Raw genomic sequence first — 57,311 nt, forward strand, 5'->3', positions numbered from 1 at the left:
CAGGGCCTGGAAAGCCGGCCTCCCGCCGTCGTACCTCCGAGGGCGCCGCTAAAGGCAGACGGGCTGGAAGGCGGGGTCCGCGGGACCCGAGGCCTGGCCCAGGGCGTTCGCCACGAATTGGTGCACCACCGGGTCATTCGGCGTCTGGTCGTGTTCGAAGACGTCCGCAGGGCACTTGTCCTGGATGGTGATGTTGGTGACCTGCCGTGCGGATCCGTTCAGGAACTGGCTGTTGTACGGGATGACCACCTCGTCATGGATGGTGGAGATGACGGTGTAGGAGGGTCCTGCGACGGTGTCGCCGATCGAATTCAGTTCCTGCATGAACGGCGAGCCGGCCTGCTGGTCGGCGCAGGCGGCACAGCCGGCGGCGGTGTAGTCGGGCGTGGGCACCAGGTCCGGCGGCGGGAGGATTACACCTTCGGTGCCATGGTTGGACGGGGCGATGCCGACGAGCTGATGGACGTACTTGGCGCCGCCCAGGAAGCCCATGTAGTACCGGGGCATCATGCCGCCCTGGCTGTGGCCCACCAGGTCCACCTGCTTGGCGCCGGTGGCGGAGCGGACGGCGTCAATGAACGGGGCGAGTTCCTTGGCGGAATCCTTGACCGGCGCCGTTGCGTAGACGCCGTTGGTCTGGCCGTAGTTGAGGGCGTAGACGCAGTACCCGGCGCTCTTGAGGTAGGGCGAGAGGGTGGACCAGTTCTTCTCCATACTCTCGAATGTGCCCGGCACCAGGACCACGGGGTAGGGATGTTCTGCCGACGGTTTGCAGGACCAGTCGTTGGCCCCCGGCGGGGCGATATCTACGGCCTGGGCGGGAGCCGAGACCAGGGATGAGGCAAGGACGGCGGCTGCCGCAACGGACAGGGCCCGGGAAAGGAAGGACATGGAAACCTCTTTGTTCGTCTGTCAGCGGGGCGGCCGGCCCTGATGGTTTTGGGGGATCCATCGGGGCGGCCCGGGGTTTCCATGCTTGCAGCGCCGCCGCTTCCCCGCAGCAGAACTGCACAGACGTGCGGCCAAAAACCAGGTTCAGCAGGACCGCTTTCGCCGAGAGATGTGATCCGCAACACACCTGTTGTTACTGGTGAGTAGCCTTTTTGGGCCTCTCCACCGCGTGGACGCACGCCCATCCGGTTCTGCACAAACGTGCAGTTCTCCGGCGCCCGGGCGCTGAAGGGACTCAGAGGGAGGCGCCGCCGCAGATGACGTAGTTCTGCCCGGTGATCGACTTGCCGTGCGGGCCCAGCAGGAACGCGGCCAGGGCTGCCACGTCTTCCGGGTCCACCAGGGCGCCGAGGGCCGGCAGTTTCACGGGGGTAGCGGCGCGGCCGGGATCGTTCAGCATCGGGGTGTCGGTGGGCCCGGGCGAGAGCACGTTCACGGTGATGCCCCGGGGCGCGAGCTCCTGCGCCCATGTGCGGCCGAGGCCCATGAGCGCGGCCTTGGTGGCGGCGTAGTGGCTTTTTCCCGGCATCCCCGTGGAGGTGCGGCTGCCCAGCAGGACGATCCGGCCGCCGTCGGGCATGGTGGGCACCAGCGCGTTGGCCAGCACGGACGCCGCCGCCACGTGGACCGTGAACATGCCCGCCAGCGCCTCCGGGTCCAGGGAGCCCAGGTGCGCGGTCCGCTGGAACCCGGCGGCGTGCACCAGGGCATCGGCGGGCTCCAGCGAAGAGACCAGCGCAGCCAGGGACTCCGGCGAGGCGAGGTCAGCCTTCAGCCACTCGAACTTTCCATCCAAAGCGGACTCGGTCCGGCTCAGCCCGGTGACCTTCCACCCGTCGGCCAGCAGTCGCTGAGCGATGGCCCTGCCGATCCCCGAGCTGGTGCCGGTGACCACCGCGTGCTGTGTCATGCGTCCCCGCCGGGAGTGGTGCTGCCCTCGTACGCCCACTGCGGGTCCACCCGGACGTACTTGATGGCCTGCCGGAAATACGTGTACGCGATGTTCAGCGCACCGTCCGGGCCCTGGTGGATGGACGGGTAGGAGTATTCGCGGTTCAGCCCGTCGCGGGAGTTGTTGGACAGGCAGTACCCGTCCCCCACGTCCAGGTTCCGGCGGATGGGCCACGTCCGGCCCGAGTCCTCGGAGATGGCCAGCGTCATCGGCGAGCGCGGCGTGCCCCAGAAGGCCCGCTTCACGCCGTCATCGTGGGCAGCAGCAACGGGTTCGGTGACCTGCCCCTGTTCCTCGGCCAGGCCGTCGTCGTCAATCTCGTCGTACAGCGAGAGGCGGCGTTCGGTGCCCTCCGACGCCCGGCTGTGGTTGTAGACCAGGGCCAGGCGGCCGTCCGTCAAAGCAACAAACTGGATGGACGAGTTGTTGTTGGGCAGTTCGGTGGGGACGGGTTCGCTCCAGGTGGAGCCGTCGTCGGTGGAGCGGGATGCGTAGATGGAGTCGGCCCAGCGGCTGCGGAACAGGGCCAGCAGCGAGCCGTCCGCCACGCGCTGGATGTTCATGTGGACGCAGCCCAGGCTGCCGGGCAGGACGTGCTGCGTCCAGGTGGCGCCGGCGTCGTCGGAGATCATCACGGCGCTGTCGTCGCTGTTGCCCACCCATTTCTCCCCCGGCGTGGTGATGCAGCGGAATATCGGGATGATGAGCCGGCCGGAGGGCAGCACCACGGGCAGTTGGCGGACGAACACGCCGCCGGTTTCGTTGGCGGGGAAGAGGGTTTCGACGTCGCCCCAGGTGCGGCCGCTGTCCAGGGAAATACGACGGCGGACCTCGGCCGTGTCCTGGTTGCCCGCCTTCTGCGCGGTGTACAGCAGCCAGAGCGCCTTGTCCGGGGCCACGAACAGGATGGGGTTCTGCTCAGAGCGGGTGGAATCGTCGGAGAGCTGCGCGGGCTCGGACCACTGGGAACTGCCGGGCTCGAGGGTGGAGGACCAGATGGAGATGTCCGGCACGCCTTCCTGGGTGCCGCCGAACCAGACGCAGCCCAGCCGGCCGTCCGGGAGGGTGAGCAGGTTGGCGGCGTGGCTCTGCACGGTGGGGGCCGGCAGGTAGGCGAAGTCGGCGCCGTCGGCCCGCTTCACCCGGCCGTCCGGGGTGATGGTGCTGTACTCGTCAGTGGCGATGTTGGGCATGAGGATCAGTCCTTGGAGGTAGCGGCGTCGAGGTGGGACTTGGCGATCTGTTCCAGGTGCGTCAGGTCCGAGGCGATGGTGGTGAAGGTGTAGCCCTGCCGCAGCCGCTGGTTGGCCACCGTGCCGGCGGGGGTGTGGATGCCGGCGGCGATACCGGCGGATGCGGCGGCCCCGGCAATGGTTTCCAGCGCAGCATTGAATTCGGCGTCGACGGCGGGATCCCCGGGGAACGCGCCGCCCACCGCGATGGCGAGGTCGGACGGTCCCACATAGATGCCGTCCAGGCCTGGGGTGGCGCAGATTTCCTTGACGTTGGCCAGGCCCTCAGGCGTCTCGATCATGGCGAACACCAGCGTGGCGGCGTTGGCGTCGGCAGGCTTCGGGCCGATCCGCAGGGCCGAGCGCATGGGTCCGTAGGAGCGTCCGCCCAGCGGCGGGTACTTGGCGGCGGCCACGGCCGCGGCGGCGTCCTGCGCATTGTTGATGAGCGGGACGATGACGCCCACGGCGCCGGCATCCAGTGCCTTGCCGATCGCGGTGAAGTCATTGGCCTCCACGCGGACCATGCCGGCGGCGGTGTGCCCGGCGTCGATGGCCATCAGCCCGTTGAGCACGCCCGAGTAGCCGAGCAGGCCGTGCTGCGCGTCCAGGGCCACGTAGTCGTAGCCCAGCCGGCTGATGCGTTCGGTGGCCACGGGCGCGTCCAGTACCGCCCAGTAGCCCACCGCCTGCTCACGGGCGCGGATCTTGCGGGCGAATTCGAGGGCCAGTTCGGAAGTCATCAGGGTCCTTCAGTGTCGTAAGCGGTTCGGTCGGTACAGGGTCAGCGGTTGTAGGCGGGCATCGGGCCGCGCAGCGCGGTGCCCACGGCGTCGCAGGCGTCCACGACGTCGGCCGGCAGCGGACCATTCGCCACGGCGGCGATGTTGGCGCGCAGCTGTTCCACCTTGGATCCGCCCAGCAGCATGGAGCCGACGCCGGAGCGGTAGGCGAGCCAGCGCAGGGACAGCTCCGCGAGAGTCACCCCAGCGTCGGCAGCGATCCGGGACAGCTCGCCGATGGCGTCGAACAGCTGCCTGTCCCAGTACCGCTGGGTGTACATTGCGGCGAGCTTGGAGTCGCCGTAGCGGCCTTCCGTGGGCTTGGCGTCGAAGCTGTGCTTGCCGGTGAGCAGGCCGCCGCCCAGCGGGTTGTAGACCATGGTGTGCACGTTGTGGGTGGCGGCGAACTCGAGGTATTCCTCCTCCAGCCGGCGGGCCACCAGGTTGTAGAGCTGCTGCGCGACGACGGGCCGCGGCGCCCCCACTTCCCGCGCGGTGTGGATGACGTCGGCGATCTGCCAGGCGGCGAAGTTGGACACGCCCAGCGCCCCGATCTTCCCTTCTTCAACCAGCGAGGCCACGGTGGACAGCGTCTCCGTCAGCGGGGTGGCGCGGTCCGGCTGGTGCAGGTAGAACAGGTCGATGCTGTCCACGCCGAGCCGCCGCAGGCTGCCCTCGACGCTGGCGCGCAGGCCGGCGGCGGAGAGCGGCGCATTGGAGCCGTGGTCCGCGTGCGGCATGCCGGCCTTGGATGCCAGGATGACGCCGTCGCGCTTTCCCTTCAACAGCCGGGAGAGCATCTCCTCGGTGACTCCCCCGACGTAGGCGTTGGCGGTGTCGATGGTGGTGATGCCGGCGGCGAGCGCCTCCTCCACCATCCGGCCCGCGGTGGCCTCGTCCGCGGTGTCGCCGAAGGTCATGGTTCCCAGGACCAGCCGGGAGATGGGGAGTTTCAGGCCGTCCACCTGGGTGCCTTGGGTCTGGGTGCTCATGCGTTGATTCCTCGTGGTTGCGTTCGTCAGTGCTTCGAAAGTGTCAGGAGTTGGCGAGTGCCAGGGAGCGGACCACGTGCCGGGGCTTGAGGCCGGTCATGGTGGTGGGGTCCAGGGCGGCGCGGCGGAGTTTGCGGGTGTAGTCCTCCTTGGGTGAGGTCAGGACGGACTCGGTGGTGCCGAGTTCCACCAGCTTGCCGCGCTGCATCACCATGACGGTATCGCTGATCTCCTGCACCACGCCAAGGTTGTGCGAGATGAACACGTAGGTGATGCCGGTTTCGTCCTGGATGGACTTGAGCAGCCGAAGCACCTGGGCCTGTACGGAGACGTCCAGGGCGCTGGTCGCCTCGTCGCAGACCAGGAGTTCCGGCTTGGACGCGAGGGCCCGGGCGATGCCGATGCGCTGGCGTTGTCCGCCGGAGAACTCGGAGGGCCGCTTCTCCAGGGAGCGGACCGGCAGGCCCACCTGGTCGATCAGCGTGGCGGCCGCCTTGTGCCGTTCGGCCTTGGAGCGGATGCCCTGCAGCTTCAGCGGCTCGGCCACGATCTCCTGGGCAGTCATGTGCGGGTCGAGGGAGCCGTATGGGTCCTGGAACACCATCTGGAACTTGGACCGCAGCGGCCGCAGTTTGGCTTCGCTCATGGCGGCGATGTCCGTGCCGTCCAGGGTGATGCTGCCGCTCGTGGGGGTGATGAGCCGCATGAGCGCTTTGGCCACCGTGGACTTGCCGCAGCCCGATTCACCCACGACGGCGATCGTCTTGCCTTTGTCCACGGAGAAGGAGACGTCGTCCACGGCACGGAAGGTGCCGCCGGGGACGTGGTAGTCCACCACCAGGTTGTCGACGGCGAGGAACGGCTTCGTCATGGCTTTGCTCCGGTCTGGGTGAGGGCTGGGTCGGTGGTGGCAGCGTGGGTTCCGCGGGCGGGCGTTTCGTCCCACGGCCCGAGCACCGGCACGGCGGCCAGCAGGGCGCGGGTGTACTCGGTGGCGGGGTGGTCCACGATCTGCTGGACTTCGCCGGATTCCACGAAGGAGCCGTCCTTCATCACATGGATCCGGTCCGAGATGAGCCGGGCCACGCCGAGGTCGTGCGTGATCATCAGGATGCCGATGCCGCGCTGTTCCTGCAGCTCCAGCAACAGGTCCAGGATGCCGCCCTGCACGGTGACGTCCAGGGCCGACGTCGGCTCGTCCGCCACCAGCAGCTGCGGCTCGGACGCCAGCGCGATGGCGATCAGCACGCGCTGCAGCATGCCGCCGGAGAGCTGGTGCGGGTACTTTTTCAGCTGCTTCTCCGGCGTCGGAATGTGCACCTGTTCCAGCAGGCGCACGGCCCGGGCCTGCAGCGCGGCCTTGTCCCGGGCGGATGCGGCGCCGGCGATCCGGATGGCCTCGAACAGCTGGCTGCCGATCGAGTGCACCGGGCTCAGGGCGGTCATGGGGTCCTGCGGGATCAGGGCCAGGGTCTTGCCGCGCACCTTGTTGATGGCCTTGGGGTCGGCGGAAATGTCGACGCCGTCAATCACCACGGTGCCGGACAGGACGGCCAGGTCCTCGGGCAGCAGGCGCAGGATGCCCATCGCCGTCGTCGACTTTCCGGAACCGGACTCGCCGATGATGGTGACCGTCTCGCCCCGGTGGATGCTGAAGCTGACGGAGTTAACTGCCCGGATGATGCCGGCGTCGGTGATCAGCTCCACCTGGAAGTCACGGACTTCCAGCAGCGGCTGCTCGGTGAAGGTTGAAGCGTTCATGTCAGGCACCCTTCTTCTTGCGGCGGGGACGGTCGCGGAGGCCGTCGCCCAGCAGGTTGACGCCCACCACCATGAGCACGATCACCAGGCCGGGCAGGGTGACCATCCACCAGGAAGTGGTGATGTAGGCCTGGCCGTCGGAGATGATCCGGCCCCAGGTGGCGAAGGGCCGCTGCGGGCCGGCACCCAGGAAGGAAAGCGCCGATTCAAGCAGCACGGCCTGGGCCAGCAGGAGCAGCACCACCAGGGTTGCCTGCTTGATGACGTTGGGGATGATGTGCTGGACCAGGATCTGGATGCGGTGCAGGCCCAGGATCCGGGCGGCGGAGACGTACGGCTTTTCACGTTCCACCAGCACCATGGAGCGGGTCAGGCGGGCCACTTCGGGCCACTGCGCGATGGCGATGACGAACGTGATCACCGGGATGGAGGGGCCGAAGAGGGCCACCACCAGCAGCAGCATCATCAGCAGCGGCAGGGACATCTGCGCTTCGAGGAGCCGGGAGACGATGGTGTCCACCCAGCCGCCGAAGTAGCCGGCGGCGGACCCGAGGATCACGCCGATGGCGCCGGAGACCAGGACGGCCAGCAGGCCGATGGTCAGCGAGACCTGGCCGCCGTGCAGCACGCGGGATAGCAGGTCGCGGCCCAGCTGGTCGGTGCCGAACAGGTGCCCGTCCGTCAGCGGCGGCAGGCGCCGGGCGGCGAGGTCCTGGAAGTTGGCGTCCGGCAGCGGGAGCACGTTGGCCAGGATGATCGGGATGATCACCAGCAGGGTGCAGACGGTGCCGACGATGAGCTTCCACTGGGCGGCTTTGCGGCGGCGGGTGGCGCCAGCCCGGGCCAGGTCCGCCTCGGTGACGGCGCTGGGGCTTGGCTGCCGGGCGGGGGTCCCGGGAGACGTGGCGGGGGTTGCGGTGTCGAGGCTCATGCTGTGGCCGCCTTTCCAAGACGAACGCGGGGATCAAGGAGCGGGTAGGCGAGGTCGATCAGGAGCTGGACGGCCACGGCCAGCAGGGCCGTGATGAGGACCGTCGCCTGGATCAGGGGGTAGTCGCGGGTTTCGAGGGCCCGGACGATGAGGGAGCCTACGCCGGGCCAGGCGAACACCACTTCCACCACCACCACGCCGTTCAGCATGGCGGCGAACCGGGTGCCCAGCGCGGTGAAGACCGGGATGGCGGAGTTGCCCATGGCGTAGCGCCAGGTGAGCACGGAGTTCTTCACGCCGCGCGACCGGGCCACCGTGAGGTACGGTGCGGCAAAGTTCGCGGTCATTTCGCGGCGGACCATGCGGGAGATCAGGGCGATCTGCAGGATGGCGATGGTGACCGTGGGCAAAACCAGCCCGCCCCACGTGGCGAAGCCGGACGCCGGGAAGATCGGAATCAGCACGGCGAAGACGGTGAGGAGCATGATGCCGGTCCAGAAGTCGGGCATGGACTGCCCGGCGATGGTGAGGACGTTGACGCCGAACTCGCGGCCGGTGTCAGGGCGGCGGGCCATCCACACGCCGAGCGGGATGGCGACGACGGCGGTCAGCAGGATTGCCGACGTCGCCAGGGTCAGGGTGTAGGGCAGCCGTTCGAAGACCACCTGCATGGCCGGGGCCTGGAAGGAGTAGGACTGGCCCAGGTTGCCGGTGAACAGCTGCTGGAGGAAGATCCAGTACTGCTCCAGCACCGGCTTGTCCAGGCCGAACTGTTCGCGCACCTTGGCGAGCTGTTCGGTGGTGGCCAGGGGCCCGGCGTAGGAGACGGCGGGGTCGCCGGGCGCCAGGCGGATCAGGACAAAGACGGTGGACACCGTGAGGAACACGGTCAGCAGTCCCTGTCCCAGGCGTTTGAGGACGTAGTTCGTCATGGCTTAGGCCTCCAGCCGGACATCAACGAGGGGGTAGGAGTTGGTGGGGGCCAGGTTGATGCCGGACACCCGCTCCCGGTGGGCGAGGACGGACTTGGGGACGAAGGCCCAGGCGCAGGGCCAGGTGTCCCAGACGGCCTGCTGGGCGTCGTTGAGCAGCTGCGTCCTGCGGGCCGGGTCCGCTTCGGCGGAGGCGGCCTGGATTTTGGCGGCGACCTCGGGGATCACGTAGCCCTGGTAGGTGTCGCGGGTGGCTTCCTTTTCGGGGGTGCCCGCGTACATGCCCTGCAGCATGGTGATGGCCAGGCCGGTGGGGCTTGGGTAGCCGTTGGCCAGCAGGTCCCAGTCGCCCTGCTTGCCCTGGCGCCAGGCCATGATGTTGCCGCCGGGTTCGAACTGCTGCAGCTCGGCCTTGACGCCGATCTTGCCGAACATCTCCACCAGGGCTTCCATCACTGAGGTATCGGAGGCGAACTCGCCGGTTTCCCAGATGATCTTGATGGTGAGGTCCTTGACGCCGAGCTCGGCCAGCATGGCTTTGGCCCTGTCGGGGTCGTACACGTATTCGCCGGTCTTGTGGTAACCGGTGAGGCTGGAGGGGGTGACCCCTTCGGCCTGGGTGACGGAGTCCACCAGGACGTCCTTCACCAGCGACTTGCCGTCGATGGCCATGCTGAGGGCCTGGCGGACGCGGGGGTCGGCGATCGGGTGGCCGGCGGGCTTGCGGAAGTTGAAGAAGATCTGGTTCAGGCGCAGGCTTGAGGATTCCTGGAGCGTGACGCCGGGGAGGCCGGCGAGCTGCTGGCGGGAATCCGGGGTGATGGTGTCGATGACGTCCACCTCGCCGCTGCGCAGGGCGATGACGCGGCTGGATTCCTCGGGCAGGAAGCGGACCTCCACGTTGTCGATGTGCGGTGCCGGTCCCCAGTAGTTCTTGTTGCGTTCCAGGCTGTAGGTGCCGGCGCCGCGGTTGAACTTGGTGACCACGTAGGGGCCGGTGCCCAGGCCTTCCTGCAGTTCCTCCGGCTTGTTCTGCGCAGCCGGGGTAATCAGGATCATGCTCATGAGCGAGTCCAGGATGGGGACGGGCTTCTTGGTGACCATTGTGAAAGTGCGCTCGTCCACGGGGACAACCTCGGGGAATTCGGGGAAGAAGCCGGCCACGAACGAGCCCTGCACCTGCTTGTACATCTTCAGGGCGGTGGCCACGTCCTCGATCTTCACGGGGCTGTTGTCCGAGTAGCGGATGCCCTCGCGGAGGCGGACCGTCCATTCGGTGGGGCCGGTCATCTCGAAGCGTTCGGCCAGGACCAGGACGGGCTTGGTTTCGGGCCCGATGGCGGTGAGGCCCTGGCGGACCGAGCGCTGCACGGTGACGGCGGCGTCGAACTGGTTGAGCTTGTTGTCCAGGCTGACCAGGGAACGGTTGAGGGCCAGGGTCAGGGTGCTGGGGCCCGGGAGGCCGGTGGGACCGGCGCAGCCGGCCAGGCTGCCGGTGCCCAGCAGAAACCCTGCGGCCGCGCCGAACTGCAGCAGGCGGCGGCGGGAAATCTCACTTCCTTGAGGAAGAACGGTCATCGTTGACCTCTCGGTAGGTTCGGGGGTGGCGGGCGGCCGGAGTGGCTGCGCCGGAATGTTGTGTCCATCACTTTGCCACTCCTGCGCAATTCGCGCAACCCCCCTAGCGTGATTCGCGCAGCCGTGTCATGATGATGGGGAACTTCCTGTTCTATACGGGGCAAAAAACCCTGTATGGAACTCCAGCCGACGATCCGACCGAGAGGAGCAACGTGGCTTCCGTATTTGTCCAGGCCGACGATTTCTCCGGCGCCGCCGAGGTAGGCTCCTGCTTTGTGGAGCATGGCCTGTCCGCACAGCTCCTGCTGGGTGCGGGTACTTTATTGGCACCGCACGACGACGGCACCTCCTTGGTCCCGGCCCCCACCGACGTGGTGGTCGCCGATACACATTCCCGGGGACTGTCCGCCGCCGAAGCCGGGGAGCGGGTGTTTGAGGCCTTCTCCACCCCCGGGGCCTCCGCCGCGCAGGTGCTGTTCAAGAAGATCGACTCCTTGTGGCGCGGCAACATCAGCGCCGAGACCGCCGCACTGGCAGGGCTCGGCCACCACGTTGTGGTTGCGGGGGCACTCCCCCAGCTGCAGCGCACAGTGCGCGCCGGCCGCCCCTTTGTTGCCGGCTCCCCCCTGGCGGAGACGGACCTGTGGCAGGCGGAGCTTTCGGCCCCGCCGGCGGACATCCCGTCGCTGCTCCGCCCGGAGGAGCCGGACTCGGTGCAGTCCCTGGACCTGGAAACGGTGCGGTCAAGCAGAGTGCCGTCCCGCCTGGCCGGGCTGCTGGACGGCCGGCCCGCGCTGGTGGTGGCTGATGGTGAAACCACGGCGGACCTGGAACACGTGGTGGACGCCCTGCTGGAGCTGGGTTTCCGTGCGGGCGGACGCCGCATCGTCCTGGTGGGAACCGGCGGCGCGGCAGCTGTTCTCGCACAGCGGCTTGGCGCACAAACTGCGCGGAATGCGCAAACTGTGCCCACAACGGACCCAGCCGCTGCGGAACCGCAGGCGGCCGCGCTGCCGGTGCTCGCCGTCGTCGGCTCCGCTTCCGGGACCGCGCAGGCGCAGCTGGCCCGGCTCGAAGAGCACGGCTTCAGGGTTATCCGGCTGCACCCGCTCTATGCGGGGGCAGCCGGCGCCTATGCAACGCAGCTTGGGGAAGCCCGGCAGGCGCTCCGGGACGGCAGGAACCTGGCCGTCACCCTGGCCGCCGGCAAGGTGGACCCGGCAAGAGCCCAAGCCATTGTCCAGGCCCTCTCGCAGTTTGCCGCCGAAGCTGCGAAGGCTGCCCCTGCAGACCTGATCCTCACGGGCGGCGAGACGGCGCGGGAAGTGCTGGACGCCGTCGGGCATTCCAGCCTGGTGCCGCTCGCGGCGGTGCAGCACGGAGCCGTGCTGAGCCGCGCTGCCGACGGGACGCTGGTGGGCACCAAGCCCGGCAGCTTCGGCGACAACCTGGCCCTCCTGCAGCTGTATGACGACATCCGGGAGCGCCGCGGCCGGCCCGCTCAGGCTCCCGCCAACACGCTTCCCCGCACGACTTCCGAACAATCTGGAGCAACAATGACTGACGAATCAAAGAACCAGCCACTCCCCTACGTGGCCGTGACCATGGGCGACGGCGCCGGCATCGGCCCGGAGGTGATCGTCCCGGCGGTGCTGGATGCCGGGATCCTGGCCGAGTGCCGGCCCGTCGTGGTGGGCGATGCGCTGCGGCTGCGCCAGGCCGCGGAGATCGTGGGCGTCCAGGCAGACATCGCCGTGATCGAGAACGTCGAGGACGCGGTGTTCACGCCGGGGCGGGTGAACGTGATCGACCTGAACCTGCTGCCCGAGGACCTGCCGTGGGGCCAGCTCTCCCCCGTGGCGGGACATGCCGCCTACGAGTACATCCGGGTGGCCAGCGAACTGGCGATGGCCGGGAAGGTGCAGGCCATCTGCACCGCGCCGCTGAACAAGGAGGCGCTGCACGCAGCCGGCCACATCTTCCCCGGGCACACCGAGCTGCTGGCGTCGCTGACGGGCACCGAGGAAGTGTCCATGATGCTCTCCACGCCCAAGATCAAGGTGATCCACGTGACCACCCACATCGGGCTGATGGACGCGATCCGGAAGATCAACCCGGACCTGGTGGAGCGCACCATCCGCCGCGGCCATGAGGCCCTGGTGCGGGCGGGCATCCCCAACCCGAAGATCGGCGTCTGCGCCATTAACCCGCACGCCGGCGAGAACGGCCTGTTCGGCCAGGGCGAGGAAGCGGAGAAGATCGAGCCGGGCGTGAAGGCTGCGCAGGCGGACGGGATCAACGCGGTGGGCCCGCTGCCCGCTGACACGCTGTTCTTCCTGGCCGGCCGCGGCGACTACGACCTGGTGGTGGCCATGTACCACGACCAGGGGCACGGGCCGGTGAAGGTGCTGGGCATCGAAGCCGGCGTGAACATCACGGTGGGCCTGCCGGTGATCCGCACGTCCGTGGACCACGGCACCGCCTTCGACATCGCCGGGAAGAACATCGCCGATTCCCGGTCCATGGTGGAGGCGCTGCACCAGGCGGCCGAGATGGCCACCCGGCCGGCCGTCGCCGTGTAGTTCTCCGGTTTGATTGGGGGCCGGAACTAGCATGGGAACCACTGCCACCGCCATGCCCACGGGAAGGAGACCGGGAATGCTCAGCGCAAACGCGCGGCGCGAGGAGATCTACCACCTTGCCGTGACCACCGGTCTCGCCTCCGTGGAGGAGCTCTCCGCCAAGTTCGAGGTGACGGCGTCCACCATCCGCCGCGACCTGGCGCTGCTGCATTCGCAGGGCCGGCTGGCCCGCACCTACGGCGGGGCGATGGCCATGGGGGCGCACCCGGAGGCGTCGCTGCGGCAGCGCACCGGGGAGGCGTACGAACAAAAGCATGCCATTGCCCGGTGGGCGGCGGCCGTGATCCAGCCCGGGGAGAACATCCTGCTCGACGCCGGCTCCACCGCGGGTGCCCTGGCGCACGAGCTGCGCGGGTTCGAGAAGCTGTCCGTCACCACGCCGGGCATCAACACCCTGCAGGAGCTGGCTGATTCGGACGGCGTCGTGGTGGACTGCCTGGGCGGCCGGCTGCGCAGTGTGTCCCAGAGTTTCGTGGGGCCGCTGGCCGAGGCGGCGCTGGAGCGGATGAGTTTTGACCGGGTATTCCTGGGCGCCGACGCCGTCACCGCCGAGGACGGCATCTGCGAGGCCGACCACGCCCAGACCCGGCTCAAGGAGCTCATGGCCCGGCGCGGCCGTTCCGTGTATGTCCTGGCCGACTCGTCCAAGTTGGGGCTGCGGCCGTTCCACGCCTGGGCCCGGCTGGCGTTGCCCTGGACCTTGGTGACGGACGACGGCGCCGACCCCGCCCAGGTGCAGAAGTTCCGCGACGCGGGGGTACAGGTCGAGGTGGCGCAGGTTACTGCGTAGTTATTCGGAGAGCGCGCTATCAGAGGGCTGTGCTACCTGAGTAACCCCCAATTTCCAAATGTGAGTATTGATTACTCGTGATGCACCAGCAGCACCTGCATAAGCTCCAAGTCCTTACAGTCAGGGACTTGTCCCGTTCTTCTGGGGGCTTACGAACAAGAGCTACAACGGGGTAAGTCAATGAAAAACTGGCGCGCTCGCATCACCATTCCCATCACAGTCGCGGCTGCCGCTGCACTTGCCGGCATCGGGGGCCCGGCCGTCGCCGGGCAGCCCGACAAGAGCAAGCCTGGCGATATCAACTACTTTGTGCCTGCCGGAGAAGCCTGCGAATTTCCTTTGCAGATTGTGGGGACCGACGCGAATGCCAACGTCCGGGCGTTCCGCGATAAGTCCGGCGACGTCGTCCGCGTGATCACGGCGGGGAGGGGGTTCACGCTCACCTACAGCCGCCTGGATAAGAAGGGAAAGGTGGTGGATTCGTTCACCCTCCAGCCCACCGGGTCGGTGTCGAGAATAGACATAGCCCCAGACGGAACACAGACGGTCGTAGGGACGGGCACTAACGGTTTGGTCATGTTCTCCACCGATGTACCCCCTTCGTCTGCGGTCCAATACCAGGGACGCATTGTCTTCACCATTGATCCAACAACCGGGGTCTTCACCCTGGTCAGCTCTTCCGGAAAGCAACTGGATATCTGCGAGGCATTGGCCTAGGGAAAGCAACCACATCCGGGCTTCGCCCGGCGGACCTCCCTCCGACCATAACAAGGGCGGTTTGAGCCTGTCCCTTGTTGTCATCGGCGGGGGGTTGCGGCGGCGACACAACAATGGTGTTTCAGCACGCTTCAGCAGCGTGTACGTGACCGCCGCTGGCGAGGCGCGCAGGTCGAAGGAGGGGCGCCTCCGCCAGGACGCCATGACAGCCTGAGCTTGTCCAACAAACACGTGCAACCTGTTCTAGGCTGGGATTCCACCGAGAAACCACCAAGTGAGCGAGGCAAACGTGCACCAGGATGCCGCCCGGTTCCTGTCCCAGCCAGTGACGGCGCAGCCCGGCTCACCGCTGCGGGTGGCGGTCTACTCCCGGATCGCGGAGGCCGTCCGCAACGGCCTGCTCACCCCCGGGTCCATGATCCCCACCGAGACAGAACTCGGCGCCGACATGAAGGTCAGCCGGACCGTGGTCCGCGAAGCCCTCATGCTCCTTGAGGAAGACGGCCTGATCCGGGCCCGGCGCGGCGTGGGGCGCTTCGTCTCGGACACCCTCCCCCGCATCGGCATCGAGCGGATCCGCCCGTTCGAGGAGGTCCTCGGCGGACCCGGCCAGACGCTGGAGGTCAAGCGCACCCAGGTGGTGCGGCAGGCCGCGTCCGGGTTCGTGGCGCCGGGCATCGGCGTCGACCCCGGCAGCGACTGCTGGCTCTGGGAATCCGTCCTGATCCGCGACGGCGAGGCCATTGCCCACCTGCAGGAAAACGTCACCGCCCAGCCGGTCAGCCTCGGCCGGAGTGCCGCGGCGCCCCTTGAGATCAAGGACGACGGCGGCGCCACCCTGATGGCCACGCTCAACAACCAGCTCGGCCGGCTGGCCGGGCCCGGCGAGTGCCAGATCAGCCTCAGCCAGGTGGGCCCCAGCCGCGCCAAGCTGCTGGACCTGCGCCCATCGGACCCGGTCCTGGTGCTGACGCAGTTCGTCCGGCACGCCAACCGGCCGTTCTACCTGGCCAAGTGCCTGGTGTCAGCCCGCGCAGGCCACCTTTCGGTGATGCAGCAGTTCCAGTCCTAGGACGTCCACAGCCACTCCCCACGGCCCAGCCTCAACCCGCCGCAGCCGGGCAACCCTTCGTGGCACCACCGCAACCGCATTAACGTTCGTATCGCGAACATTTGTACGTTCAATGAACTTAATTGTAGCCTCGTGTCATAACCCGTGCGGTAGATCACTCCGTTGCGAGACGTAGCTCGCAGGCGGCGTGCTCTCACTCTGCTTGATCAATGAGGATTACATGACAACTCTTCCCTCCACCCGCGCGTCGCGATGGCCTGTCTGGCTGTGCTGGCTCGCCATGGTCCTGGACGGCTTCGACCTGGTGGTGCTTGGCACCGTCATCCCCACGCTTATCAAGACCGGCGAGCTCGGCTTCGACGCCGTCGGCGCCACGCTCGCGGCCACCATTTCCCTGGTGGGCGTGGGCCTTGGCGCCCTCTTCATCGCACCGTTGTCGGACCGCTTCGGACACCGCAGGCTGCTGGTCGTCTGCGTGCTCTGGTTCTCGGTCTTCACCATCTCCGTAATTTGGGCTCCGAACGTGGCGGTGTTCAGCGCCTTCCGCCTGCTGGCCGGACTGGGGCTCGGGGCGTGCCTCCCGGTGGCACTGGCCTACATGAACGACTACGCACCCGCCGGTTCGGCAGGTAAATCAACCACGCGGACCATGACCGGCTACCACGCAGGGGCTGTGGCAACGGCCTTCCTGGCGCTCATGGTGATCCCCGACTGGCGCACCATGTTCGTGGTGGGCGGCCTCGCGGGCTTCGCGCTCGTGCCGTTCCTGTGGTTCAAGCTCCCGGAGACGGCCGCCACGGCCCAGACCGGCCAGAAGGTGGAGCAGACCCGGTTCCGCGACCTGGCCAGGAAGCCGTACCCGCTGGTGGCCGCGGCGATTGCCGCCGCCTCCTTCATGGGCCTCCTGCTGGTCTACGGCCTGAACACCTGGCTGCCCCAGCTCATGGCATCCGCCGGTTACCCGGTCACGGCAGGCATCTCCCTGCTCCTGGTGCTGAACCTGGGCGCGGTGGCAGGCCTCATCATCGCCGGCATCCTGGCGGACCGGCACGGGACCAAACCCATCGTGCTGCTGTGGTTCGGCCTGTCCGCCGCCTGCCTGGCACTGCTGAGCATCAAGGTGGGCAACGAGATCCTGCTCAACGCCCTCGTCTTCGTCACCGGCGTATTCGTCTTCAGCTCCCAGGTGCTTGTCTACGCCTGGGTGAGCCAGTTGTTCCCGGCCCGGCTGCGCGCCACCGCCCTTGGTTTCGCTGCCGGCGTGGGCCGCGTCGGCGCAATCGCCGGGCCCGCGGTAACGGGCGGCCTGGTCGCCGCAGGCATCGCCTACCCCTGGGGCTTCTACGTGTTCGCAGCAGCCGGCGCCCTGGCTGTCGTGGCACTCGTGGCGGTGCCGCACGCCATCGCCGCGAAGACAGCGGCTGTAGAGCACGCCGCCTGAACCGGCATGCCCGGCACGCACAGCGTGCCGGGCAACGGACCAGCAGGGCACTGGGGCGTGCCGGTGCTCAGGCCGCCGAACCCGCCGGGGTGAGCGCCGCCGTCGTGGTTTCCATGCCCGCAAAGTGGTCCAGCAGCGTCCCCACCAGGTGGGGGGCAAACTCCTCCTCGAGGGACAACACCACCCGGCACCGTGCGCCCTTCACGGGCGGGAACCCCGCGTACAGGCCGCGCAAGTCGCACACGGTCTGCCCGCGGCCGGGCCCGTCGGAGGTGTCGACGGCGGCCCGCACCACCGGCGCCAGGGCAGGCTTCACTGCCCGCACGGCGAGCGCCGCGGCCAGGGGGTCGTGCATGGCGGAGCAGGGCCGGCCGTAAATGCCCTCATAGAACCGGAAGTAGTAGCCCAGCATCTCCCCCAGCGCCTGCGCCACGGGCGAGGAGGACGCGAGCAGCTCCTGCCGGTGCACTTCCTCCAGCACCGACGCCATGGTCACATCCAGCGGCACCAGGGTCACATCCCAGTCGGCGGCCAGCACCAGGGCGGCGGCCTCCGGGTCGTTGTGGATGTTGGCCTCGGCCAGCGGGGTGATGTTCCCCGGCGCCAGCGCCGCCCCACCCATCACCGTCACGGACTGCACCAGCGACGGCAGCGCGGGCTCCAGCCGCAGCGCCTCGGCAATGTTGGTCAGCGGGCCGATCGCCACCACGCGCAAGTCCCCCGGGTACAGCCGGGCCAGCCGCACCAGCATTTCCGCGGCGGACTCCCCGGCCAGGGACGCCTCGGCAGGCGCCAGTGAGACCTCGCCAATCCCGTTGTCGCCGTGCACCCACGGGGCGCCGCCGCCAAAGGAACCGGCAAGGGGATGATGCGCCCCCAGAGCCACCGGGATGTGCGCGGAGCCCGCGAGCTCAAGCAGGTCCAGGGTGTTCCGGGCGCCGACGGCGGCACTGACGTTGCCGCTGACCGTCCCGATCCCCACCACATCGGCAAGGGGCGAGGCGAGCAGGTAGGCCAGGGCGAGGGCGTCGTCGATTCCCGTGTCGCAGTCCAGGTAGATCGGGAAGGGCGTGGTCATGGCGATACTTCTTTCAGGTAGTGGCAACAGTTAGACGGTCTCGCCCTTGGGGGCGGCGACGAAGAGGCTGACGATGAACGCGGCGGCGGTGATGCCCACGGAAATCCAGAGGGCCGTGGCGTACCCGGCGGCCGTGGCCTGGGCGGCGAACGGTGCCACGAGGACGACGCCGAGGCTCGCCCCGATGCCGAAGGAGGCGCCGTTGATGCCAGGCAGCGCCGCCGGGGCTTCCTTGGGTGAGAGCAGCACCGAGAGCCCGTTGATGGCGGTGAGGAACAGGCCGTTGTAGAAGATGCCCAGCGCCGCAACGGCGACCAGCACCGCCACCTGGTTGGTGGAGAAGGCAGCGGCAATGGCCGCGCAGGCAAGGCTCATCCCGGTGCCGATGCGGAGGGTCTTGATCCAACCGCGGCGGTCCGCCAGCCAGCCGGCCAATGGTGCGGCAAAGACGCCGATGAGCGCGGCGGGGGTGAGGAACAGCAGCGCCGAGACCGAGGCACTGAGGCCGAAGCCGCCGTCGTGGTCCTGGCTGAGCAGCACCACGGTGAAGTTGATGACGGCGAAGATGCCGGCGAGGGTGAGGACCGTGGTGAGGATGACCGGCCAGACCTGCCGGGAGCGCAGGTGGTGGACGGCGATGAGCGGGTGGCTGCGGCGTTTCTCGATGATCCAGAACGCGGCGAAGGAGGCTGCGGTGCCGGCCAGCAGGGCCAGGGCGGTGGGTGAGGTCCAGCCGGCGGCGGACCCGTCGGAGACGAAGTAGGTGATGAACACCAGGAACACCGAGAGGGAGCCGGCGCCCCACCAGTCCATGGCGCCGCGGACACCCGCGGGACGCCCGGCGGGCACGGTGCGGATGATGCAGACCGCGGCGATCACCGTCAGGACGAGCACCACGACGAAGATGGACCGGAAGCCGAGGGTTTCGGCCATCAGGCCGCCCACCCAGCCGTCCACTCCCCCGATGCCGCCGTTGATGGCGGCGATGATGCCCACCGAGGTGCCGAAGACCTTGGCCTGCAGGTTCTCGCTGAGGACGATGTAGGCGAGCGCGAAGACGGCGCTGGAGACGCCCTGCAGGAAGCGGCCGGTGACGAGCAGTTCCAGCGTCGGCGCGGTGATGCAGAGGATGGTGCCGGCGCCCATGATGCCCAGGACCAGCAGCAGTGCGGCGCGGCGGCCGATGAAGTCGCTCCAGCGGCCGATGACGGGTCCGGAGATGGCGCCGGCGAGGAAGAACATGGACTGGACGGGGGCGGTGCTGTCGGCGCCGCGGCCGAAGTCGGCGGCGATCTGCGGCAGCGCGGGGGTGACCATGCTGGCGTTGAGCTGGAAGGACAGCACGCCCAGCAGCAGGGTGGAGATCAGCAGGGCGGCGCGGCGGCCGGAGAGCTCGGCGGCATCGGCGGGAGGTACGACGGCGGCAGCGGGGTCCGCAGGCGGCGCGGCCGTTGCGGGGGTTGGGGCGTTCACATCAAACTCCTTTGTTCGTGCTGGTTGGGTGACGAAGACCACTTCTTAGGTGGCGGTTCGAGTTGTTATACAACCACGTATGATGCGCAAGTACAACCCTTGCCGTACACTGTTTCATCATCCGGCCGGTTCCGGCATCCCCGTTCAGAGAGTTCCCCCAATGCACAATCGACTTCCTGCCGTCACCGTCGTCGGCAGCATCAATGTGGACCTGATCGCCACCGCCGAGCGACTTCCGACGGCGGGCGAAACCATCGGCGACGCCGTGCTGTCCCGGCAGCCGGGCGGCAAGGGCGCCAACCAGGCGGCGGCCCTCGCGCGGCTCGGCGGCAATGCCCGGATGGTGGGCGCGGTGGGCGACGACGATTCCGGCCGGCAGATGCTGGATGCCCTGACCACTGCGGGTGTCAGCACCACGGGCGTTAGCATCCTGCCGCACGCCACCGGGACCGCGCTGATCTCCGTGGACCGCGACGGCGAGAACCAGATCGTGGTGTGCCCGGGCGCCAACTCTCACCTCTCGCTCGACGGGATGGAGTTCGGCCCGGACGAGACGGTGCTGTGCCAGCTGGAAGTCGGCGTGCCGGTGGTGCTGGAAGCGGCCCGGAAGGCGAAGGGCTTCTTTGTGCTGAACGCTGCCCCGGCCATGGACCTGCCCGCGGAACTGCTGGAGCGCTGCAACCTGGTGATCGTGAACGAGAGTGAGTACGCCCTGATCCCGGACCTCGCATCAGCCAAGCTCGTGGCGGTGACGTACGGCGGCGAAGGCTCCGCCATGTTCGAGCACGGCCGGAAGGTGGCGGAAGTCCCCGCGCCTGCCGTCAGCGTGGTGAATACCATCGGCGCCGGCGATGCGTTCTGCGCGGCCCTGGTCCTGGCGCTCGAGGCGGGCATGGACTACGCCCCGGCCCTGGGTGTGGCCAACGCGGTGGGTGCCCACGCCGTGGGCGATCCGTCCTCCCAGCCGGATTTGGCACGGCTGGGCCACTACGCGGGCCCGACTGCCGCACCCGCAGGCGCGCGGTGAGCGTCACCCTGAGGCGCGCGGCGCCGTCGGACTTTCCGGACGTCCGGCGCATCACCCGGGACGCCTACCTCAAGGCCGGGCACTTCGCGGCGGACCATCCGTACATGGGAGTGCTGGAGGATGTGGAGCACCGTGCCGAACACGCGCAGGTGTGGCTGGCCGAGGCCAGCGGACGCGCAGTGGCGGCGGTGACGCTGACGTTCGCCGGCCAGCCGTACACCGAGATCGCGCGGGAAGGCGAGCTGGAATTTAGGATGCTGGCCGTGGATCCGTTAATGCAGGGGTCCGGCGTGGGCCGCACCGTAGTGCGCGCAATTGTGGAGCACGCCCGGCACCTGCCCGGGATCGGGGGAATCAGCATCACCAGCGCGACCTTCATGGAACGCGCGCACGCCCTCTACCAGTCCCTGGGCTTCCGCCGCGCGCCGGAACGGGACTGGTACGTGCCCGGCGAGGACGTGCTGCTGTGGGTGTTCACGCTGGAGCTGTAGCCCAAGACGCGCTCACACCCGCGCCCTCTTCCCACGACGCGGCTATGCCGGACGCCGCGGTTCGTCGGCACCCTCGAGGACCTGTTGCAGCCCGGTGACCGGGATGTCGGGGAACTCGTCCCGCGGCGGCCCGAACTGGAACGCGGCTGCCCCGGAGTCTTCCCAGACCGCCGCCCCTGCAATCCTGGCGAAGAATGGTGAGAACGGGCGCGCGGCAGCCGAAAGCACCCGGATGGCGGCGGCCGGAATCCGTTGCACGGATCCATGGCCGGCCCGGCCAAGCACCGCTTCCGCGATCTGGTTCGCCGTCAGCGTCTGCGAGCCCCAGTCGATGGCGCGGTTGCGCAGCGCGGGGTCGCCGATGGCCCGGACCACGACGGCGGCCGCGTCCCGGACCGAGGTATACGTCACCGGGGCGGTCCCCGAGCCGAACACCGGCACCTTGCCCTTGCTCTCGAGCGGGCCCCTCATAATCTCCAGCCGCTGCTCCAGGAGTGCGCCCAGCCTGATGATGGTCCAGTCCATGCCGGACGAGCGGAGCGCATCCTCGGCAGCAGCCTTGCAGCGCAAATAGTCGATGGGCCCATCGGGGGCAGCGCCGTGCATGGACATCATCACCATGTGCCGCACCCCGGCTGCGGCCGCCGCATGGACCAGGCGGATGGCGCCGTCGCGGTCAACCGTGCGCGGGTCGGTGTCCTTAGCGCCGAAGCCGGAGGCCGCGAACACCACGTCCGTGCAGCCAGCCACGGCTGCCTGGCAGTCGGTGTCTGAGGTGAGGTCGCCACGGAAGGGTTCGACGCCGTCGCCCGCCGACTGCGGGAATGGCTGGGACGCGCCGCGGGCCATAATGCGGACCTGATGGCCGGCGGCACGGAGCAGCGGCACCACGGCGCGGCCCAGGCGGCCGGTGCCGCCGACGACGAGGATCACGGCCGGTCACCTCCAGCCGTTCCGTGGAGCGCCTCGCTGATGGCGTCGTCCACGTCGCCGGAATCGCGGTCCACCGGTTCAAGGTAGAACTGGGCCGCGGCGATCCGGTCATCGCGCACGGTGAGGATGGAGACCCCGGCGGCGCGCTGCACCGATCCGTCCGGGCGCGTGCCGCGGTTGCTCCACTCCAACCAGATTTTGCCGTCCGGGCCGGTGGCTGCGTCGTGGACGGTGAGGGCGAGGTCCGGCAGGCCGGTGAAGAGTGCCGTCCAGTTCTTCCGGACCTGCGCGGAGCCCGTGAAACTGCGGGCCGGGTGGACGGGGGTGGTGTTCCGGTAGTCCTCGGCGAACTCGGACACCATGGCCTCGAGGTCGTGGCGGTTGGCTGCCGCCAGCATGCGCCGGACCGGGCCGTCGGGGACGCGGTGGAGTCCTGATGCGTCCATGATCTGCTCCTTGGTTTCCGTCGCGGGAGGCGGAGAGGCTGGTACGCTGAAATTTGATACAGTCAGCTGTATTCAACTGATACGAGGAGCTTAAGCCCGATGGGACCCGCGGTCAATGGTTCGCCGGCCCGCTCCCGCAGTTACGACGCACGGCGCCGCCAGGAAGCGGCCGGGCAGTCGAGGAAGCGGGTGCTCGCCGAGTCCCGCACGCTGTTCCTGGCCCACGGATATGGCCGGACCACCATCTCCGCCATCGCCCACGCCGCCGGCGTCTCCAAGGAATCCGTCTACAAGGGGTTCGGCGGCAAGCCGGGGCTCGTCCGCGCCATCTACGAACAGAGCCTGCTTGGTGCCGGCGGCCCACCGGCGGAGGAACGGTCGGACCGCGCTCAGGCCACGGCCACTGACCCTCGCGAACTCATGGAACAGTTCGGGCGGTTCGTGACCGAGATCAGCCCGCTCGGTTCTCCGGTCTACCTCCTCATCAGGGATGCCGCGGCGAGCGGGGACCAGGACATGGCAGCGCTCCTGCGCAATGTGGACGAGGAGCGCTACCGGCGCATGCTGCACAACGCGCACCAGGTGCTCGGGCGGGGATTCCTGAGGCCGGGCCTGACGGCGGAGGAGGTGGCGGATGTCTTCTTCATGAGCACCTCGGCCGAACTTTACGAGACCATGGTCATCAAGCGCGGATGGACGGCTGAGCGGTTCGGCCGTCTCGTTGCCCGCACGCTGGCCGCCAACTTGCTGCCGGAGGGTTGACGCTGCCGTCCCGGACTGCATTCGACTGGGTAACCTACTTCTATCAACCGGCACTACCCCTATAGGAAAGGGACGGTCACGCATGCACGCTGTACTGGAATACACCTACGAGGACAACTACCTCGAAACCCGCGAAAAGTACCGCGCAGACCACCTTCGGGCGGGCTGGGAAGCAGTCGAACGCGGGGAGCTTCTGCTGGGCGGGGCCGCCGGCGAAGGACCGTTCAAAGGACTGCTGATCTTCACCGGCGACAACGCACTCGATGCGGCGAAGGCCTTTGCAGCCGCAGACCCTTACGTCATCAACGGCGTGGTGACGTCGTGGACCGCCAGCAAGTGGACAACCGTGCTCGGCAACGACGCGGCGACGCCTGTCCGTCCCTGAGCCCAGGGAACCTCAGCTGATCTTGCGGCGGTAGATGACCGTCGCGAGGGCGTAGCCGACCGCGAGTATGCCGAGGAGCCATACCAGTGCCGTCCAGATGTCAGCGCCAACCGGCTGCTGTGTGAACAGGGCCCGGATGGTGTTCACGATGGAGGTGACCGGCTGGTTGCGGGCGAACCAGGCGACCGGGCCTGGCATCGAGTCGGTGGGCACGAAGGCCGAGCTGATGAAGGGCAGGAAGATGAGCGGGTAGCTGAAGGCGCTGGCCCCGTCCACGGTCTTCGCGGAGAGGCCGGCGATCACGGCGATCCAGGTCAGGGCGAGGGTAAACAGGGTCAGGAGGCCCGCGACGCCCAACCATGCCGCCACCGACGCTCCGGTACGGAACCCCATGGTCAGCGCAACGCCGATGACGACCACCACCGAGACGATATTCGCGGCCAGGCTGGTGAGCACATGCGCCCAGAGCACGCTGGACCTCGCGATTGGCATGGACTGGAAGCGCTCGAAGATACCGCCCTGCAGATCCAGGAACAGCCTGTACGCGGTGTAGGCAATGCCGGATGCGATCGTGATGAGCAGGATGCCGGGAAGCATGTAGTTGACGTAGGACCCGCCGGATCCGGTATTGATTGCGCCGCCAAACACGTAAACGAACAGCATCATCAGCGCGATCGGGGTGATGGCAGTAGTGATGATCATGTCGGGGCTGCGAAGGATGTGGCGAAGCGAGCGGACAGTCAGTACGCCGGTGTCACCGAGAGCATGGGCGGTCATCGGGATTCCTTTCCTACAAGGGCCAGGAACACGTCCTCGAGGGAGGGCTGTTTCTCGATGTACTCGACCTTGGCCGGCGGGAGGAGCTGCTTGAGCTCGGCGAGGGTGCCGTTCTGGATGATCCGGCCCTGGTGGAGGATCGCGATCCGGTCGGCGAGCTGCTCCGCCTCGTCGAGGTATTGCGTGGTCAGGAGGACCGTGGTGCCGCTGGTGGCGAGTTGTTTGACCGTCTGCCACACCTCGATCCGCGCCTGCGGGTCCAGGCCGGTGGTTGGTTCGTCGAGAAAGATGACCGGAGGGTCTCCGATCAGGCTCATGGCAATGTCGAGCCGGCGGCGCGTGCCGCCAGAGTACGTTGACGCCTTGCGGTCCCCCGCCTCGCCGAGCGAGAATCGGGCGAGCAGGCCAGCGGCGATGGTGGCGGGGTCGTTCAGGTGGCGGAGCTTTGCGATGAGCACCAGGTTTTCCCGGCCGGTCAGCACCTCATCCACGGCGGCGAACTGGCCGGTAAGGCTGATCGATTCACGCACTTCGCCGGGATTGGCTGTGACGTCGAAACCGTGCACCGCGGCGCTGCCGGCGTCCGGTTTCAAGAGTGTTGAAAGGATCCTCACCAGGGTGGTCTTGCCCGCTCCGTTTGAGCCGAGCAGCGCGAAGATGCTCCCGGCGGCGACCTCGAAATCGACTCCCGTGAGGACCTGCACGTCCTTGAACGATTTCTCGATGCCCTGAACCCGGATGGCCGGGCCGGGGGCCTGGACGGGGACCATGGGTCAGCTCCCGTTCCCGCTGACACCGTCGGCTGTGTTGATGGCCTGGCGGAGACGTTCGCGCTCTTTGTCGATCCACTGTTTGCCGGAGTAGGCCTGCGCGAACGTTTCCGCGAATTCCACCGGGTCGTCGCCGACGATCGCGCGCACCGGCGTCCCGTCGATGGCGGCCCGTTCCCACAGGTCGGCCAGGTCGCCGAACATGGTCATGAGCGTGTCCCCATCGGTGACGCCGCCGTAGTACATGAGGTACCGGTGCATTGCCGTTGCCGCCGTGGCGTACGGTTCGGGGAGGGCCTCGATGCGGGCCTTGTCCTGCTTGTACTGCTTCTTCTGTTCCAGCGAGCCCGTAACGGCCTCGATCCATTTTGCAGCCACGATTAGGCTCCTTTTTCCTGCTGGGATTCGGTGTGGTGATGAAGGTTTTCGATCCGTTCCGCGAGGAAGCTCCACGTCCTCCAGAACTCTTCGAGGTACTCACGGCCCTGCGCATTCAGCGAATACACCTTGCGTGGGGGGCCCTTCTCTGACGGGAGCTTCTCCACGTCGACGAGGCCGCGCTGCTCTATCCGGACCAGCAGGGCGTAAATGGTGCCCTCGACGATGTCGGAGAAGCCCTGGTCACGGAGCCGGGCCGTAATCTCGTAGCCATATGCAGGCTGGGTGGCCAAGATGGCCAGGACAACACCCTCCAGCGTGCCCTTGAGCATTTCCGTCATCTGCTTGCCCATCGGAACCCTCTTTAGCTACTCCGCGTTACTGACTACCGGTACATAGTAAGCATGAGTACCGGTAGTTAGCAATACTGAATAGCAGTGGCCGAGGAGAGGGGCTCATGGGCGGCATCTAGTGCGGGAAGATCGGCCAGTTTGTCGGCCGGCTCAGTCTTTGAGGCTGCTGGCCGTAACTTCGAATTCCTCCACGGAGACGATCTGGGTCCTGTCCGCCTGGCTGCTCTCTTCCCGGATCCGGCTGGCCGCCTGCCGGCTGGCCTCCATCGCTTCTTTCGTTTCCCACAGCGTGATGGAGAGGGCATTGTCCGTGCCCGTTCCGTTCAGGTAGTAGACGCCCTTGCATCCCGGAAGCTGGAGCACGCTGTTCACGACATCGTCGGTGGGATTGTCCCTTCGGGTATCGGGGCCGGTCTTGTAGGTGCTGATCCTGGCGAACATGGTTTTCCTCCCTTGAGATGTGACCGGAGCGGCAAGAGGCCAGCTCCTCCCTTTAGTCAGGTCCGGGAGGTCACCAGTTACAAGGGTCTAAAGTCAGGGCTCGGCTCCAGCGCGGCCAGACAGGAGTCCGGCAGCGACTGCTTCAAAGGCCGCGGGACTGCAGCCGTAGGAGAACCCGGCCTGTCAGCAAGTCTTCGCCGCCACCGCTTTGCAGGCGTTCACCCGGCCATGGGCCCAATACGTCTGCATTTCGGTCACCTTGTCACCGGACGATTCCACCTTGAGTCTGACGGTTGCGTTGGTTGAAGCGGGGTACGCATTCGAGACCAGGGCAGCGACTCCAGCAACAACTGCGGACGACATCGAGGTCCCATTGCCTATGTCGTACCCCTGGGAGCGGTGGTACTGATCCGCAAGAGCGAATGGGTGGTTGGGGAAAGTGGAGAAGACAGCGGCGCCGGGAGCCGCGATGTCCACCCATGTCGGACCATAAGTGGAGAACGAGGCTTTGGCATCGGTGTTGTCGGTGGCGCCCACGGCGATGACGTTGGCGTACGCGCCGGGATATATCTTGGCCGTGTTACTGCCATTGCCTGCTGCGGCAACCAGCACCACGCCGCCATTCGGTGCATTCCAGGCGTTGTTGACAGCGGTTTCGAGGGTGCGGGAAGCGCGGACGCCCAGGCTCATGTTGATGACCTTGGCGCCCTTGTCCACCGCCCAGTTGATTCCGTTCACAAGCGCTGAGGTCGAACCCATCCCGGTGTCGGTCAGTACTTTACCGGCGAGGATGCGGCACCCTGGGCACACGCCGGCAACGCCGGCCCCGTTGTTCGCGGTGGCGGCAATGATGCCGGCAACGTGCGTGCCGTGGCCATAGTTATCTTCATTGGTGCTCGAACCGGTGAAGTTGGCACGGAGAGCAACCTTTGGATTGATATCAGGGTTGTCTGTTGCGACGCCGGAATCGAGAACCGCTACGACAGTTCCCGTCCCGCTGGTGACGCTCCAGGCCTCGACGGCGTCCACATCCGCGTCCGGCGTACCGGCATCGGTATGAATCACCGGCGGGTTCGGCGGATTTGTCGTGATGGTGCCGTAGTTGTTGTCGAAGGCCTGCCCTGTGTTCTGCAGCGCGTACTGCCTGCCAAAGAAGGTGTCATCTGTGGCTGCCGCGACAACATTGTCCGGTTCGGCATACTCAACCGCTGGGTTCCGGCTGAGCGCCTCGATGAGTTGGAGTTCCTTGCCGGCCGGCACGGTGATGAGATGGGCGCCGGTACTGCCGATCTCCGGGCCGTCGCCAACGCCTTGCTGGGCCAATACCGCAGCCGCAGCCCTGCTGTCTCGGAATTTAACGATGATCTGCCCGGCGACATAGGACGTGTCGGAGGCTGCGTTGCCCGGAACGGCGAAGGTGATGAAACCAAAACCCAGCACTGCTGCCGTGAGACCGGCCGTAAGGAGTCTGTTCATAGGGGCCATATTGCGCCAACCTCAACCGATTGAATAGGGGGAAAATGCCCCAAGCGTTCCGGTGCCCGGTCACCCAAACTTAGGGAATCACGCATCCCACCGCACTGCAGGCGTTCACCCGGCCGTGGGCCCAGTATGAACCCGTTCCGTAAATCGGATCGGCAGTGGATTCCACCTTGGCCCGGACGGCTGTGTTGGAGGTCCCCGCGGGTGTGCTCCAGACAAGCGCGGCCGTAGCGGCAACGATCGGGGACGCCATCGACGTGCCGCTGAGGATGTCGTAGCCCTCTGAGCGGTTGTTCTGCGTCTCGAGGGCGAACAGGTGGTTCGGGAAGGTCGAATACACGCTGACACCGGGAGCGGCAACATCCACCCACTTGCCGTACGTTGAAAAGGACGCCTTGGCATCGTTGTTGTCCGTCGCGGCGACGGCGATGACGTTGGGGTATGCACCTGGGTACACCTGGGCCTGGGTCCCGCCGTTGCCGGCTGCGGCCACAATCACCACCCCCTGGCTCCACGCGTTGTTGACGGCCGCCTCGAGGGTGCGCGAAGACACCCGCTGCCCCAGACTCATGTTGATCACTTTCGCGCCGTGGGCCGCCGCCCAGTCGATGCCCTTGGCGATGGCCGAGCTGGTGCCGGACCCGCTGTCGTTGAGCACTTTGACGTCCAGGATGCTGCAGCGCGGGCAGACACCGGCGACGCCGATCGAGTTCTCGGAGATGGCGGCCACGATCCCGGCTACGTGGGTGCCATGGCCGTACCTGTCGTAATCGTCCGGAACGACGATCGTCTTGTCGCTGAAGTTGACACGCTCGGCAACCTGCGGCGAAATGTCAGGGTTATCGGCGGCTACGCCGGAATCAATGATGGCGACTCTCGTACCGCCGCCCGTGGTGACGCCCCACGCCTCAACAGCGTCCACGTCGGCGTCGTTCGTGCCCGCGGCCACCGTCACCGTTCCGGCGGTGTTCGTGAACGATTGCTTGACGTTCTGCAGGGCGTACTGGCTTCCGAAGTACTGGTCGTTGGTGGCCGCGGTGACCAGTTGGTCCGGTTCGGCGTACTCAACGGCGGGGTTCCGGCTCAACGCGCTGACGAGTTGCAGTTCCTTGCCTTCAGGCACTCTGATGAGGTGCGCGCCGGTGCTGCCAATCGGAGGCCCATCGCTGAGGCCATTCTGGCGGAGGACGCCGGTTGCCGCGCCGTCGTCACGGAACTTCACCATGATCTGGCCGGGGACGGGGGATGATTCAACGGCTGCGTTGCCCGGAACGGCGATCGTGGTGGCGCTGAGCACCACCACGATCGCTGCGAGACCTGCCGGAACTATTTTTTTCATGCCGCTTATCATGCGCCCCACCAGTAACAGCTGGATAGGGGCACGCAAAAGGTATGTGGGTTTCCACCAGCCCGGGCGGCCGCACCTCCTGAGGCGAGCGTCGCCGTCGTCCTTCCTGGCGCCTGCCCAACGGATCAGCGGGTGAGGTGGCCCGGGCTGCAGTTCGTACACAGCAGGCCTCCGCATTAGGTCACGACGGCGGGACTCGCCTCCCGCCGGTCAATCCCCGCACCCGCGCGGGGAGGTCCTCCTGGCTGGGGTCCAGCACATGGTCCGCGACGCCGCTGGAGGCGGCCTTCCCGTTGCGCGCATGGGCCGTCCCCTTGTTCAGGGACCGCCGGCCCTAGCCCTTCGGTCGAAAATGGCCCGGCCAGTCCTTGAGCCGGATCCGGCTGAGGTCCTGGATTTCGCCGAGTATGCCCCACTCGTCCAGGCCTAGCCGCGCCAGTGGCTTCAGCAGGTCGATCCGCGGGTGGCTGCCCTCCAGCACCTCGCTGCTCACGGCAGCATGCGTCACTTCGCCAAACACCAGGGTGGAGTCACCTATCGGCAGCGTCGAGTGGAGCCGGCATTCGAGCACGGCCGGGGATTCCTTAACCCGCGGCGCGGCCACGGTGACGCTCGGCTCCCGGGTCAGCCCGACGGCGTCGAACTCGCTGACGTCCGGCGGGAAGTTGGTGCCGGTGGCGTTGATCTCCTCCAGGAGGCCTGCCGGGGCGAGGTTGACCACGAACTCCCCCGACCCGGTGATGTTGCGGAGCGAGTCCTTCTCCCCCACCGAGGTGAACTGCACGATGGGGGGATTCGTGGACGCTACGGTAAAGAACGAGTGCGGCGCAAGGTTGTCAACGCCCTCCGGCGAAACGCTGGAAACCCAGGCGATGGGCCGGGGCACCACCACCGCGGTGAGCAGCCGGTAGAAATCACGGGCGGAGGTGGCGGAGGGGCTGAAATCGGTGCGCATATTGCCAGACTAACGGCCAGGGCAGGCCACGAAGGAGACAGGTTATGAGGTCCGAGCCGTACCGTTCACCATCAACCGGCCGCGGGGTGCGCGCCGTCCTCTTCGACACGTTCGGGACGGTGGTGGACTGGCGAACCGGCGTGGCCCGCGAGGCGGCGGCCTTCGCCGCGGAACGGGGGCAGGAGCTGGACGCGGAAACCTTCGCGGACCACTGGCGCGCCCTGTACCAGCCGGCTCTGGAAGCCATCCGCACCGGGCAGCGCAGCTTCACGAAGCTGGACACGCTCCACCGCGAAAACCTGGAGCAGGTGCTCCGCCGACACGGCTTCGACCCGGAGCGGCTCGATGCGGGAACCCTGGAGGAGCTCAACAGGTCCTGGCACCGGCTCCCGCCGTGGCCGGACAGCGTGGAGGGCCTGGCCGCCATCCGCCGCCGTTACATTGTGGGACCTCTGTCCAACGGCAACACCTCCCTGTTGCTGGACATGGCAAGGAACGCCGGCCTGCCGTGGGACGTGATCATCGGCTCGGACATGACCCGCGCCTACAAGCCTCTGCCGCAGGCCTACCTGAGGACTGCAGAGTTCCTGGATCTGCACCCCGGCGAGGTGATGCTCGCGGCGGCCCACAACAGCGACCTGCAGGCTGCCCGGACAGCGGGACTGGCAACGGCCTTCATCGCCCGCCCCGCTGAATACGGACCGGGCCAGACGGCGGACCTTGGCCCGGAGAGCGACTGGGACCTCGCGGCGTCGAGCATCACCGAACTGGCGGGCCGGCTCGGGGCCTGAACCCGAACCAGGCTTACTTCGGCGCGGTAATTCCCAAGCGGGACATCCGGCGGTAAATCGTGGCCCTGCTCATTCCCAGTTCGATAGCGGCTGCGGCCACCGTGGTGCCCGGCCGGGAAAGGCACCGGATGATCTCGTCCCTCTCGACGGCCTCGATCCGGGTGAGATGCGGCCCGGTGCGTCCGACGAGGCGGGAGGGCAAATGCCGCACATCGATGGTTTCCGTGCGCATGGCCGCGTCATGGACCATGCTAAAAAGTTCGTCCACGTTGCCTGGCCACCCATAGCCGGCCAGCGCGTGTTCGGCTGCAGCGGTGAAATCCACTTCGCGCATACGCGTTTGGCGTGCGGCGTACCGTGCCAGGGGCATCACGTCAGCGGAGCGTTCACGCAAGGCAGGCACCGGCACCACGGTTTCCACCATGGCGGCCAGTAGCTGCGGGACGGCGGCCAGTTCCTCCGCGGTCATGGCCCAGGTGATCGTGGGTAGCTTGCCGCCCGGTGCTGGCAGCGATTGAACCGCGGCGGCAGCCCGGGCGCCCAGCTCCTTCGCCGCCCAGGCGGGCAGGAGGTCAACGTTTTCCACAATCACGGCGGTATTCGGCTTGGACAGTTCGGGGGTCCAGAGCGACAACCATGCCTCCACGTCCTCGGGCTCCGGAGCTGCTGCGCACAGGATGCGGCTTCCGGGGCGCGCCTGGCGGATGGCCTGCCCCACCAGGGTGGCGCGCCCGGAGCCTGGTTCTCCGACGGCGGCCACCACCCGGTTGGCGGCAAGCGCCAAGACCGTATGGTCCAGTGCCTCCGTCCAGCCCGGGGACATGGCGCGCAGTGTTCCCGCACCCGGCTCAAGCCGGCCCCGCTGAACCCGGAAGACGCCGCCCTTAGGTCCCGCTTTCGGCCTGTGGCCACCCGACTTGGCGAGCATGAGGGCAGCGGTGTTGCTCGCGGCCGACTGGGCCAGGGCCAGGAGCAACTCGGGTGAAGACTTGGACCAGGTGGTGATGTTCACGCTGCCCTCAAGACGTCCGCTGAGGGGATCGATCACCGGCACGGCAGCGCAGGTGTACGTCCGGAGGCTTGCGCTGAAGTGCTCCTCGGCACGAACCAGGCTCGGCGTCCGGTCCGCCAGCGCCATACCCAGCCCGCTGGTTCCCGCTTCCCGCTCGGAAAAGGCAAAACCGGGAGCCAGATGGACCTTGTCGAGTGCCCGCAGCAGTGATGTGTCGCCGCTGAAACGGTTGAGGACCAGCCCGTTGGCGTCGGTGAGCATCAGGCTGAGTGGCTCGTTGGCCAGCGTCTGGTGCAGGCTGGTGAGCACCTCCTGGCCGCACTGGTAAAACAGCGAGTCACCGGCCACGGACCCGGCCCAGAAGGGGTCGATGACCTCGGCCGAGACGCCGTATTCTTCACTGCGCTGCCAGGAGGCAAGAAGGCGTCTTGAGACAGTTGTCATCATGCCTTCCGGCCCGCCGGCCTCTGGCCGCGGGACGGGAACGTTCTGATCCGGCGCCATCGCCGCCCTCCTTGTCCTGGTCATTCGAGATTACGGCGCGGTACTCCAAAAGGCGATGCCGCCCTGTCTCAAAATGAGACACCGGTCACAGGTTGACAGGTGCCTTTTGGCCATAGCGTCGTCTCTGTCGCGACTATGGCAGTCGCGGGGAGGAGAACGATATGTACAGCAAAGACGGAGAGAACTACTTCATCGTCGACGCGCACGTCGCGTTGTGGGACGCCCGCCCGGAGAACCAGCGGAATATCCAGGCCAAGCAGTTCATCGATTGCTTCTACGACTACCACCGCAACCTCGGTCCGGAGGAGGAACACTGGTCCTACGAGGAATTCCTTTACCAGGGCGGCGAACGCCTCATGAAGGATCTGTTCGAGGACGGCTACGTGGACCACGCGATCTTCCAGCCGGCCTATCTCGGCGCGTTCTACAAGAACGGATTCGCACAGGTGGAGGAGGCGTACAACCTGGCCGCGGCGAATCCGGGCAAGCTCACGTACAACCACTGTTATGACCCCCGCGAGGGTGAGGCAGGCCTTGACCGGCTCCGCGCCGACCACGAGAAGATGAAGTTCAAAGGGGTGAAGCTCTACACCGCCGAATGGCGCGGCGAATCCCGCGGGTACAAGCTCTCCGATCCCTGGTGCTACCGGTATTTCGAGGAGTGCCGCAAGCTCGGCATCAAGAACATCCACATCCACAAGGGTCCTACCGTCCGCCCGCTGGACCGGGACGCTTTCGACGTCGCCGACGTGGACCACGCCGCCTCCGACTTCACCGACCTGAACTTCGTGGTGGAGCACGTGGGCCTGCCCCGGCTGGAAGACTTTTGCTGGATCGCCACCCAGGAACCCAATGTTCATGGCGGCCTGGCGGTCGCGATCCCCTTCATGCACACCCGGCCGCGGTACTTCGCCCAGATCATGGGCGAGCTCATTTATTGGATCGGCGAAGACCGGATCCAGTTCTCCAGCGACTACGCCATCTGGTCACCCCGCTGGCTAATCGAGCGGTTCGTTGACTTCCAGATCCCGGAAGACATGACCGAGTACGCCCCGCTCACCGTGAACCAGAAGAAAAAGATCCTGGGACTGAACGCGGCAAAAATGTACGACATCCCGGTGCCCGCAGAGCTCCAGCTCCCCAACGCGGACGAGACAAAGACAGGACCGCGGCAGCCCGAACGCGCCGACCTGGCAGTCGTGGCATGACGGCGGCATTGACGGAGCGCACCCTCCGGAACGTGGCGGTGACAGCCGAGGATGTCCGTCAGGCGCTGGGGGCCGTGCGGGATCCGGAGCTGGACGAGCCCATCACGGATCTGGGCTTCGTCCGTTCCCTCGAGATCACCGGCTCCCCGGCCGGCGCCGTGGTGACCGTGCACCTGCGGCTGCCCACGTCATTCTGCTCGCCGAACTTCGCCTACCTGATGGCGTCCGACAGCAAGGACGTGATCTCGGCTCTGCCTGGGGTGGCGACGGTGGTGGTTGAGCTCGATGACCACCACGACTCCGCTCTGATCAACGCCGGCCTCGCGGCTGACGCCGGGTACCGGGGCACTTTCGGCCACGAAGCCGAGCACAGCCTGGAGGAGCTGCGGTGGACGTTCCGCCGCAAAGCGCACACCGCCGCGATGGAACGTTGCCTGACCGAACTGCTGCGGGCCGATCCCACACTGGCGGAAGAAAGCGTGGGGACGGTGCGGCTGGGTGACCTGCCGGCGGGCCGGACCAAGGACGCTTTAGTACGACGGCGGACGGCGCTTGGGCTGCCGACGGAACCTGCCGCCGTCGTCCTCGTTGACCATGACGGCGTACCCTACCCGCCCGACAACGTGCCGATGGCGTTGCGGCGGGCCCGCTCCACCCGCATTTCCATTGACGGGAACGCGCACTTCTGCCGCGGCCTGCTGCGGACACGCTACGCCGGCTCAGGCGCCGACCAGACATACCGGCCTGAGGGAGCCGAACCTGCCGACCATCACCACCTGCTTCCGTTCACAGTCAAGGAGATCCACCCATGAACACCATGCGAGCCGTCCAGGTGGTCGGCTACCACGAAGGCCTGAAGATGACCGAGGCGCCCATTCCGGAAGTGGCCGGGGCCTGGGACGTGGTGGTCAGGATCGGCGGAGCCGGCGTATGCCGGACGGACCTGCACATCCTCGAGGGCCAGTGGGCTGAAAAGTCCCAGGTGCACCTGCCCTACACGATCGGCCATGAGAACGCGGGGTGGGTGCACGCCGTGGGCAGTGCGGTCACCAACGTCAAGGAAGGCGACAAGGTGATCCTGCACCCGCTGATCACCTGCGGCCTGTGCCGTGCGTGCCGCTCCGGCGACGACGTGCACTGCGAGAACAGCAAGTTCCCGGGTATTGACACCCACGGCGGGTACGCCGAGTACCTCCTCACCTCCGCCCGGTCCGTGGTGAAGATCGACGACTCGCTGGAACCCTCAGACGTGGCTGCGCTGGCGGACGCGGGCCTGACGGCGTACCACGCTGCGGCGAAGGCGGCCAAGAGGCTGACTCCGCGGGACAACTGCGTGGTGATCGGCGCCGGGGGCCTGGGCCACATCGGGATCCAGGTGCTGAAGGCGCTCACGCCGAGCCGGATCATCGTGGTGGACCGCAACCCGGCAGCCCTTGAGCTGGCGAAGTCCATCGGGGCCGATGAAGGGGTCCTTGCGGACGGCACGCAGGTGGAACAGGTGCACGCCCTCACCGGCGGCAACGGCGCCGAGGTGCTGATCGACTTCGTGGGCGAGGGCGGCGCGACGGCCGAGGGCATCGCGATGCTGCGCCAGGCGGGCGACTACTTCGTGGTGGGCTACGGCGAGGACATCAACGTGCCCACGATCGACATCATCTCCTCCGAGATCAACATCATCGGAAACCTCGTTGGGTCCTACAACGACCTGCAGGACCTCATGGCACTCGCCGCCCGCGGCGCCGTGACGCTGCACACCCAGAAGTACAAGCTCGACGATTTCCAGCAGGCCATCAGCGACCTCGAGGCCGGCAAGGTCCGCGGCCGCGCCATCCTGGTGCCCTGATCCTTCCCACCCATCAAAGGAAAAACTGATGATCTTTATTACCGCAAAGTTCCCGGTAAAGCCGGAGCACGCCGACGCCTGGCCCGAGATTTCCCGGGACTTTACTGACAAAACCAACGCCGAGGAGGGCTGCCTGTTCTTTGAATGGGCGCGCTCCCTGGCCGACCCCAACACCTACGTCCTGATCGAGGCGTTCCGCGATGACGAGGCCGGCGGTGAGCACGTGCAGTCGGAACACTTCAAGAAGGCTACGGCTGAATTGCCGGCGTACCTGGCCCGGACTCCGGACATCGTGAACGTGAAGGTGGATGGCTGGTCCGAGCTTGGGGAGCTTGCGGTCAAGTAGCCCGGCGCCCCGCATCGGAGGCTGGCACCGGGGGTGGAAGGACGACGGCGGGACTTGCCTCCCGCCGTCGTCCTTCCATTTCTGCCGGGTGTCCGCCCACCAGGCCCTACCGGTGCACCAGCACCTTCACCGCCGTGTCCTTGTGGTTGATGAGGGTGCCGAATCCCTGCTCCACCAGATCCTCCACGGCGATCCGGCCAGTGATGAACGGCTTGAGGTCCAACTTGCCCTCCTGCACCATTCTGATGACGGCGGGGTGGTCGCGGACGTAGGCGATGGTGCCGCGCAGGTCGATCTCCTTGAGCACCAACTTCTGCATGTCGACTGTGGCGGGCGCGCCCCAGATGGACACGTTGACCACCACGGCGCCGGGCCGGACGGCGTCGAGCATGGTGTCCAGCACCGCATTCACGCCGGCGCATTCGAACGCGACGTCGGCACCCGCCCCGCCGGTGAGCTCCCGCACCATATACCTGTGGCGTGTCGTGCGCAGCAGCCACTCGCTGGCAACAGCCCTTGCTAGATTCACCCCATGCAGGATCTGTGTGAAATTGACGTCGACTTCAACTTCTTCAAGGACACTCCGGCGGGTAGGGACCCAGACAGTCACAGTCCCACACTCCGGCGGTACCACCAGCTCTTATGGAGCAAGCCTCTGCCTGACGGGCGACCGTTTGAACTCCATGCCGGGCGCACCCGCTCACCCTATCTTGTGTACCAAGCGAACGGCACGAGAATCGTTCTCGGAAGCGATACGATTGCGACGCGGCATCGAAAGAGACTGCACCGCCTCTACGCGCAACTGCCGGATAAGGTCAATGACGCGTTTCTGCGACGCTCGTACACAATCTGCGGCTTCATGGTCTTTCCAGTTTCGCGCGGCGGGCTCAATCAGACACGAGGCATTCATCCGCGGATACAGGACCGATGGGACTTGACCCTCGAAGCGATTCGGCGCTTTTACCACGGAGGCACGAGTCCCTTGGCTTCAACCATTGACCGTCATGCAGACTTCTTCGAGCTATTCGGTTCCTTCAAGGGATACGTCGATCACTTCGTTCTCGGCGACTTTTTGGATGAGAGCGGTGCAGTGCGCTTCTTGCTCCCCTTCGACAACTACGAATCGCCCGCATTGCCCTCCGACCTGCCAACGTATGCGCATTACCGTCTTGACAGTCTGAAACTCTTTAAGGCGCGCCGTCTGAGCATTTCAAATGAGATCAGGCGCCGCTGCGTACTGTGCTGATCGCCAAGTCCGGCACTAGGATTTTTCCCGCCACCAATTGAGGCTGAAGCTGAGCAAAATCTGAGCTAAATCTTGGACTCTCATTTGCGTCCGGCCTATAGGATTCCCTAGACCCCGGCGCCACAGGCACTGGGTGTCACTGAAAGGGGAACCGATGCCGGAGCTGGGCTGCACATATCGGAAACGTCAGGACCTTTACACGGCGCAGTCGGCAGTAGCGGAGTTGCCGTCCAGCACGAAACGGGTCATGTGCACGAGCGGTTTGGAAGGAAGAAATGTTTGACTCCCGCGAAAAGCGCGTTAGGAAGCAAGCGTCCTTGCGGGAGTCCCGGCTGCAAGCTGCGCTCAGAAGGTGGGACGGCTCTTCCGCTCCTATGCCCTCAGCGTCCTTCGTCGGTGCTCGAGGGAGTCTGCTTGTTTACTCCGATTACATCCTGATCCAGAAGGCAACTGACGTAGGTCCGGTGCGAGAGAAGCGCTATTCATTCAAGGACATAGATAGGCTCCTGCGATCGAACAGCGGACAGGAAGCCGTCGCCGTTATTCCCAAAGGTTCAAGCTTGGTGGTACTCGATGTTGAGGCAAACCCATGGGCTGTTACTGCATACCCTGGGGAGAATCCAAGTTTCTGGCATGATTTCTTCGACCTCGCATCAACAGCGCCGGTGGAAACGGTGACAAGCCCCCGGGTTGCGATTGAAGCCCTTTGCCGCGGCGTCCAGGACCCCGTCAAACGAGCCGAGCTTCCATTCGAGGTGGGTTATACGAAGTTCCCCGACTTTACAGTTTCACGACTGCTGCACAATGACTACGATTCGGTTGCCCTCGACAGTACACGGAACAGGTTGGGGATACTCAACAAAGAATTTATGGCTGGAAGAGTTTACGACGCGGCGGACATTATGTCTGTTGAAGTTTACGAAGACGGACGTTCGATAGCCCAAGCAAGCCGCGGACGCCAAGTCGGAGCAGCACTGGTTGGAAACATGCTCGCCGGCGCACCTGGTGCCGTGATTGGCGGCCTCGGAGCCAGGGTCAGAAGCCGGGATGAGATTCACGACCTGTCTTTGCGACTCACCCTGAACGATACTGAGTTTCCAATTTTTGATCTGAGCCTGAACAAGGGGCCTGTGCTCAAAGGTTCTGTCCTACATGCAAAACTAAACACAGCGGTCCGGGGTTGGGCAGCCTTGATCGAGGCGATGATGCGGACTGCCGAAGCAAGTCCCCAAGGTTCAAGAGCCTCAACCGAAGCTGCGACTGGTGAGTCCATTCCAACAGTGCGTGGACTAGCGGATGAACTGGCCAAACTGGCATCGCTGCGGGACAGCGGTGTCCTCAGCACGGACGAGTTCAACATACTAAAGCAGCGCCTCATCGAGTGAGTCGCTTTGCACGTCGCCCGCCATCCGCGCGAACTGGGAGACGACGGCGGCACGGGCGTCCCGCCGTCGTCCTTCCTTCCCTGCCGGGCGTCCGCCCACCACGCCCTACGGGTGCACCAGCACCTTCACCGCGGTGTCCTTGTGGTTGATGAGGGTGTCGAAGCCCTGCTGCACCAGGTCCTCCAGCGCGATCCGGCCGGTGATGAACGGCTTGAGGTCCACCTTGCCTTCCTGCACCATCCTGATCACGGCGGGATGGTCGCGGACGTAGGCGATGGTGCCGCGCAAGTCGATCTCCTTGAGCACAATCTTCTGCATGTCCACGGTGGCGGGCGCGCCCCAGATGGACACGTTGACCACCACGGCGCCCGGCCGGACGGCGTCAAGCATGGTGTCCAGCACCGCGTTCACGCCGGCGCATTCGAACGCGACGTCGGCCCCCGCCCCACCGGTGAGCTCCCGCACCCGCGCCGGGACGTCCTCCTTGCTCGGGTCCAGCACGTGGTCGGCCACGCCGCTGGAAGTGGCCTTCTCCTTGCGCGCCTGGCTGAGCTCGCTGATGATCGTGGTCACCCCCATGCCCTTCAGGACCGCGGCGGTAAGCAACCCGATCGGCCCGGACCCGCCCACCAGCGCCGTATCGCCGGCCTTCACGCCGCTGCGCGCCACCGCGTGGTGCGCCACGGACAGCGGCTCGATCAGCGCCGCCTCGTCCAGCGGGATGTCCCCGATCGGATGCACCCACCGCGCGTCCACCACGATCCTCTCGCTCAGCCCTCCCCCGCCGCCGGACAGCCCGATGAAGCCCATCTGCCGGCACAGGTGGTAGCTGCCCGCCTGGCACATGTCGCAGGTCCCGTCCACAAAGTAAGGTTCGACGACGACGTTGTCCCCCACCCCGAGGCGCGTCACCCCTTCGCCGACTTCAGAGACCGTCCCGGAGAATTCGTGCCCCAGGGTCACCGGGGATTCCTCGTGCGAGAGCGGGTGCGGATGGCCGGGCGCCGGGCAGAAGATAGGCCCTTCCAGGTACTCGTGGAGGTCGGTGCCGCAGATGCCGCACCATGCGACGTCGATCTTCACCGCCCCGGCGCGGAGTTCCGGCTCCGGGATGTCCTCGATGCGGATGTCCTTGCGGGCGTGGAAACGTGCTGCCTTCATGATGGGCTCTCCCTATTTAGCGGGTGTGGTGGCTGGGCTGCAGTTCGTACACCGGGGTTTCCAAACCCTCCATCCGGGCCTTGAGCTGCAGGGCCAGGTAGGAGGAGTAGTGCCGGCTCTGGTGCAGGTTGCCGCCGTGGATCCAGAGGTTGGGGACGTTGGTTGGTTTCCACATATTGCGCAGCTCCCCTTCCCAGGGGCCAGGGTCTTTTGGCGTGTCCGAGCCGTATCCCCAGCATTTGCCCACGCGGTCCGCGATTTCGGGCGAAACCAGGTCCGCCAGCCAGCCGTTCATGGACCCGTACCCGGTGGCGTAGACGATCAGGTCGGCCTCCAGCTCGGTGCCGTCGTCCATCACCACCGCGTTGCCGGTGATCTTGGCGACCTGCCCGTTCTTCAGCTTCACCCGGCCGTCGATGATCAGCTGGGAGGCGCCGACGTCGATGTAGTAGCCGGAGCCGCGCCGCAGGTACTTCAGGAACAGGCCGGACCCGTCCACGCCGAAGTCCAGCTCGAACCCGGCGGCCTCCAGCTGGGAGTAGAACTCCGCGTCCCGCTTGGCCATCTCCCGGTACACCGGCACCTGCGCCTCCGGCAGGATGCGCATGGGCAGCGAGGCAAAGAGCAGGTCGGCCTTCTCCGTGGTCACGCCGGCAGCCAAAGCCCGCTCCGAGTACAGGTCCCCCAGCGCCAGGTCCATCAGCGATTCGCTGCGGGCGATGTGGGTGGAAGAGCGCTGCACCATGGTGACGTCGCCGCCGTGCTCCCACAGGTCGGCGCAGATATCGTGCGCGGAGTTGTTGGAGCCGATCACCACGGCCTTCTTCCCGGTCCAGTCCCCGCCGCCGGGGTGCTGCGAGGAGTGCCGCTGCTCCCCGAGGAAGGACTGCGCGCCGTCGAACGCGGGGATGTTCGGGTAGCCGGAGACGCCCAGGGCGAAGACGAGCTGCTTGGGCCGGAGGGTCACCGGCGACCCGTTGCGGAGGACGCTGACCGCCCACTCCTGCGTGCCGTCGTCGTACTCCGCGCCCACGCACTCGGTGCCGGACCAGTAGTTCAGCTCCATGATCCGGGTGTAGTGCTCCAGCCAGTCGCCGATCTTGTCCTTGGCGGCGAAGACAGGCCAGTCGTCCGGGAACTTCAGGTAGGGCAGGTGGTCGTACCAGACGGGGTCATGCAGGTGGAGGGACTTGTAGCGGTTGCGCCAGGAGTCGCCCGGGTTCTGGTTCTTCTCGATCACGATGGTGGGCACGCCCAGCCGCCGCAGCCGCGCCGCGAGGCCAATGCCACCCTGACCGCCGCCGATGATCACGCAGTAGGGCTGCTCCTCGTAGCCGAGCCGCGCCTCCTGCTCCTCCTTGAGTTCCTTCCAGGAGCGGCGGCCGCGGACGATCTGGTGCGCCACGCCCTGCTCGCGGCGCGGGCCCTTCTTCTCCTCGAAGCCCTTCAGCTCCTGCATGGTGGTGAGCAGCGTCCAGCATTTGCCGTTGCGGAGCCGGAGGTGGCCGTAGCCGCGGGCGGTGCCGGTCTCGAACGTGATCCAGGCTTCCACTGTGTTTGTTGTGTCAGCGCCGCCGGCCCCGGCGCTGCCTGTGGCGTCCTCGGCGAGCGCCCAGTTGGCGGGCTGCACGTGGTCCAGCGTGGCTTCCAGCATGCGGCGGATGTCGGACTTGCCTTCCAGGGTTTTCAGGTTCCAGGTGAACGCCACGAAGTCTCGCCAGTAGCTTTCGTCCTCGAAGAGCTCCAGCGCGGCGTCCACGTCGCGGCGCTGCAGCGCACCGTCCAGGCTGGCCAGCCAGGCCTGCGCGGCGGCGGTGGGTGTTTCGGTCATCTCCACTCCTTTGTGTGGGGTCCCTCAGGTGGTCCGGGCGGCCCCCGCCCGCCGGGGTCCCTGCGGTATGCTGGAGCGGGCGTGAGCTGCATCACTATTGGAACGCGGCGGGGGTAACAAGCGCGTTACACGGGCACTGCCGGCAAGGACGCCGGCGGTGAGGAGGAGACGGTGGACTACGGCCTGAGGTTTTCGGACCCGGCAAAGTACGCGCGTGCCCTGCGCCGGGCGCACGAGCTGGTCATGTCCGGTGTCCCCCGCCCGGAGATCCCCGTGCCGCTGGCGGAGTCATGGCGCCGGTCCATGGCGCTGGGCATCAGCCCGGACCAGCACAGCCCGCGGCACCTGCACGATCCGTCCGAGGTGCTGCAGTTGCGGCGGGAGCACCGGCTGCAGCTTGTGATGCCGGCGCTCCAGGACCTGCTGGCCGACGATTCCAGTTCCGGCCGGCACCTGCTGGTGCTCACCGACGCCACTGGGGAGATCCTGTGGCGGGTGGGCAGCCGGCAGGCGCTGCGCCGGGCGGACCGGCTGGAGTTCTCCGAGGGGGCCGACTGGTCCGAGGCGGGCATCGGCACCAACGCCATCAGCGAGGCCCTGGTCACAGGCGGGCCGGTGCAGCTGTTCTCCGCCGAGCACCTGGTCCGCACCCACCACGCCTGGGCCTGCACGGCGGCGCCCATCACTGACCCCGCCACCGGCCGGCTGCTGGGCGTGCTGGACATCTCGGGACCGCTGGACACCATCAGCGCGGACACGCTGCGGATGGTGCGGTGCGCGGTCCGGGTGGCGGAGTCGCTGCTGGGAACGTCCGACGGCGGCACGTCCTTGGGTGCCTCTTCTTCCGTGCGTGCGACCCGGCCGGGTGACCGGCGGCCTGGTGTTGCGGCTTCCTGGCTGGAGCTGCTGGGCGACAGGCCCGCGGCGGTGTTCGCGGATGGGAGCCGGGTGCCGCTGACGCTGCGACGCGCGGAGATCCTGGCGCTGCTTGATTCCCGATCGCAGGGGTGGAGCGCCGACGAGCTGGCATACGAGCTGCACGGCGATGCCGGCACACCACAGGCCATCCGCACGGAGATGTTCCGGGTCCGGTCGATGCTGGGGGATGCGGTGGAGTCGAACCCGTACCGGCTGGCTGCCGGGCTGGCGGGGTGTTCGGATTCGGGGCGGGTGCTGCGGATGCTACGAGAGGGACAGGTGGCTGACGCACTTGAGGCTTACCGGGCTCCCCTGCTCAGCCGCTCGGGTGCCCTGGCAGTGCAGCTGCTCCGGGGCCAGCTGGACCTTGCGGTCGGGTCGGCCGTTCGGGCTAGTGGCGACGCCGGGCTGCTCATCCGCTGGCTGTCCACGGATACGGGCTCTGGGGATTCTGAGGCCGTGGAGGCGCTGGGACGGCTGGTGGGACGCGGGGATCTCCGGTACCTGGCGTTTCGCGCATCCTCCGCTAGTTGAACTGACGGACCTGGGGTCAGTAGAAGCTGCTGATGGAAGGAGCCGGTGGCCGCCCGGCCCGGCTCACCACTGCGCATGGCGTTATACTCGCGCAGATTGCCGAGGACATGCGCAACGGCCTCCTTACTCCCGGCTCCGTGCTCCCCACCGAGACCGAACTTGGCGCCGACGCATAGGTCAGCCGCACCGTGGCCCCCGAAGCCCTCATGCTGCTCGAGGAGGACGGCCTTGACGGTAGCGAACATTGTGGGCGTAGGCGACGCGTTCTGTGTCGCCCTGGTCCTGGCGCTGCGGAACGAGTTGGACTACACGCGGGCGCTGGCTGTGGCGAATGCCGTTGGTGCTGACGCCGTGGGTGATCCGTCGTCCCAGCGGATTTGGCACAGCGGGCTACCACGTGGAGCGGACCGCTCCGGCAGCGAGCGCGCTGTGAACCTGACATTGGCGGCGACCGTGACGCTGCGACGCGCGGTGCCGGCTGATTTCCCCGAGGTCGGCGGATCACCCGCGGCGCCTACCTGCGGGACGGGCACTTCGCGGCCGACCATCCGTACCTGCGCGTGTCGGAGGACGCGGAGCACCGCGCCGAGTATGCCCAGGTGTGAGTGGCGGATGCCGCGGGGAAAGTGGTGGCCGCAGTGACGCTGACGTTCGCCGGCCAGCCCTATAGCGAGATCGCGCAGACCGGGGAACTGGAGTTCCGGATGCGGGCGGTGGACCGTCGCAGCAGGGCAGCGGCGTTGGCCGGGCCGTAGTTCGCGAGGTCATCGAGCACGCCCGCTCCTCGCTTGAGATCGGCGCAATCAGCATCACCAGCGCCACGTTCATGGAACGCGCGCATAAGCTCTATTACTCGCTGGGCTTCCGCCGGGCGCCCGAGCGGGACTGGTACGTGCCAGGCGAGGACGTGCTGCTGTGGGTGTTTGCCCTCAACCTAGGTGATTGACCTAATCAAATCCCTTCACGTGGACTCGGTATATCTCCCTCGCCGATTCCTCCAAACTGGTCCGGCCCTTCCACTCCTAAGCCCGGCCATTGCCCTGAACCGTGGTGACGTACGCCGGCCTCGAGCCCGTATAGTTGCAGAAGTCACGGCACGTCAGGATGTGGCTTGAGGTAATTGGGGCCAGCAGGCCGTTGTCCAACTAACACCTGATTTCCCGCTGTGGCGACGGCGATGACAGCAGTGATCAGTTCCAGATTGAACGCCGACCCCGGGAATGGATGCCCCCATTGGCTAGCTGGAAGCAGGGTTCGGGGGCATCCGGCATGTTCGGCGGAGCACGGCGGCCAATTTCTACCCGGACCCAAGGCCGGGTCAGCGCCTCCAAAGAACGATGTTATAGCCCACGCAAAAACAACCCAGAAGCAACTAAGGCGGCACATGGCGCCGCAATTCGATTAACTCTGTAATTCCTCCCCCGGGGCGAATGTCTCGTACAACTCGGCGAATGAAAAGCCCTCGCTCGCCAAAGCGTGAGACAGATCAACGGTATACCTAACGTCGCTGATCTCGTCTGCGCCAATGACGACCCGCGGAATGTATTTGGAACTGATTACGGAATTTGAGTCGGCATTTCTAACCGAGAAACGATAATCATCAGCAGAATCAGCGCCGGAACCGAGCACATGGAGGCATTTGTCCAAAAAAATTCCTCTTTCTTCAACGGTCATTTCATTGGCAATGCTGTCTATAAGTTCCGCAAGTGAGGGACCGGCCTCATCCCGATATAACAAGACAGACGCGACAACTGCCTCAGGAGTTCGCTCAACAAGTTGTTCATGCGAAAAACGATGCTGGGAATGAGTGCCTTCGTGCGTTTTTACCTCGACGTAGCCGTTCTCAAACGAAAAGTCGTACAGTGCCCCTGGCCGAGACTGCCAAGCCAAAGCCCATTCCCTTGCGCTGCCGGAACGCGCAGCAAGCCAAAGCTCACCCCAAAGACCCTTAATGAGGGGCTCGGGCACACCCGTAGGCGATCGCAGGAGTTCAACGAGAGTCCCGAGAAACTGCTCGACGGCGTCCGATTCTGAACGCGGCGGCAGTACTGACAACATACTTGCAGTCAGATATGCGAAGGCTGAAATCAGGTTGCGGTGACTAGAGAGAAGGCCCAGGGCCCGGTAGCACCTTCGGACCCTGACGCTATCAATTTCGACGTCATAAAGCGCACAAGGCATCAGACGCAGAGCCTCGTATTTGCGAAACCTTCCCCTTCCAACGTCACTATCATTTTGGCGCAGAAGAAGGAGTAACGTCCCATCCTGATCGAGTGCGAATAAGTCGTCCTCACGGCCTGGAACGCGACAGGCAACCATGGCATTTGATACAGAAGAATCGAGCGCCAAGAGTTCCATAACTCGTTCGAGCGACTCTCTGCCCAAATCAAACATTAAAACTCCTCGATGAGAAAGTCACTCGAGACGCGGCTTGGAACATGAAGAGCAACCCATGGAACCGGTACCAGCGAACCGGATTCGGAAGCAGGCCCATTGGTAATGAGCACAGACCGCAACTGAAGCGTGGGCCTGATCTCGGTCTTAAAAGTGCGATCCCCTGAATATCTCAGACCTGCACCACGCGCATTACTGGGGTTCCGACCAATAAAGAGGTTTTCCTGCAGGACACTCAGGCTACGACCTGTTTGTCCCCTAGTTCCCAGGTCCGACAAAAACACCACGTCAATGCCTGCTTCAGCGATGTGAGGTTCCCCAAGCGCGGTCGTAAGGGCAGTCAGCAACATCTGGTCTCCTGGATCCGGAAGCGACAGATCGAGGAGAAACTTCAAACCAATCTCCATGGATACGCCACTTGCAAGAAGATTAGGGTCAGAGTCCGCTCGCTTATCAATAACCCCTTCGATGTGCGTCATGTTAGTGAGTTCAAATGTGCCGCGGATATATTCTTCGAACCAAGAGAAAGAGCGCCGGTTCTCAACGTGGCCGAGTTGCATCTCCTTGGGATAGCTCCAGCCGCCGTCTAGTTTGAGCCGCTTCAATTTACGACCAGCAATATTCGATCGAGACAAATTCCGAATCCGCTGATTCAGCAGAAATTGCCGACGCCATTCGCCCAGTGGTCGATCCCCATTTTCGGTTAGTGTACGTCGCAAGTACTCCTCATCACGCACGTAACCCGTGAAGGCATCGATAGAAGGTCGAGGAAGGTATACGCGGCAGTAGCCGATGTAGGCCGCTCGGTAACCGAAAAATCGAGCGCGCTGCTGCAACACATCAGCATTCCCGGAGAGGTTGCGCGGCATGTAAGTAACGGTCAGTCCCTCTACGGTGAACCCCCGATCGAGCTTGAGTCCCCCTACTAGGATCCAAAACTGCGCAGTGGTCCAGTTGATATCACGCTCCGCGCCTTTTGAGTTGACCTGGATAACGCGAATCTCATCGCAAAGTTCAGGAATCCACCGCAGCAGTTCATCCAACGGCGGCACATCTGCAACCGTACGGCTCAGTTCCTGATAAGCACTTTGAAAATCAGCGCGAATCATCTGTTTTGACTGCTCACCCCCATCCCGCATCAGATAAGCCCATGAAGCGAGAAGGTCCTGGATCCACCTTTCATAGGTAGCATGCGGTGCCGTGTCCTGGGATGCCTGAACCATCATCGAACGGTTCTTCCGAGGTTCGTCGGGGGCTGCAGCAGCGGCGCCGAGAAGAAATACGCGAAGCGCTTGCTGCAGAGACTCTGGTGCTTCCGATGGCATATTCTTGGGGTCGCAAACATCCGAGGCCGAAAGAGGGACTATCAACTCGTCAGCGTGATCTACAAAGAAATATCGCCCTCCCGTGTATGCGTCACCACTCTCGATTACCTTTGCGAAGGATGGATTCAGAACATCACTGATCGCCAATAGGAGATTCGCTTGGGGGGTTGCAGTGTACTGCAAATATGAATGGTGAGGCAGCGACTCCCGCAACTCAACAATGGCATCGTAGGTCTGGCTTTTCCCAGTTCCGCCCGTCATCAAGTTCTCACGCGCCTTCGTGTTCAAACTAGCCTGATCACTTTCGTCGTCAATAATCAGAGCCGGAACATCTTGTAGCAAGGTGCGCATCTGCCGGAGAGCACCCGCAGCTGCTCGAATACGGCCTGCATGTTTCAAAACAGTAATCAAAACAGCGGGCTTATCACGCATAGTTGTCAAGCCCGCATTCCTCCGCTTCCAACTTTCAACAAGTCGGCGCAGTTCAGGGGCATCGTCGTTGACAGGGTTCTGCTTCCGTGTCCACGCGCTTTGAAGTTCGGTAAGTCCCAGGTCGAGATCCAGCCGGTCTTCCGATTGCTTTTTGAGGTTTTTCGTCGTTCCTGCCAAGACGACGACTATCCCGAAACCGTTGTCCCTAGCCAGTGCAGCCACGGAGGTGAAGGACAGCGTTTTTCCTGACTGCACGTACCCCACAACGAGGACGGCAGTGTCTCCGGGGCCGTCAGCAGGATTTCGACAGTGACCCAGAATATCTCCGGCTTCGGTCACAACGCGGTCCATTTGCTCCGGCGTAAGTTTAGCTGCCTCTCCTTCGGTCTTGAGACCCAGGAACTTGTCTGTGAATGACCCTGGTTCAGGCACCCATGTGCCGGGACCCCTGGGCGTGCCCTCTTCAACTCGCTGTACCGTCATACTCAACTGGTGCCCCTATCCATTAAATTTGACACTTCGAAAGATCCGCGCATCGCAGCATTCAGGAAATCCAAAACATACTGCGACTTGGCTCCGCTACGCTTCCCCATCACAGCTGCAATAGCTACAGCACAACCGAACAACAGAAGCAGTTCGCTATTTTCCGCATTGGCACCAATATACTTGCGCGAAAACGGATGCGCAAAGGATATTCTGACTTCCATTCCGGTACATGTTTCACCGGTTTGATCGTGTATGCGCTCGACGTCCGCCCCTACTTCCAGCCACGAGGACGCAGCATCATCGAAAAGCGCCTGAAGTTCTATCTCCCATAAACCCTGCTCAGTTTTTACGAGTACCTTTTTGTTGAATACTTCCTGCGAGCCAGCCGGGATGAAGTCTGCAACGTACTGGTCATCAGTAGGAAGACCAGCGAGGGCGTCAATGACGCTGGGGTAATTACTTTCGATTACGGCCGCTAGATCATCAACGGCGGATTCAATGATCTTTCGTTCGTCGATCTTTGGAGACTTGGAGCGATAAGCCTCTGCCTGCGCGAGAAGATCCAGTTCCCCAGCCTTGAGTTGCTTCCGCAGTTCGGCAAGAAACTCCTCTTCATAATCTTCCCATTGGAACCCATCCTTAGTGTGGCTAACGTCGAAACCAAGGAAATCGAGCTCACCAAAAAGCCTCTGATATGTGTAACTATTCGAGCGGCCAAATATTTCAGCAGGGCGGTAAGTCTCATCGTGGCTTCCCATAATTAGTCTTCCACGGCGGAAAAGAGCAAAGCCTGCTTCGCTGGTTGAGCCTGTTTCCCGTAGAGCGGCAAACCCAGAAATCTTACGGCCCTGTCCGAGATCAATCAAAAGATTAGTTTTCTTCCACTCCACCGGCTGGCCACCAGCATCCCTCGCGGCCGGTGCCCGAAGAACTGCGACCTCGGTATACTCAAGCGGGGAGCCATTTAAGACAATCTCCATAACGCCAGCCCGGAGAAATTTACGGTAGATGCTTGAAAGGTGAGCGCGAACTTTCGCGATTGTCCGGCCTTGGGGAATATGATTGAGGTCGCTAAGTTCTATGACCGTAAAATGCGAGGACTCGGAAGCCGTTGCTTCATGAACGGGCAAGTGATCGAGATGATTAGCAGCAATGCGTCCCAGGTCAAAGAAGACAGACCGCTGTACGGCTTCTCCAAAAACCGATGTTCGCACTGACCATCTTCCGGCGAACCACGAAGCAGCACTCTTCATCCCCATACCAAATTCTGATAAGCCACTACGATCCGGCGGAGGCTCTGCAGCTCTAAACGCGCGCGGAAAGTCTTCGAGAGATATACCGTAGGCATTATCGGATATCTTTATGGAACCCGTGCCGCTGGTTTCAATATCAATTCGAACTAGAAGTTTGGCCTGAGTATTATCGGTATTACCCGAAGCCCGCGCGTGCAGCACGCTGCCCAGAGCATTATCGACGAACTCAGAAAGCGCAAACCACGGCTTATAGTTTAGATGCTTTAGAACTGCTAATATGTTGACTTCAGGCCGAATGTCTATGGTCGATAGACTGTTCTCGCTCATAGTGCTCCCTTGCGATTCCCGTTTGTATCTACGCTGCAGTGGCGCCGAGCGACCTCGCACCGGCAAAAAGTACGTCAGCGAGAAGTGGCCGAGCAATGGCTTGCACGACGTCAGCGTTTACGGCATTCCCCAATGCCCGATAGGCTGCTGGCCTACTCTCGGGCAGGATGATGTCTCCAAGACTTTGAAGGCGAGAACACTCCCTTGGTGTCATGTAGCGTCGTTCCCATCCTATGATGGGGACTTGTGTGTCAGTCATGGCTACCAAACTAGGAGCCGTCCTACTTCGCTTGATCCGAACGCCGGAAGCGCGAAATTGAAGAACGAAATCCCAGATGTTCTTTTGCTCCCCTTTTGCATTCCACTCAAGCTTCTGCTGACTAGAGGGAAATGAAAGGACCTTAGGTAACCAGGGATCGATCCACGATTTGTTATCGCTATAAAACTGCCGATTCTGTCTTATGAAGTCAATTTTCCATTTCGGAAATTTCTCCTGAGGCCGCCGAGCGTGGCTCGGCAAAGATGCCAACTGCGCGCTTGGATTCAGGCCCTTTAACTGGGCACCGTGAGATCCTTTGTACTGGTCAAGATTTTGCCCGCTTTCAATGAGGGCATAAGGAGTCGTGTCCTCATAAGGGTAAGTTGCACCAAACTCCATGGACCACAAAGGGTATGACGGGAGCTCAAGATGAGGTGGAGAAGCTTGCAGAAATTCATTCCATACTTCGAGGCAGCGAACCACATCAACCGGGAGTTCCTTCGCGCCCGCGGGGTACTCGTCCAGCACACTTCGAATGTCTGTTGAAGTCCGGGCGGGTGTCGGCCAGGTGAAATGCTGAAGGCCCCTCCTGGCTCCTACGATGTATACTCTCTCTCGTATCTGTGGCACTCCGAATTCGTGTGGTGAATATCTGTTCCATTCAACCTCATATCCGAGTTGGGATAGCTCACGGCTTATCACCCTCATTGTTTCACCGCGGCCGTGCTTTAAGATATTTGGGACGTTTTCGAGAATAAAGAATTTTGGCTTTTTCGCGGCAAGGATTTCTGCCACCTTGAAAAACAAATGGCCTTGTTCCGTATGTTCGAAACCAAGTTGTTCTCCTGCCTTTGAAAAAGGCTGGCACGGAAAACCGGCAGTTAAAACGTCATGGTCGGGAATGTCAGCAACTTCTACCGAATTTATGTCCCCAGCAGGGAGAATGCCGTAGTTCTTTTTATATAGAACTCGTAGTCCCTCTACCCATTCAGCGGCGAAAACTGCCTCACCGCCCAGACCTTTGAGCGCCGTGTGGAAGCCGCCGAGGCCGGCGAAAAGGTCGACGAACCGAAAGTAAGGTTGTGGTGTGGGTTCTGTCACCACGAGTTTTGTCGAGTGCTGCGTCAATTGTTTTCCTCTATCCCTGAGCCAGACAACCAATGTTCTCATCTGGGTACGACAGAGTTGCAAAACGAGTGGCGTGTCCTCATCCTAAGACTTCCGGAGGCGTCCGGCTTCGGCACGCCGCCCTGTATTTGCACGTATACGATGAGGGTGCCCAGTAACGTAGCGGCTATGGCCATCATCAGATCTATACAGCCAGATACCCGAAGCATTCGTCCCAACCGGACAACCGCGGACTGTAACTACGCTGTGGTACGTCAGTCCGACGGTTCGCTGCTGTTGAATCTGACGTCCTTTGGATCGGACGCTCGCAGGAACGTTGGAGAGCCGAGCCAGTCGATGCAATTTGACGAGTTGGCGGCGTCGCAACTGCTTTCCATAATCCTCGATGTCTTTCCGCATCTTCGGTGGCAACTGGTGAACTGATACTGGCGTCTTAGGCACTGACGTGTGACAGCTGACAAGCCCGATCAAGGGAGGCGCCTGGCGTAGGCTTGTTCCTCGTGCGCTAATAGGTCGTTCGTCCAACAGATGATGTGGTGCTCTTACGGTCGTTCATGCATTGCATTCGGTGGGCAAAGTGTCAGTCGCAGGCAATCAAGTTCTTCGATTGGAGTAGTCCTGACGGGCTTGGCCCCCTGGGATCCAAGTTGAGGCCGGGCGGCCTGGCCAGCACGAACGGCGAAAGACCCTTCGCACGAGTCTGACGTGCCACTCGCGAGGCCTCACGGAGCGAAAATGGGTTTGGAGCGCCTGATTCAGCCGATGAAAACTAGCCGCCTTAGGCCCGGCAGGCCGGCGCTTGCAGCCGAGCAGCCGAAGAGCAACGCAGGCTCACCAGCAGGAACCCGATTATCGCCGTTGCATTGAGCAGGGGGAAAGAACTCGAGCTCGCCGAAGTTCTACACGCTGGTCAAGTTCACGGCGGTTAGCATCATCGTGAGCAGGAAGACCATCAGCCACACGGCAGCCCCGGGAAGAGGATTGCCAGCAAGCCCGTCGCGCCCAGCAACTGTAGCCACGAGGCCAACCCGAGGGGGACCGTCCCGTAGGACTTGGAGGCCTAGGCGGAAAAGGCCCCATGTCCGGATTGGCGGCAGCCATGTCGCGCAGCGCCCATAGCACCAGGATGGCAATCGTTCCGGCCACAAGGTCGAAGATCAGCACCGCCGGGCCAGCAGCCTGAATGCCGCGCCTGAACCGATGAACGGGCCAGCCACGATGGCACTCCCAGGTCCTTCGTGGTCAGTTGCGGGGCTTGAGGGCCGTGCCGAGCGCGCGGGCGGACGACTGTATCTCGTAGGGATTCCTCTGACTCGTAGGTTGAACGACACCGAGAACTCATCCCGTGCCTCTTCGAAGGCCTCATCAGTCGGCTGTCGCAGCAGGAAGCGCGCCCTCCGGCCTAAGTTCTAGTCCGTGAAGACTGGTTCGGAAGAACGACTGCGCGATATCTCCGGCTGTTCCACGCTTCGCTGTAAGACCCGAAGATTGAACCGCTGAAGCTCACGTCATCCGCTGAGCGTTACACCTTTATGCCACCTGGTGTTGTTGGGCAGAGTATGAAAACCGACAAAGCCGTTCGGACCTCTTGGCGGTTCTGACTTTGTGCGCAAGAGGATGAAATGAGACACCAACGCCGCATCAAAGGCAAAATTCAAGCTCGGCCCGAATCTGCCTCAACATTCCGTCCCGACCGAGAAGCCGCTCCGGGTCTTCCAGATCCCGCCTACAAACCTGCGCCATGAAGTAAGTTATTCCAGTCAGGTAATCCTTGATCTCATCAGCCGACAACAAATCTGGTACCTCCGTGCTGAACGATCTCCCATCGGTACTTCTCACGTGTGCAATGGCATTGCGCCGGATCACAAAATCCCCCCACTGTCGGAGCAACCGCATTTTAACTAAATGAGGAATCAAGCGTGACGATTGGATCATAAGTTTGTCGATTGAGTTCCTCAGGGACTCCCCTTCGGGCATAGCCCCTTCAGCGAGACCAGCGCACCGAATAATGACGGACGTGAAGTCCATTTCGTGCCAATCTGATTCGGGCCCCCTGTGTGACAGGTGTTCTACCAATCCCTTATATGCCAAGCTGACGTCGCGATCGCCCAGGTCGTTTGCGAAGACCACCGGCAGTCGCTGGTCATAGGAATTAGGGTTGGTGTGGCCGAATGACCAGCCCCAAATCGCTGGTCGATTACATAGCCCGGGTTGTTTGAATTCGGCCAGGCTCCTATTTGTGGCAGATAGGACATCTTGGGCGAAGTCGTCACTGCTGCCATCGCCCAGTGCCAGCATCCATGCAGCAAAAAGTGCGTGCTCATCGCCCAACTGGTCTGATTCCGGGAACCACCCATCTTTACGCTTCCCGTGTCGCGCGCTGTAAAGAGTTTGAAGTTCGTCTAACAGCGTCTCATCTTCTCCGAGTAATTCAAGCCGTTGTCCGACCATGTCTTCACAATCCGGGCGGGACAAGCGTTCATAGAGGTGCGCGTAAGCGGATGGCGGTAACTGGCAACTCTCAGCCACTATCGACCGCCCAACTCTTTATCGATCAGATCCCGCAGTGGAATTGAAGTTGTTAGGTCGTCTGACTTGGTATCCGCGGCGGTAGTTTGTAAAGGGAACGTTTCCAAGTTTTTGACCGAAAGATGGCGCACAGTCGTTCCCTGGGAGAGCGCACCAAGGAGATCAGCAGCCTCGGGCGCTGTGAGTGAACGAGCGAGTTCGGTTCCGTCCACTCCCTCTCTTGTTCGCACCACCAACACGCTGTCAGAGGCAACATACTCTTCCTGAGCCACGGTTGCGCGCGGTCGAGTCCCAATGGCTTGAACGACAACGTCGCCCGGTTTGATTCGGGGCAGTCTCTCATCATTGGACCACCATCGTGGCGGGGAGCCCGTGACAACACGTGCTTCCATGACGGGCAAGGTGTCGTCTGTCATTACGCGTGCGGGATTCAGCGGGCGGCGACCCTTGACGATTTGCGCCTTTTGGTGGAGAGGCAGGCCACGATCAATCACTGCCGGGTCCTTCATGAATATCCGCGGAGCCCACGCTCCACCGTTGGGAATGTCGCGTATGGTCCACCAACTCGATTTGCCTGCGCTTAGTCTCGTCGATGAGCGTAGTTCAGCCAAAGCTTTCAGACGACCCAATGTTTGTGCGCTCCCCGCGATGGGAACGATTAGAGAAAGAAGTTCAGCGATACTAATAGCGGGAATCCTTGATCCCGCTTGCGCTGCTTGGCGGGCGCGAAGGCCCGGCGTGGACGATAAGACCGCCCAAAGCCAGAAACCCAAGTCTGGATAAGTCGGACGCAACGCATGAAACTGGGCGGAATACGCATAAGAGGTAACCGACTCTGTAATAACAAACGCTGGCCCAAACCCTGATCTTTGTAACAAGACATCCCCGTACCGGAGGGCGTGATTCCCCTGTCCGACACGATAGACGGGACCGCGATAGTTTGCCTGAAGTCGCTGGATATGGCCGAATAGTTGGTCGATGGATGACGGGGCGACAACCTCTATGCGTTCTACCACCGATTCGGCGGCAGGCAGATACTTGGCCATGCTGGATATCGGGACCAGCTGAACTCGCGTCCCCCAGATATTGATCGCATCCGGCACGAGCAAAGCGGTTGGATCCCAGACCCGGGAAGAGGTTAGCCTGATCGTGCCGTAGACGCTACCCATTCTGGCGACTTTCGAGGTGGCCCCGCAGTGCTTGCCAAGCCGCCCCCTCGGATGAAAGCTCGGACTCCCAGTCCGCTGACAAGTCAGCAATGAAGGTCTGGCCTGGTTTGTCCTTGTCAATTATTACGACGGTAGTGGGGATGGGAGTGGATCTGAGGAGCCCCCCTGGGAGTCCAATCAATGCTTGGACGTGAGTCTTGTTCGTAAGGTAATCGCGGTATCGAAGTCCCGAGTCTCTAATCAGCCAACTCCTACTCGTGAGAAGGACCATGCGCCCTCCCGGCGCCAGCGCTTGCAGACAAACGTCGATGGCCGCCAGTTCCCCATCGTGAGTTGTGTCACCGTTGGACAACTGGAACGGATGTGACAAACGTAGACCGAACGGCGGAGCGCTAATGACAAAGTCAGTGTTCGGAAGATTGTCCTGCAAGGCATTGGCGCAGTGAAATTCAACCCTGTTAGACGCGAAGTTTCCGAGCGCTCGTGTAACATCCACGATGTCCTTGTTCAGATCGCAGCCGTAAAGGATGCACTCTTTGGGTGCAAGTGAACCCGCCCGCAAAAGCAACATCCCGGAGCCACAAAAGGGATCCAATAATGAACCTTTAGGGCCCTCGCTGAGCCGAGCCATAAAATCCGCAATAGGAGCAGGGGTTGAGAGATCCCCCCGGTTCATCCCGGACATTACCGTGGGCAACCAATCTTGTACGACTCGCCAAACTGCTTCGCGGTCTAAAGTAATCCTTTGGTTCTGCTGATGCAGCAAAGAGCCGTTAGCTGCATTGTTAAGCACACTCGCAATTCCAGCGAACGTTACCTTTTCCTGTCCCTGGTGGGAAGCTAGCAGGGACGCCAGTTCCCCGTCCAACGCAGCGCGAATGACGGACTCATCCTCGAGGAGGAGTGCACAGTTGCCGACGTGGTCCCTGACATCTTCCGGGCCGCTCTCCTTCAGTAGCGCCCGGAGTCCCGCATCTGCACGGCGCCAACTATTCCCGGCCACGACATAATGGACCCGTGTGCCCAATGACTGTCGATAGCCGGCCAACCGTTCCAGTGCCTCCTCGTCACCCCTGGAAGATTTTTGTGAGGCCTTAACTTCCACGACCGTGTGGGGCATCAGAACCCCGGATCGAGACGGCAAAAACCCAACAACGTCTGGTCGCAAGGAACCGGCACGATAATTCCTCATTACAATTGGGTAGCCAACTTCGCGAAGACGTGCGGATACGTCCTCCTCCAAGTCTTGTCCGTCTTGCCCAAAATGCACTAAAGTTCCTTTCGACACTACCGGAAGCAAAGCTTCTTACTATCTCAGTAACCAATAACAACGTCAAGTACTAGACGAACCCAAGGGTTCCTCAAAGGTTTCAGCCCTCAGACAACTCGAGAGTATTCCCTTTGAACCAAGCAACTTCACAAAGCATTATAAACGCGACGATTCGTGCGCGGACCAATCGCTTCATAAGCGGAGTTGCACCGACCTCTTATCCAGAAGTAATGGCGTCGAGGGCAAAATTGATACCGAACAACTGACGAAGTACTAAAAACTCACACAATTCTCGCTGAGAGTCTGCGCCCTGCTGATCTGCATCATTTTTCGCCGGACGACGCGAGCGCATCTGCCTGCTCACCGAGGCGGCGACGGGCGAACTAAGACGTCGATGCAGGCTTTGCACGGGAGGATTCCGTCCGGGGATAATTTTCGGAAAGTGTTGCCCGAGGGGCCGCCCACTCAGGCTTATGCCTCCGGCTCCGTTTCCTGCTCCATTTCTCGAGCAGCCCGTTGTCTCTTGTCCTCTTCGTACTGAGCTATCAGTTCCATCTGTTCATCCATGTACTCGTCATATCCCTTAAGGTTCGAGGCGAGCGCTTCGTAGTTCTCCGGTCTCGCCGCCGCCAAATTCGTATGATCTTCAAAGGCTACGAGACGCAACAGCCATTCGTGGACCGTCTTAAGTCTGCTGTGCTCCGGCATGACCATATAGTCGAGGGCATCACGGTCATCCACAAGGCGGGACATAAAGTCTAGTTCGTTTCTAAGTGCCACGTGTTGGATCAAGCTCACCGCTTCGTCGAATCGGATGTGCATCAGGTACTTATCACGAGAAGTAGCGAACCGCGCTTCGTTGATCATGTTGTAGTTCAGAGCCTGCAGATTGCCTACGATGGAGAGGCAGTCACGAAGCATGCGTGAGTCCCCCCGCTGTTGTTCCTGAAGCCGTACCTCTTGGCGGTCAGCTTTCCTCTCCTCGACCAAAATGTGCCGTTCCAGCCGCCAAAGCCAAGCGGCACCTCCGAATGCGACAGCGCTGCCGACGAAACTTCCAATCAGTCCTGACCAAAAAGCTTGGTGCTCGGGAGCCAGTGAGGGGAGGGCGAGGAACCCGGAACACACTAAAGCCGCGGCTAATGCGATGCTCAGGAACGTCGCAATCCATAATTGTCGTGGCATGCTGGACTGCTCGGGCTTGTCTCTATTCGATGCATTCACGGTTCAAGTTTGACAGCTGATAGAATTCCGTTCTAGTCGGTGGTAGATCAGGATCGAATTGCCGAGCTCTTTGCGTACCTCGTCGATGAGGGGTAGATTTTTCGTGATCAAATAAGACCGTGAAAAACACCATGACACTAAGCGATTTCGTCCCGGGTCTTGAACGACTCAACGTGGCTCTCGCGGAATCCACCAACGAAAGCGATTCAGATTATTTCGCGCGACAACGGGCACAAGATGTAGTGGTCATTTGGTGGGATTCCGTTGCCGATGATTATCACTTCATGGAAATGTACGTAGAGTTCGTCCTCAATGATTCTGATGAGATTCGGGACTACAAAGTTACGCTCAGCAACTTGGAGCAATCTATACGTGAGCGCAAGGATCGTGACACGGAGATATGGGCCGACAAGCTCTTAGGCATCCTCAAGTCCTATGCCTCCAAGGTAAAAAGTCTCACATTGCAGCGGGTTCGTTCTGGCGGCGCTAAGCCGGAAGGTGTGGAGCATGCAGATTTCTCAGCCCATATGGAACTTCGTGCCGTCAGCCTTCTTATTGCACGCATAGAGAACGTTGACTACTCACTGCAACTCCGCAAGGCGGTGCGAGACGCTAGGCAGGACGCTGCCGATGCGCATACTGCAGCCGAATCGGCCCGAAACGCAGCTGGGATGGCATCCGGTTCCACGCTGACAGCAAGATTCAACTCGCTGGCAAACCGACACTTCTGGGCGGCAACCCTGTTTCGTATCCTTACTGCGGCCGGCGTGATCTTTGGACTTTGGTTTGCGTTAGAAGTCTCTATTGGGGAGACAGTGGCTGGGCCCGTCGGTTCGCCAGGCCATGCCATTCTTCGCGTTTCAC

Annotated in this window: 52 protein-coding genes and 2 pseudogenes (1 of these 54 running past the window's edge); 20 read left to right on the forward strand and 34 right to left on the reverse strand. The window is 63.9% G+C overall.

Annotation, left to right across the window (positions count from 1 at the left end):
- Positions 1-48: 48 nt before the first annotated feature.
- From RM50_RS14695 to RM50_RS14740, 10 genes are all read right to left on the reverse strand, one after another.
- Positions 49-891: an esterase/lipase family protein gene (locus RM50_RS14695; protein ID WP_043454142.1), complete on the reverse strand. Its 843-nt coding sequence runs from the start codon at positions 889-891 to the stop codon at positions 49-51.
- Between the two features lie 295 nt (positions 892-1,186).
- Complete coding sequence (locus tag RM50_RS14700; protein ID WP_043454145.1) at positions 1,187-1,861, reverse strand: SDR family NAD(P)-dependent oxidoreductase; 675 nt, start codon at positions 1,859-1,861, stop codon at positions 1,187-1,189.
- Positions 1,858-3,096 (reverse strand): sialidase family protein, encoded by a 1,239-nt coding sequence (locus RM50_RS14705; protein WP_043454147.1) that lies wholly within the window; start codon positions 3,094-3,096, stop codon positions 1,858-1,860. The genes RM50_RS14700 and RM50_RS14705 overlap by 4 nt, the downstream gene beginning before the upstream one ends.
- 5 nt (positions 3,097-3,101) lie before the next feature.
- Positions 3,102-3,878 (reverse strand): HpcH/HpaI aldolase family protein, encoded by a 777-nt coding sequence (locus tag RM50_RS14710; protein WP_043454149.1) that lies wholly within the window; start codon positions 3,876-3,878, stop codon positions 3,102-3,104.
- 41 nt (positions 3,879-3,919) lie between these two features.
- The gene (locus RM50_RS14715) at positions 3,920-4,909 is read right to left on the reverse strand and encodes an aldo/keto reductase (RefSeq protein WP_043454151.1); all 990 of its coding nucleotides are present in this window, start codon (positions 4,907-4,909) and stop codon (positions 3,920-3,922) included.
- A 43-nt stretch (positions 4,910-4,952) separates the two neighbouring features.
- Positions 4,953-5,780 carry an ATP-binding cassette domain-containing protein gene (locus tag RM50_RS14720; protein WP_052260261.1) on the reverse strand — a complete coding sequence of 276 codons (828 nt, stop codon included), beginning with the start codon at positions 5,778-5,780 and terminating at the stop codon, positions 4,953-4,955.
- Positions 5,777-6,670 (reverse strand): ABC transporter ATP-binding protein, encoded by an 894-nt coding sequence (locus RM50_RS14725; protein ID WP_052260263.1) that lies wholly within the window; start codon positions 6,668-6,670, stop codon positions 5,777-5,779. Before RM50_RS14725 ends, RM50_RS14720 begins: the two co-directional genes overlap by 4 nt.
- Before the next feature lies 1 nt (position 6,671).
- Complete coding sequence (locus RM50_RS14730; protein WP_043454153.1) at positions 6,672-7,601, reverse strand: ABC transporter permease; 930 nt, start codon at positions 7,599-7,601, stop codon at positions 6,672-6,674.
- The gene (locus tag RM50_RS14735; protein ID WP_043454155.1) at positions 7,598-8,533 is read right to left on the reverse strand and encodes an ABC transporter permease; all 936 of its coding nucleotides are present in this window, start codon (positions 8,531-8,533) and stop codon (positions 7,598-7,600) included. Before RM50_RS14735 ends, RM50_RS14730 begins: the two co-directional genes overlap by 4 nt.
- A 3-nt stretch (positions 8,534-8,536) precedes the next feature.
- Positions 8,537-10,111 (reverse strand): ABC transporter substrate-binding protein, encoded by a 1,575-nt coding sequence (locus tag RM50_RS14740; protein WP_043454157.1) that lies wholly within the window; start codon positions 10,109-10,111, stop codon positions 8,537-8,539.
- A gap of 212 nt (positions 10,112-10,323) precedes the next feature.
- Here RM50_RS14740 and pdxA point away from each other — a divergent pair, with 212 nt between their 5' ends.
- The 5 genes from pdxA to RM50_RS14765 all read left to right on the forward strand — a co-directional run bounded on the left by pdxA (position 10,324) and on the right by RM50_RS14765 (position 16,773).
- Complete coding sequence (gene pdxA, locus RM50_RS14745) at positions 10,324-12,693, forward strand: 4-hydroxythreonine-4-phosphate dehydrogenase PdxA (RefSeq protein ID WP_043454266.1); 2,370 nt, start codon at positions 10,324-10,326, stop codon at positions 12,691-12,693.
- A gap of 76 nt (positions 12,694-12,769) precedes the next feature.
- A complete protein-coding gene (locus RM50_RS14750; protein WP_043454159.1) occupies positions 12,770-13,543 on the forward strand; it encodes a DeoR/GlpR family DNA-binding transcription regulator in 774 nt (257 codons plus the stop codon).
- A 180-nt stretch (positions 13,544-13,723) separates the two neighbouring features.
- Positions 13,724-14,260, forward strand: coding sequence for a hypothetical protein (locus RM50_RS14755; protein ID WP_043454161.1), 537 nt, complete (start codon positions 13,724-13,726; stop codon positions 14,258-14,260).
- A gap of 289 nt (positions 14,261-14,549) precedes the next feature.
- The gene (locus tag RM50_RS14760; protein ID WP_043454268.1) at positions 14,550-15,332 is read left to right on the forward strand and encodes a GntR family transcriptional regulator; all 783 of its coding nucleotides are present in this window, start codon (positions 14,550-14,552) and stop codon (positions 15,330-15,332) included.
- 220 nt (positions 15,333-15,552) lie between these two features.
- Positions 15,553-16,773 carry an MFS transporter gene (locus RM50_RS14765; protein ID WP_043454163.1) on the forward strand — a complete coding sequence of 407 codons (1,221 nt, stop codon included), beginning with the start codon at positions 15,553-15,555 and terminating at the stop codon, positions 16,771-16,773.
- Between the two features lie 67 nt (positions 16,774-16,840).
- On the opposite strand, the gene RM50_RS14770 is transcribed toward RM50_RS14765, so the two are convergent.
- Positions 16,841-17,851, reverse strand: coding sequence for a nucleoside hydrolase (locus RM50_RS14770; protein WP_043454165.1), 1,011 nt, complete (start codon positions 17,849-17,851; stop codon positions 16,841-16,843).
- Positions 17,852-17,881: 30 nt separating this feature from the next.
- Entirely contained in the window at positions 17,882-19,324 is a 1,443-nt protein-coding gene (locus RM50_RS14775) for an MFS transporter (RefSeq protein WP_043454168.1), read from the reverse strand.
- A gap of 160 nt (positions 19,325-19,484) precedes the next feature.
- Here RM50_RS14775 and RM50_RS14780 point away from each other — a divergent pair, with 160 nt between their 5' ends.
- Together RM50_RS14780 and RM50_RS14785 are read left to right on the forward strand one after the other, a co-directional pair.
- Complete coding sequence (locus tag RM50_RS14780) at positions 19,485-20,351, forward strand: ribokinase (protein WP_043454170.1); 867 nt, start codon at positions 19,485-19,487, stop codon at positions 20,349-20,351.
- Entirely contained in the window at positions 20,348-20,842 is a 495-nt protein-coding gene (locus RM50_RS14785) for a GNAT family N-acetyltransferase (protein ID WP_043454173.1), read from the forward strand. The genes RM50_RS14780 and RM50_RS14785 overlap by 4 nt, the downstream gene beginning before the upstream one ends.
- Before the next feature lie 42 nt (positions 20,843-20,884).
- Here the strand turns inward: RM50_RS14785 and RM50_RS14790 are convergent, their stop codons facing one another.
- The gene (locus RM50_RS14790) at positions 20,885-21,775 is read right to left on the reverse strand and encodes an SDR family oxidoreductase (RefSeq protein ID WP_043454176.1); all 891 of its coding nucleotides are present in this window, start codon (positions 21,773-21,775) and stop codon (positions 20,885-20,887) included.
- Entirely contained in the window at positions 21,772-22,221 is a 450-nt protein-coding gene (locus tag RM50_RS14795) for a nuclear transport factor 2 family protein (protein WP_043454178.1), read from the reverse strand. Before RM50_RS14795 ends, RM50_RS14790 begins: the two co-directional genes overlap by 4 nt.
- Positions 22,222-22,320: 99 nt before the next feature.
- Between RM50_RS14795 and RM50_RS14800 the strand changes: the two genes are divergently transcribed.
- Positions 22,321-22,983, forward strand: coding sequence for a TetR/AcrR family transcriptional regulator (locus tag RM50_RS14800; RefSeq protein WP_043454181.1), 663 nt, complete (start codon positions 22,321-22,323; stop codon positions 22,981-22,983).
- A gap of 82 nt (positions 22,984-23,065) precedes the next feature.
- Positions 23,066-23,368, forward strand: a complete 303-nt coding sequence (locus RM50_RS14805) for a YciI-like protein (protein WP_043454182.1) — start codon at positions 23,066-23,068, stop codon at positions 23,366-23,368.
- 12 nt (positions 23,369-23,380) lie between these two features.
- On the opposite strand, the gene RM50_RS14810 is transcribed toward RM50_RS14805, so the two are convergent.
- The 8 genes from RM50_RS14810 to RM50_RS14845 all read right to left on the reverse strand — a co-directional run bounded on the left by RM50_RS14810 (position 23,381) and on the right by RM50_RS14845 (position 29,872).
- Positions 23,381-24,145 (reverse strand): ABC transporter permease, encoded by a 765-nt coding sequence (locus RM50_RS14810; protein ID WP_043454185.1) that lies wholly within the window; start codon positions 24,143-24,145, stop codon positions 23,381-23,383.
- The gene (locus RM50_RS14815) at positions 24,142-24,915 is read right to left on the reverse strand and encodes an ABC transporter ATP-binding protein (RefSeq protein ID WP_043454188.1); all 774 of its coding nucleotides are present in this window, start codon (positions 24,913-24,915) and stop codon (positions 24,142-24,144) included. Before RM50_RS14815 ends, RM50_RS14810 begins: the two co-directional genes overlap by 4 nt.
- A 3-nt stretch (positions 24,916-24,918) precedes the next feature.
- Positions 24,919-25,293: a DUF1048 domain-containing protein gene (locus RM50_RS14820; protein WP_043454189.1), complete on the reverse strand. Its 375-nt coding sequence runs from the start codon at positions 25,291-25,293 to the stop codon at positions 24,919-24,921.
- A 2-nt stretch (positions 25,294-25,295) separates the two neighbouring features.
- A complete protein-coding gene (locus RM50_RS14825; RefSeq protein WP_043454192.1) occupies positions 25,296-25,646 on the reverse strand; it encodes a PadR family transcriptional regulator in 351 nt (116 codons plus the stop codon).
- A gap of 150 nt (positions 25,647-25,796) precedes the next feature.
- Positions 25,797-26,087 carry an antibiotic biosynthesis monooxygenase gene (locus RM50_RS14830; RefSeq protein WP_043454194.1) on the reverse strand — a complete coding sequence of 97 codons (291 nt, stop codon included), beginning with the start codon at positions 26,085-26,087 and terminating at the stop codon, positions 25,797-25,799.
- 183 nt (positions 26,088-26,270) lie between these two features.
- Entirely contained in the window at positions 26,271-27,563 is a 1,293-nt protein-coding gene (locus RM50_RS14835) for a S8 family serine peptidase (protein ID WP_043454196.1), read from the reverse strand.
- A gap of 79 nt (positions 27,564-27,642) precedes the next feature.
- Positions 27,643-28,908, reverse strand: coding sequence for a S8 family serine peptidase (locus RM50_RS14840; protein ID WP_043454199.1), 1,266 nt, complete (start codon positions 28,906-28,908; stop codon positions 27,643-27,645).
- Between the two features lie 343 nt (positions 28,909-29,251).
- Positions 29,252-29,872, reverse strand: coding sequence for a flavin reductase family protein (locus tag RM50_RS14845; protein ID WP_043454202.1), 621 nt, complete (start codon positions 29,870-29,872; stop codon positions 29,252-29,254).
- A gap of 44 nt (positions 29,873-29,916) precedes the next feature.
- Here RM50_RS14845 and RM50_RS14850 point away from each other — a divergent pair, with 44 nt between their 5' ends.
- Positions 29,917-30,663: a haloacid dehalogenase type II gene (locus RM50_RS14850; protein WP_043454204.1), complete on the forward strand. Its 747-nt coding sequence runs from the start codon at positions 29,917-29,919 to the stop codon at positions 30,661-30,663.
- A gap of 13 nt (positions 30,664-30,676) precedes the next feature.
- Here the strand turns inward: RM50_RS14850 and RM50_RS14855 are convergent, their stop codons facing one another.
- Entirely contained in the window at positions 30,677-32,179 is a 1,503-nt protein-coding gene (locus RM50_RS14855; RefSeq protein WP_205622280.1) for a GAF domain-containing protein, read from the reverse strand.
- A 161-nt stretch (positions 32,180-32,340) separates the two neighbouring features.
- Between RM50_RS14855 and RM50_RS14860 the strand changes: the two genes are divergently transcribed.
- Genes RM50_RS14860 through RM50_RS14875 form a run of 4 tightly spaced genes read left to right on the forward strand, consistent with a single transcriptional unit; the run spans position 32,341 to position 35,576 of the window.
- Positions 32,341-33,387 (forward strand): amidohydrolase family protein, encoded by a 1,047-nt coding sequence (locus tag RM50_RS14860; protein WP_043454207.1) that lies wholly within the window; start codon positions 32,341-32,343, stop codon positions 33,385-33,387.
- A complete protein-coding gene (locus RM50_RS14865) occupies positions 33,384-34,199 on the forward strand; it encodes an iron-sulfur cluster assembly protein (protein ID WP_082007093.1) in 816 nt (271 codons plus the stop codon). The genes RM50_RS14860 and RM50_RS14865 overlap by 4 nt, the downstream gene beginning before the upstream one ends.
- On the forward strand, positions 34,196-35,230 hold the full coding sequence (locus RM50_RS14870; RefSeq protein WP_205622281.1) for an NAD(P)-dependent alcohol dehydrogenase: 1,035 nt from the start codon (positions 34,196-34,198) through the stop codon (positions 35,228-35,230). Before RM50_RS14865 ends, RM50_RS14870 begins: the two co-directional genes overlap by 4 nt.
- 28 nt (positions 35,231-35,258) lie before the next feature.
- On the forward strand, positions 35,259-35,576 hold the full coding sequence (locus RM50_RS14875; RefSeq protein ID WP_043454208.1) for a putative quinol monooxygenase: 318 nt from the start codon (positions 35,259-35,261) through the stop codon (positions 35,574-35,576).
- A gap of 106 nt (positions 35,577-35,682) precedes the next feature.
- On the opposite strand, the pseudogene RM50_RS14880 reads toward RM50_RS14875, so the two are convergent.
- Positions 35,683-36,042: pseudogene (locus RM50_RS14880) on the reverse strand (zinc-binding dehydrogenase); the annotation flags it as partial.
- Between the two features lie 66 nt (positions 36,043-36,108).
- On the opposite strand from RM50_RS14880, the gene RM50_RS21280 reads away from it, so the two are divergent.
- Both RM50_RS21280 and RM50_RS20710 read left to right on the forward strand, forming a co-directional pair.
- The gene (locus RM50_RS21280) at positions 36,109-36,822 is read left to right on the forward strand and encodes a DUF6994 family protein (protein ID WP_052260267.1); all 714 of its coding nucleotides are present in this window, start codon (positions 36,109-36,111) and stop codon (positions 36,820-36,822) included.
- A gap of 563 nt (positions 36,823-37,385) precedes the next feature.
- Positions 37,386-38,207, forward strand: a complete 822-nt coding sequence (locus RM50_RS20710) for an SHOCT domain-containing protein (protein ID WP_240471968.1) — start codon at positions 37,386-37,388, stop codon at positions 38,205-38,207.
- A 105-nt stretch (positions 38,208-38,312) separates the two neighbouring features.
- Here the strand turns inward: RM50_RS20710 and RM50_RS14890 are convergent, their stop codons facing one another.
- Positions 38,313-39,368: a 2,3-butanediol dehydrogenase gene (locus RM50_RS14890; protein WP_043454214.1), complete on the reverse strand. Its 1,056-nt coding sequence runs from the start codon at positions 39,366-39,368 to the stop codon at positions 38,313-38,315.
- 16 nt (positions 39,369-39,384) lie between these two features.
- Positions 39,385-41,199, reverse strand: coding sequence for an NAD(P)/FAD-dependent oxidoreductase (locus tag RM50_RS14895; protein WP_043454217.1), 1,815 nt, complete (start codon positions 41,197-41,199; stop codon positions 39,385-39,387).
- Between the two features lie 171 nt (positions 41,200-41,370).
- On the opposite strand from RM50_RS14895, the gene RM50_RS14900 reads away from it, so the two are divergent.
- The 3 genes and pseudogenes from RM50_RS14900 to RM50_RS21105 all read left to right on the forward strand — a co-directional run.
- Positions 41,371-42,651, forward strand: coding sequence for a GAF domain-containing protein (locus tag RM50_RS14900; protein WP_043454220.1), 1,281 nt, complete (start codon positions 41,371-41,373; stop codon positions 42,649-42,651).
- 32 nt (positions 42,652-42,683) lie between these two features.
- A complete protein-coding gene (locus RM50_RS20715) occupies positions 42,684-42,827 on the forward strand; it encodes a hypothetical protein (protein WP_240471966.1) in 144 nt (47 codons plus the stop codon).
- Between the two features lie 58 nt (positions 42,828-42,885).
- A pseudogene (locus RM50_RS21105) lies at positions 42,886-43,084 on the forward strand (ribokinase); the annotation flags it as partial.
- A gap of 968 nt (positions 43,085-44,052) precedes the next feature.
- Here the strand turns inward: RM50_RS21105 and RM50_RS20435 are convergent.
- The 8 genes from RM50_RS20435 to RM50_RS14925 all read right to left on the reverse strand — a co-directional run bounded on the left by RM50_RS20435 (position 44,053) and on the right by RM50_RS14925 (position 56,447).
- On the reverse strand, positions 44,053-45,045 hold the full coding sequence (locus tag RM50_RS20435) for a PD-(D/E)XK motif protein (RefSeq protein ID WP_082007094.1): 993 nt from the start codon (positions 45,043-45,045) through the stop codon (positions 44,053-44,055).
- Entirely contained in the window at positions 45,045-47,153 is a 2,109-nt protein-coding gene (locus tag RM50_RS20440; RefSeq protein ID WP_167562176.1) for a Z1 domain-containing protein, read from the reverse strand. Before RM50_RS20440 ends, RM50_RS20435 begins: the two co-directional genes overlap by 1 nt.
- A gap of 134 nt (positions 47,154-47,287) precedes the next feature.
- Positions 47,288-48,868, reverse strand: a complete 1,581-nt coding sequence (locus RM50_RS20445) for an ATP-binding protein (protein WP_043454225.1) — start codon at positions 48,866-48,868, stop codon at positions 47,288-47,290.
- Positions 48,869-48,896: 28 nt separating this feature from the next.
- Entirely contained in the window at positions 48,897-50,255 is a 1,359-nt protein-coding gene (gene dcm / locus RM50_RS20450) for a DNA (cytosine-5-)-methyltransferase (RefSeq protein WP_240471967.1), read from the reverse strand.
- Positions 50,256-51,896: 1,641 nt separating this feature from the next.
- Entirely contained in the window at positions 51,897-52,706 is an 810-nt protein-coding gene (locus tag RM50_RS20720; RefSeq protein ID WP_156133893.1) for a hypothetical protein, read from the reverse strand.
- 77 nt (positions 52,707-52,783) lie between these two features.
- Positions 52,784-53,953 (reverse strand): hypothetical protein, encoded by a 1,170-nt coding sequence (locus tag RM50_RS20725; RefSeq protein WP_156133894.1) that lies wholly within the window; start codon positions 53,951-53,953, stop codon positions 52,784-52,786.
- The gene (locus RM50_RS21285) at positions 53,946-55,145 is read right to left on the reverse strand and encodes an N-6 DNA methylase (RefSeq protein ID WP_156133895.1); all 1,200 of its coding nucleotides are present in this window, start codon (positions 55,143-55,145) and stop codon (positions 53,946-53,948) included. The genes RM50_RS20725 and RM50_RS21285 overlap by 8 nt, the downstream gene beginning before the upstream one ends.
- A gap of 549 nt (positions 55,146-55,694) precedes the next feature.
- Positions 55,695-56,447: a hypothetical protein gene (locus RM50_RS14925; protein ID WP_156133896.1), complete on the reverse strand. Its 753-nt coding sequence runs from the start codon at positions 56,445-56,447 to the stop codon at positions 55,695-55,697.
- Between the two features lie 119 nt (positions 56,448-56,566).
- On the opposite strand from RM50_RS14925, the gene RM50_RS14930 reads away from it, so the two are divergent.
- Positions 56,567-57,311, forward strand: the 5' portion of a protein-coding gene (locus RM50_RS14930) for a hypothetical protein (RefSeq protein WP_156133897.1). It continues 284 nt past the right edge of the window; only the first 745 of its 1,029 coding nucleotides appear in the window; the start codon lies at positions 56,567-56,569; the stop codon falls past the right edge of the window.

It is taken from the genome of Pseudarthrobacter phenanthrenivorans (genome assembly GCF_000813845.1).
GTDB classification, from domain to species: domain Bacteria; phylum Actinomycetota; class Actinomycetes; order Actinomycetales; family Micrococcaceae; genus Arthrobacter; species Arthrobacter phenanthrenivorans_B.

Bases quoted from the DNA above. Each gene is read 5' to 3' on its own strand.
- RM50_RS14730 (WP_043454153.1), bottom strand. From the start codon at position 7,601: ATGAGCCTCGACACCGCAACCCCCGCCACGTCTCCCGGGACCCCCGCC.
- RM50_RS14720 (WP_052260261.1), bottom strand. From the start codon at position 5,780: ATGACGAAGCCGTTCCTCGCCGTCGACAACCTGGTGGTGGACTACCAC.
- RM50_RS21280 (WP_052260267.1), top strand. From the start codon at position 36,109: ATGCAGGATCTGTGTGAAATTGACGTCGACTTCAACTTCTTCAAGGAC.
- RM50_RS20720 (WP_156133893.1), bottom strand. From the start codon at position 52,706: ATGGTCGGACAACGGCTTGAATTACTCGGAGAAGATGAGACGCTGTTA.
- RM50_RS14815 (WP_043454188.1), bottom strand. From the start codon at position 24,915: ATGGTCCCCGTCCAGGCCCCCGGCCCGGCCATCCGGGTTCAGGGCATC.
- RM50_RS20725 (WP_156133894.1), bottom strand. From the start codon at position 53,953: ATGGGTAGCGTCTACGGCACGATCAGGCTAACCTCTTCCCGGGTCTGG.
- RM50_RS14710 (WP_043454149.1), bottom strand. From the start codon at position 3,878: ATGACTTCCGAACTGGCCCTCGAATTCGCCCGCAAGATCCGCGCCCGT.
- RM50_RS14725 (WP_052260263.1), bottom strand. From the start codon at position 6,670: ATGAACGCTTCAACCTTCACCGAGCAGCCGCTGCTGGAAGTCCGTGAC.
- RM50_RS14770 (WP_043454165.1), bottom strand. From the start codon at position 17,851: ATGACCACGCCCTTCCCGATCTACCTGGACTGCGACACGGGAATCGAC.
- RM50_RS14715 (WP_043454151.1), bottom strand. From the start codon at position 4,909: ATGAGCACCCAGACCCAAGGCACCCAGGTGGACGGCCTGAAACTCCCC.
- RM50_RS14870 (WP_205622281.1), top strand. From the start codon at position 34,196: ATGAACACCATGCGAGCCGTCCAGGTGGTCGGCTACCACGAAGGCCTG.
- RM50_RS14780 (WP_043454170.1), top strand. From the start codon at position 19,485: ATGCACAATCGACTTCCTGCCGTCACCGTCGTCGGCAGCATCAATGTG.
- RM50_RS20445 (WP_043454225.1), bottom strand. From the start codon at position 48,868: ATGAGCGAGAACAGTCTATCGACCATAGACATTCGGCCTGAAGTCAAC.
- RM50_RS14835 (WP_043454196.1), bottom strand. From the start codon at position 27,563: ATGAACAGACTCCTTACGGCCGGTCTCACGGCAGCAGTGCTGGGTTTT.
- RM50_RS14855 (WP_205622280.1), bottom strand. From the start codon at position 32,179: ATGGCGCCGGATCAGAACGTTCCCGTCCCGCGGCCAGAGGCCGGCGGG.
- RM50_RS14875 (WP_043454208.1), top strand. From the start codon at position 35,259: ATGATCTTTATTACCGCAAAGTTCCCGGTAAAGCCGGAGCACGCCGAC.
- RM50_RS14830 (WP_043454194.1), bottom strand. From the start codon at position 26,087: ATGTTCGCCAGGATCAGCACCTACAAGACCGGCCCCGATACCCGAAGG.
- RM50_RS14895 (WP_043454217.1), bottom strand. From the start codon at position 41,199: ATGACCGAAACACCCACCGCCGCCGCGCAGGCCTGGCTGGCCAGCCTG.
- RM50_RS14865 (WP_082007093.1), top strand. From the start codon at position 33,384: ATGACGGCGGCATTGACGGAGCGCACCCTCCGGAACGTGGCGGTGACA.
- RM50_RS20435 (WP_082007094.1), bottom strand. From the start codon at position 45,045: ATGTTTGATTTGGGCAGAGAGTCGCTCGAACGAGTTATGGAACTCTTG.
- RM50_RS14840 (WP_043454199.1), bottom strand. From the start codon at position 28,908: ATGAAAAAAATAGTTCCGGCAGGTCTCGCAGCGATCGTGGTGGTGCTC.
- RM50_RS14810 (WP_043454185.1), bottom strand. From the start codon at position 24,145: ATGACCGCCCATGCTCTCGGTGACACCGGCGTACTGACTGTCCGCTCG.
- RM50_RS14740 (WP_043454157.1), bottom strand. From the start codon at position 10,111: ATGACCGTTCTTCCTCAAGGAAGTGAGATTTCCCGCCGCCGCCTGCTG.
- RM50_RS14795 (WP_043454178.1), bottom strand. From the start codon at position 22,221: ATGGACGCATCAGGACTCCACCGCGTCCCCGACGGCCCGGTCCGGCGC.
- RM50_RS14735 (WP_043454155.1), bottom strand. From the start codon at position 8,533: ATGACGAACTACGTCCTCAAACGCCTGGGACAGGGACTGCTGACCGTG.
- RM50_RS20715 (WP_240471966.1), top strand. From the start codon at position 42,684: ATGGAAGGAGCCGGTGGCCGCCCGGCCCGGCTCACCACTGCGCATGGC.
- RM50_RS14860 (WP_043454207.1), top strand. From the start codon at position 32,341: ATGTACAGCAAAGACGGAGAGAACTACTTCATCGTCGACGCGCACGTC.
- RM50_RS14805 (WP_043454182.1), top strand. From the start codon at position 23,066: ATGCACGCTGTACTGGAATACACCTACGAGGACAACTACCTCGAAACC.
- RM50_RS14800 (WP_043454181.1), top strand. From the start codon at position 22,321: ATGGGACCCGCGGTCAATGGTTCGCCGGCCCGCTCCCGCAGTTACGAC.
- RM50_RS14695 (WP_043454142.1), bottom strand. From the start codon at position 891: ATGTCCTTCCTTTCCCGGGCCCTGTCCGTTGCGGCAGCCGCCGTCCTT.
- RM50_RS14705 (WP_043454147.1), bottom strand. From the start codon at position 3,096: ATGCCCAACATCGCCACTGACGAGTACAGCACCATCACCCCGGACGGC.
- RM50_RS14890 (WP_043454214.1), bottom strand. From the start codon at position 39,368: ATGAAGGCAGCACGTTTCCACGCCCGCAAGGACATCCGCATCGAGGAC.
- RM50_RS14825 (WP_043454192.1), bottom strand. From the start codon at position 25,646: ATGGGCAAGCAGATGACGGAAATGCTCAAGGGCACGCTGGAGGGTGTT.
- RM50_RS14845 (WP_043454202.1), bottom strand. From the start codon at position 29,872: ATGCGCACCGATTTCAGCCCCTCCGCCACCTCCGCCCGTGATTTCTAC.
- RM50_RS14765 (WP_043454163.1), top strand. From the start codon at position 15,553: ATGACAACTCTTCCCTCCACCCGCGCGTCGCGATGGCCTGTCTGGCTG.
- RM50_RS14750 (WP_043454159.1), top strand. From the start codon at position 12,770: ATGCTCAGCGCAAACGCGCGGCGCGAGGAGATCTACCACCTTGCCGTG.
- RM50_RS21285 (WP_156133895.1), bottom strand. From the start codon at position 55,145: ATGAGGAATTATCGTGCCGGTTCCTTGCGACCAGACGTTGTTGGGTTT.
- RM50_RS14755 (WP_043454161.1), top strand. From the start codon at position 13,724: ATGAAAAACTGGCGCGCTCGCATCACCATTCCCATCACAGTCGCGGCT.
- RM50_RS14850 (WP_043454204.1), top strand. From the start codon at position 29,917: ATGAGGTCCGAGCCGTACCGTTCACCATCAACCGGCCGCGGGGTGCGC.
- RM50_RS20440 (WP_167562176.1), bottom strand. From the start codon at position 47,153: ATGGACCGCGTTGTGACCGAAGCCGGAGATATTCTGGGTCACTGTCGA.
- RM50_RS14700 (WP_043454145.1), bottom strand. From the start codon at position 1,861: ATGACACAGCACGCGGTGGTCACCGGCACCAGCTCGGGGATCGGCAGG.